The sequence below is a fragment of the Paenibacillus sp. J22FR21 genome, from assembly GCF_056269135.1.
This window is the reverse complement of the sequence record NZ_JBWDNJ010000003.1, coordinates 865,073-922,743: the sequence shown is the minus strand read 5'-3', so window position 1 is coordinate 922,743 and position 57,671 is coordinate 865,073. Positions and strand designations below refer to the sequence as shown.

The following is a 57,671-nucleotide window of genomic DNA, read 5'->3' as shown; positions in this document are numbered from 1 at the left end:
AAACAAGGTAAGCGGTACTTCTCTTGCTCGCTGTTCAGCCAAATTCGGCTCATGTGCGGTAATTGGTACCTCTCTTGGCCCACGACAACATGCAAAAAAGGCGCAGACCTTGGAAGGTCGCGCCTTTGCGATTTCATTCATGTTCCATCATGTTACTTCAAAATCGTCGCCGGAGTCGGAGATGACTGTGCAGGTGACGCCGGTTCGGACGATTGTGCTGCCGGCGCTGCATTAGTTGCAAGAGCAGCAGGAGATGGTTTAGGCGAAAGTGCAGCCACGGGTGCAGGCTTCAGCACTCGTTTCGGCGCTGGTGGTGCAGGCGGCGCCAAGGTGAGCGAAGATGCCGTGGTTTGAAGCGCATTATCACTGAAGCGCTGTACTTCCTCCTTCAAGCCAAGCATCCTTTTGTCGAGCGCTCCGATCATGTCGGCCGTTTCCTTCAGTTGATCGCGAATGGACTCCGGCATGTCATCATGAAATTGATAATAGATCTTGTGCTCCAAGCTGGCCCAGAAATCCATTGCAATGGTCCGCAGTTGAATTTCCACTTTCACATGCTCAATGCGATCGGATAGGAAAACCGGAATTTCAATAATCATATGCAAGCTTTGATACCCGTTTGGCTTCGGATCCTTTATGTAATCCTTCACCTCGATCACCTTTACATCACCTTGTCTGAGAATCATTTCGTAGACGCGGTATACGTCAGTTGTGAACGAGCAAATCACCCGTACGCCGGCGATATCCCGGATATGCGCGGCCGCATTTTCTTTGGACACTTCCACGCCTTTGCGCTGCAGTTTCTCCACGATACTCTCAGGCGATTTTATCCGTGTTTTCACATGCTCGATTGGGTTGTAATGCTGAACAAATTGCAGTTCCTCATTAAGAATAGTCAGTTTCGTGCTCATTTCATCCAGTGCAAACTTATAGCTCATCAGCATTTTGGCCCATTCCATGACCATCTGCTTGTCCATCATCTCTCTCACACTCCTTGTTGCTCTTATCTGTATTACCCACTACAAGATCGGCGATAACAGCCGTACGCAGGATTCCCTAAACCGGTGAAACGTCGACCGTTGCGTATAAGCTTCATAAGTCAGCTCAGCGCTTTCCTTCATGTCATCTTCGAATATACGTTTTAGCTGCGAGGCAGTTTCGGTATCATATAAGATCGCATTGACTTCAAAATTCAATTTAAAGCTGCGAATGTCCACATTAGCTGTCCCCACCGAGGCGACGTGACCATCCACTACGATCGTTTTGGCGTGCAGGAACCCCTTCTCATAGAGGTAGCATTTCATACCTTCACTTAGTAAATCCCCCAGATACGAGTACGACGCCCAATACACCATTTTGTGATCCGGCTTGCTTGGCAGCATCATGCGAACGTCGATTCCGGATAAGACGGCCATTTTCAAAGCGGTTAATAAGCTCTCATCGGGTATAAAATAAGGCGTTTGAATATAAATCGTTTCCTTCGCGGAATTGATCATTTTGATATACGCGTTCTTAATTTGCTCCAAAGTCTGGTCAGGTCCGCTGGATACAATCTGAATGCCCGCGTTTCCGGTATTGGCGGCCGGTGGGAACAACTCCAGCACGTCCCGCATAATCGGCGACGATGAAGCCATATTCCAATCCAACATGTAATGCGCCTGCATCTGGAGCACCGCATGACCGGTAATGCGCAGATGCGAATCCCGCCACGCGCCATAGCGCTCGTCTTGCCCTAAATATTCATCGCCAATATTGAAACCGCCAATATAACCGATTTGCCCGTCAATAATCGCGAGCTTGCGATGATTGCGGTAATTGACGCGAATGTTGAGGTAGGGGATTTTGGACGGGAAGAAGAAGGCAACCTCTCCGCCCGCCGCCCGCAGCCGATCGAAGAAATGACGCGGGAGCAGCGAGCAGCCGATGTCATCGACAAGAAAGCGGACCTTGACTCCTTGTTTGGCTTTGCTGGACAACGCATCGAGCAGGCGATTTCCTAATTTGTCGTTCTGCACGATGTAGTACATGAGATGAATGTGACTGCTCGCCCGCTCAATGTCGTCGAACAGCGCACCGAATTTATCATTGCCGTCTGTGTAAATTTCAACCTTGTTATTCTGCGTGTACAGTGCGAAGCCGCTCGTCAAATTCATGTAGATCATATCCGCGTAGTTCGCAGCTGCGGCGTCGTTAAACACGACCTGATTATCCCGAAACTCCCGCCGCTGATTCTCGATCATCGCGTTCATCGTTTCCTTCGTTCGTTTGTTCAGCTTATAAATCTTCTTCTTGCTCAGGTTCTGTCCCAGAACCAGGTACACCACGAATCCGACCGCAGGCAGAAAGAGCAGCACCATCAGCCAGGCCCACGTCACGCCGACGTTACGCCTCTCCAAGAAAATAACCGCAATCGCAAGCGGAATATTAACGACCATCAAATAAGTAAAAAAATTCCCAAATGTAAGCATCGGCATGCCTCTCCTCGAATGCTGGCGCCTCATCGCATTCCTTCCCCAGTATAAACCATTTTGAGCCGTAGGCCAAAAGTGGGATGGGGGGAACGGCGAGGGTCGGCGCCTATGTAGACCTCCTCATTCGCTTCATGCGGCTCATTCCGCCAAATTTGCTACTAGGTAGACCTCCTCGTTCGCTTCATGCGGCTCATTCCGCCAAATTTGCTACTAGGTAGACCTCCTCGTTCGCTTCATGCGCTCGTTCAAACTAACTGGCTACTATTATCGCATAAACTCTAACTCTTACTTGCTTCTCCAGTTTGAAGTAGAAAGCTTATAGCGCATAATCCTACCTGTCGGAGAGACTTTGGCGACAAGAAGGCCTTTGCCAACAAGTGAACGAAGGTATTTTGCTGCGGATTCTCTGGTAATCCCCATCTTCTTCGCTGCTGTTACCGGAGTCAGTTCCCCCCAGCACTCTTGCATCAAATGCAGGAGTGCTCGCTCGTATACGCTCAACTCCTCGCTAACTGGACGAGCGATGCCGCCCCATGTTGGCCGCGGCGAGGTTTCTCCATGAAGGCAAAACGCAGCAGTTTCCAGCCTTCGATTAGCAGATGGTTTTGGCGGCTTAGATCATCTGCGAACTTCCAACGGGAAATGTCCCTCCAGTGTGGTCCGAAGCCGTCAACCTCCAGTAGCAGCTGATAAGTTAGCGGAGGGCAATAAGCATAGTCTACGAACCGCGTCCCGCCCTTCAAATCCTGCAGCTCATACTCGGGATGCAGATATTCCAAATTCCCCACAGCCGGCCACCACACTTGCTGCAACAGTGCTTTCTCTGCATCGCCATGTTCTGCCAATCTGCGTTTTCGCTCCTCGCTCCCACTCGCCAACGCCTGCTCCATCATGCGTGCATATGCCTGCTCAAACCCTTGCTCCATCTTCACAACACACTCCTCCGACAAATAAAAATAGGCTGCCCGCTCGGAAAACTTCCGAGAAGAGCAGCCTGTGCTTCAGGACTACTATTTGTTACTTACTATTAATTATAGTGGATTCAACTTTAGCGCGCTAGATCGGGTTATTGTGATGACGCTGAATCAACCGAATGTGAGCACGTTCGGTCTCATGTCGGCAATGGCTGCCATGGCATGAATGAATGATACGTTACTTTGTCCCAAACCGCTTCACCGACCGAATTTTGGCGCGTTCGATTTCGATTTGGCGATTGCGCGGTTCGGCATTGGTTACCAGGGAGCTAAGCAGCTTCTGCGCAACAGCGGTGACTTCGTCAATCGCGGTATGGAAGGCGGCCTCGTTCGCTTTGGATGGCGCAGTGAATCCCGAGAGCTTACGGACAAATTGCACCGCGGCTGCATGAACCTCTTCTTCAGTAGCAGGCGGGTCAAAATTGAACAGCGTCTTAATATTACGGCACATAGTATTTCTCCTTTTGAGAAGACATTTTCCTTATTTTACTACATCGCAGCCACAGTCACTAGTCTCGAACTCCGCTCATGTACCCATTCATGCACACATGAATACAGTAGACCATCTGATTATTCGCAGGAGGTTAGCTACAGCCAATGATTCCCGTATACCCCTATTATGGAAAAAGGACAGTCTGCAAAGAAGAACCCATCGCGTTTCCTCCCCAGCATCAGCCTGTCCAACCAGGGCTTGAGTATGAGATGGTACCGAGGCCGATATTTGAAACCCCTTCGTATAAAGGCAGCTGCAAGCTTCAAGATAAGGTTGCCATCATTACCGGAGGTGATAGCGGAATCGGTCGCGCGGTTGCCATTGCTTTTGCCAAAGAAGGCGCTCATGTCGTCATCCCCTATCTGTACGAGCACAGAGATGCTAATGAAACCAAACAGAGAATCGAACAGCTCGGCAGAACCTGCCTGCTCATCCCCGGTGATTTAAGATCGGAGCAGCACTGCCGGGACGTCGTCAATCTGACGATGCGGACTTACGGCAAGATAGATGTCTTAATCCTTAACCAAGGCGTACAGTTCCCTCAAACCAGCATTATGCATATATCCACCGAGCAGCTCTATAACACGTACAAAACGAACATTTTTCCCATGTTCTATATCACCAGAGCCGCGCTTCCACATATGAAATCCGGCGGTACGATCGTGAATACAGCTTCTATCACTGCTTATCAAGGGGCACCTCTCCTCATTGACTATTCTTCTACAAAAGGTGCCGTTGTTTCGTTCACACGCTCACTCGCCCTCTCCCTGGTGCACCAAGGGATCCGTGTAAATGCGGTCGCGCCGGGTCCGATTTGGACGCCGCTTACCGTGTCCAGCTTCCCTGCGGATTACGTGTCCACCTTCGGCCTGGATACGCCGATGAAGCGCGCCGGCCAGCCATTCGAGCTGGCACCTGCTTATGTCTACCTCGCATCCGACGATTCGAGCTACGTAACAGGTGAAGTTATCCACGTCAATGGAGGAGCAATGGTCACAACCTAGCATGATCACATGCAAAACAAAATGCCCGCCAAGATCATAAACCTGATCCCGGCGGGCATCAATCCCTACAAATGCTTCAACAAGTTACTCACCACATGCACAAGGTGCTGCTTCATCCGTTCGCCCGCTAGATCGGCATCTCGGCTGGAGATCGCTTCGTATATCGCGAGATGCTCGCGGTACAATCGCTCGGAAACCGAGCGATTCGCGTAAATCTCGACCCGCCGAATCTCGCGGATGGCCATCTCAAGTTGGCTCACGATGGAATCGAACAGCCGCACCATAATGGAGTTATGCGTCGCATGAGCCAGCGTCGCATGGAACTCTACATCGGTGCGTTCCCCCTCCAGATCATTGCCGACCGATGCTTCCATCTCCAGCATGATCCGGTGCAGCTCCGCCAAATCCGCATCCGTCGCCTTCAGCGCAGCGATGGAGGCGTTCGACACCTCCAGGGACTGCCTCGCTTCGAGCAGCTCAAGCAGCGTCTCGCGGTTCATCCGCAGCGACTGCAGCTCGGGCAGCTCGACTTCTACCGGAGCATTGGAAATAACCGTACATCCGCCGCCCTGCTTAATCTCGATATAGCCCATCGCCTTCAGCGCACTCAGTGCCTCGCGCATGGTCGAACGTCCAACGCCGAACTGCTCCGACATCTCCTTCGTCGAAGGCAGTTTATCGCCGACCTTCAGCTTGCCGTCAATCACCAAGCGCTTCAGCTGTTCAGCAATCTCCTCATAATGATTGCGTTTCGATAAACGGGTAACTTCCATCGGTAGAATTCCCTTCTATTAGCCAACAATGATCGCATAGACGACGCCAGGCCCGTGTACGCCAATCGTCAGATCGTTCTCGATATCTGCCGACCGCGAAGGTCCGGATATAAAATGAATGCCTGCCGGTAAATTCGCACGTCCCGCCTGATCAAAGTTTATCAGAACTTGCCCTAAACGTGTATGCAGCCGCTCAATCGGAATAATCGCCATGAGCACGGTTGGCAGTAAACTAACGGAGCGTCCTTTGTCCTTCGACGACAATACCGTAATCGAGGCCGTATACGCAGCCGCATAATCAGCGACAACAACACCGAAATCCGCTTCGGCAGCGCGTGCTTTCCAGTATTCCTCCGGATCGCTGTTCCAAACGGAAATCGTCGCATCCGGAATGGCCGCTTCCAAGCCAAGCTCGTTCAGTTCAGGCTGATTTTGTCGGATCACATACTTCGCGCTCATCTCGACCGCTTTGCCCGCAATAAACGACTTCGCTTCTTCCATATCGGCAAGCCGTACGGGATGCCCCCCGACAGCTTTGAAATTGTCCATAAACTTCGTAACGCGCTCCTCGAGCGGCCATTCAAACTCTTGCCAGAAATCAGGCGCGCCGCGATACGGATGCGCCGGCGGCTCAATCTCACGCGGACGTCTCAGCTTCGCGGAGATGCCGTGAATGAATCCGACCTGCTTCGCGCGAGAATCCGCGGCAAGCCCGTCGAGCCATGCTTGATGCTCCTTTGACCTAGTTGCCATGACCATGACCTCTTCCTTTGCCTGTTTCGCGGTCTTTCACAATCGCTTCCATCCGGCTCTTCATAGCAGGGTCCATCTCCTGCAAGCCGCTGCGAATTTCCGCTTCCATCGTCGGCCATTTCTCCCTAAACGATTCCTTCGGCAAGCTTGGCGCAACGCGGTACGTGTTCCAGCCCTTCAACGGACCGAGCTTCGTGCGAATACCGCCGTCACGAACGACAAGCTTTTGACCCAATTGACCGATCTTCAGCACCGCTTTAAACCGCTTCGAATTCTTCATTACCGCAGCGAAGCCCTTCATTCCGAGCGCTTCCAGCTTATCGCCTCGACCGCTCTCCAGCTTTCGGCGGCGCAAATACACGAGCATTTCGTGCAGCGGAATCTTCACCGGACATGCCTCGTAACATGCACCGCATAAGCTCGATGCGTTGGCGATATCATCCCACTCCGCAGGATTTTTCTTCAGCGCCGGCGTTAACACAGCACCAATCGGTCCGCTATAAGTGCCGCCATACGCATGACCGCCAATATGGCGATACACCGGACAAGCATTCAGACAAGCACCGCAGCGAATACAGTTCAGCAGCTCTTGGAACTCAGGGTCGCCAAGCTGCAGCGAACGCCCGTTATCCACGATAATAATATGCATCTCATCCGGACCATCCGCATCGACCTCGCGGCGCGGCCCCGAAATAGCCGACATGTACACGGTAAGCTTCTGCCCAGTCGCCGACCGCGGCAGCAAAGTCGCCATGACTTCCAAATCGGCGAACGAAGGAATAATACGCTCCATCCCCATCAGCGTAATTTGCGTCTTCGGAACGGTCGTCACCATCCGTGCATTGCCCTCATTCTCGAACAAGACCATAGATCCAGTCTCGGCTATGGCAAAGTTACAGCCTGTCATGCCGATGTCCGCTTCCAGGAACCGCTCACGCAATTTGCGACGAACGAAGCCGGCAAGAATCTGCGTATCCGGTTCAAGTGTTTCTCCGGCATCCGCCGAGAGCAAATCTGCAATTTGATAGCGATTCAAGTGAATAGCCGGAATGATGATATGGGATGGCGTTTGGCCAGCCAATTGAATGATATATTCACCAAGATCGGTCTCAATCGCCTCGACCCCGATCGACTCCAATGCCGTGTTGAGATGAAGCTCCTCGGTCACCATCGACTTGGACTTCACGACCGATTTGGCCTCCACATGCTTCGCAATATCAAGCGAGATCTTAACCGCATCCGCAGCCGTCTCGGCAAAATGCACATGGACGCCGTTCGCCCGCGCATTGTTCACAAACAGATTCAAGTAATAATCGAGATGCGCGATCGTATGAAGACGGATTTGCCGTCCGCGCTCACGCCAATCGTCCCAGTTGCCATGATCCTCGGCTGCTTTTTCCTTGCCCGTACGCAGACGCTCTGTCGTAAACCGAACCGCTTTACGCAGAAAATCATTGTTCAGCGCGATATCCGCCCGTTCTTTGACCGTGCTGCCGCCAACCGCTCCTGCTCCGCTCATGCGCCTTTCACTCCTTCATAGAGAAGCTCCGCCAGATGCATCACGCGCACTGGTTTATCCCGATAACGCAAATTGCCCGCAATGTTCATGAGGCAAGCCATATCCAGGCCGACCAGCACTTCCGCTTCTGTCTCCAGTACATGATCGCTCTTCTCGCTCACCATCGCACCGGAAATATCCGACATTTTCACCGCAAACGTACCCCCGAACCCGCAGCAATCATTGGCAAAAGGAAGCGGAATAAGCTCCATCCCCTGCACCTGCTTCATCAGCATAAGCGGTTCCTCCTTCACGCCCAGCAGACGGCTGCCGTGGCAGGAAGGATGATAAGTGACTTTGTGCGGGAAGCTTGCGCCGACATCCGTAACTCCAAGCACTTGAACCAGAAATTGCGTAAATTCATAGGATTTCTCCTGCAGCTTAATCGCTTTCTCCAGCATGACAGGATCGTTCTCGAACAGCTTCGGATAATGATGAATCATGCCGGTACATGAGCCCGAAGGAGAAATGACGAAATCGCAATCTTCAAAAGCAGCCAGAATCGTAGCCGCCGTCTCCCGCGCTTCCTTCCAGTAGCCGCTGTTGAAAGCAGGCTGACCGCAGCAGGTTTGTACCGTTGGAAATTCCACCGTCACACCGTATCTAGCTAACAACCGTACCATCGCTTCACCGACCGGAGGATATAAGGCATCGCTTAAACAAGTTATAAATAAGGAAACTTTCACGCTCATCGGCACCTCGCCTTATGAAATAGTTATGATATCATTTTATCAGGTTGTCAGACATGTTGACAATAGAAAAATGCGGAGACTTGGCTCAATCCCCTGTTTACAACTCAACTACTTGGTGATACTATGTAGTGGTACTAAGCGATACAAAGTAGCTTGGAGGACGCTTATGGAAAACCTTACGGAAATGCTGAAAGGAATTCTGGAAGGCTGCGTGCTTGAAATCATCGGCCGGAAAGAAACCTATGGCTATGAAATCGTAAAAACGCTCAATACGCTCGGCTTTGAGGATGTCGTCGAAGGTACGGTCTACACGATACTCATTCGGCTCGAGAAGAATCAACTCGTTGATATCGAGAAGAAGCCATCCGACGTCGGTCCACCAAGGAAGTTTTACCGGTTGAATGACGCCGGGCAGCGCGAGCTCCAGCTGTTCTGGGACAAATGGGGTTACATTTCGTCAAGACTTACCCAACTGAAGGAGGATAGCCGTGTTTAAGAAAATAGCTCATTCCATCCGAGAAGGACATAAACAGAAAAAAGTATACAGAGCATGCATCAAACGTTCAAAAAAGCTTCCCTATGAATACCGTGAGGTTTACAATATTGCCTCCCATTATATGCTGACCTTCTCCTCACAGGATCCCGCAGTCATCAACCTATTCCCCGAAATGCTCGACATGTTCGAGCTGGCTGCCGCTGAAGGACGAGACGTATTGGATCTTGTCGGAAATGACGTTATGGCTTTCTGTGACGGATTGCTTGAAGGTGTCGCTTCTCAGACTTGGACAGGGCAAATGCGCGCCAAAATGAATGCATCCATTCATAAAAAACTAGGCAAATAGGAGGCAATCAGCATGCCGACGAACAATCTAGCCATCGAGGTTAAGGGCCTCAAGAAGGCTTATAAGAATATAGAAGTGCTGCGAGGCGTGGACTTCACCGTACAGCAAGGTTCAACCTTTGCCCTGCTCGGTTCCAACGGTGCCGGTAAAACCACGATCATCAAAACACTTGCCACCTTGCTTCAGCCTGACAGCGGGCAAGCGAAGATTAATGGCTATGATGTCACCTTGCAGCCGGATCAGGTACGTAAGGATATCAGCCTGACGGGTCAGAGCGTCACCGTCGACTACATTCTGTCCGGCCGCGAGAATCTTCGCATGATGGCCAAACTACGCCATTTACCCAATCCTGACAAACAAGCCGAAGAACTCTTGCGCCGCTTTGACCTGCTGGGTGCCGCCGATCGCCGCATCGCCACTTATTCAGGTGGCATGTGCAGGCGTTTGGATTTGGCCATGAGTTTGCTGGGTAATCCACGGGTTATTTTTCTCGATGAGCCGACCACCGGTCTTGACCCTCAATCCCGCATTGCCATGTGGGAAATCATCAAAGGTCTTGCGAAGTCAGGCGTCACCGTCTTCCTTACTACGCAATATTTAGAAGAGGCCGACCAGCTTGCCGATCAAATCGCCATCTTACATGAAGGCAAAATCGTAGCAAACGGAACTCCCGCAGAGCTTAAAAACTTGCTGCCACGCGGACATTTGGAACTCCGGTTCGACAATGAAACTTCACTATATCAAGCACTTGAGCTATTTGCCGATTACAACGCGGCAGCAGATGAGCACAACCTCACGCTCTCCGTCATCACGGACGGAAGTACGAAGCAAATGCTCAAGCTGCTAACTAAAGCAGCGGATGCGGAAATCGAAATTGCTGAGTTTGCGCAAAAACTACCTACGCTGGAAGATGTATTCCTGACATTCGTCACTGGCGAAAAGGAGCGATCCCTATGAAGCTGATGCATGTGCTGAGCGATACTGCCGTTATGAGCGGACGCGTTATCCGCTACTCCACCCGCAGCATTGATACCATTATTACCGTCCTTGCTATGCCCATTATGATGATGCTGCTCTTCGTTTACGTCTTCGGCGGCGCGATGGACACCGGCGATTTAAGCTATATCAATTACATTGTGCCTGGAATCCTACTCTTCTGTATTGCCAGCGGTGTTGCCTATTCATCGCTCCGCATCAATAACGATCTCACAAAAGGCGTTTTCGAGCGCTTCCACTCCATGCCCATCGCAAAGGTCTCTATTCTTGGTGGTCATGTGATCGCATCCTTAGTGTTTAACTTAATTTCGTTGATTGCGATATTCATCGCTGCCTTCTTGATGGGATTTCGACCTCAAGCAGACTTGCTCGGTTGGGCCTTAGCCATTCTCATTCTAGTGCTCAGCATCCTCGCATTCACATGGATTGCCGTTACCTTCGGCTTGCTTGCCAAAACGTTCGAAGGTGCCGGGGTATTTGCTTACATTCTGATGTTGCTTCTATTCGTCAGCTCGGCGTTTGCCCCAACCGACAGCATGCCTAAGGTTGTTCGCGCATTTGCAGAATACCAGCCCATGACGCCGCTCATCGAAAGCATTCGTTCTCTCTTACTCGGAGGAACGGCCGATAAGACAACACTTGCGGCGGTGTTATGGAGTTCGGCAATCCTTGTTGTGTTCTGCTACTCCGCGTTGAAGGTGTATAAGCGGCGAATGAAATAAAACAAAAAAAGATGACTTCTGATTCGTGAATACATCAGAAGTCATCTTTGCCGTTTACACCGTCTGGACCGAAATTTCTGTACGTTCCGCAAGCTGCAGCCGCGTCTCCTGCGGAAGCCGTTGATCGGTAATGATCCGATCAATATCGCTCATGTCTGCGACATGCGTGAACGCCTGTACGCCGAACTTGCTGGCATCGGCCAGCAAGACAACCTCATCCGCCATACCGATCATTTTCTGCTTGATGCGCGCTTGCAGCTCATTCGACTCGCTAATGCCGCGGTCCAAATGAACGCCTTTGCATGAGAGAAATACTTTATCGACATGGTAAAGGTCGAGCGACCGTTCCGCCAGCGGACCAACAAAAGATAACGAGCGCTGCGCCAGTAAGCCGCCTGTCGAAATCACTTCGATGCGCTCCTTGCTGCTCAGCTCGGTCGCTACTTTAATCGAATTGGTCAGCACCGTCAGTGGAAAATCCGGCAGATACGAAGCCATATACCACGCGGTCGAGCTCGCGTCGAGCAAGATGCGGTCTTTCGGGCGAATGAGCTTCACCGCCTCCTGCGCAATCCGCTTCTTCTCTTCCGCGTGCGTAATTTCCCGCTCCGCATACGGAATTTCCGGCTGTTGCTGCTGCGGCAGATCCTTCACACTGACCGCGCCGCCATGAGAACGGCGAAGCCTGCCTGCCTGCTCAAGCCGGTCCAGGTCGCGGCGGATCGTCTCCTCCGTCACCTGGCACAGCTCGCTAAGCTCCGTTACCCGAATGCTGCCCCGTTCATTTACCAGTCCTACTATTTTCTCATAACGCTCTGCAACCAGCATAGTCATCCTCTTCTCGCGAACTGCTCATATTGCCTGCTACATGAAAGGGCTGCCCGCCTTCAAGCGGCGCAGCCAGCCATCTTAATTTATTTCAGTCCCGTCAAAGCACGGAATTTCCCGTATGCATCTTCCCATAATTGGCGTTCCTGCGGCTCGTACACCACAACAGGGAACGACTCCCGGATCACCTTACGCGCTTCCCAAATATCAGAGAGCTCGCCTTGCGCAATCCACTGCACGACTAGGTTGCCAAGTGCGCTGCCTTCAACCGGACCGGCCCAAACCGGCTTGCCGATCGCATTCGCCGACCACTGGCACAGAAGTACATTCTGAATACCGCCGCCAACCATGTGCAAACCGCTGAACGATTTGCCAGACAGCCGCTCTGTTAATTCAAGCACATAACGGTATTTCAGTGCAAGACTTTCCAGAATACAGCGAACGATAGCGCCCGGTGTTGCCGGTGCTGTCTGCCCCGTTGACACGCAATATTGACGAATGCGCGTTGGCATATCGCCTGCATGAAGGAACATCGGATCATCCGGCTCGATGAGAGCACCGAACGCCGGCGCTTTCTCCGCCATCGCGATCAGCTCAGGGAAGCTGTACGATTGACCTTCACGCTCCCAAGCTCTGCGGCTTTCCTGCAAAATCCACAGCCCCATAATGTTCTTGAGCAGACGGTATGTACCGTACACGCCGCCTTCATTCGTGAAATTCAGCTCCTGCGCGAGATCATTAATAATCGGCTGATCGATCTCCGTCCCCATTAGCGACCAAGTGCCACAGCTTAAGTAGGCAAAATCCCGCTCCAGCGCCGGTACCGCCGCAACCGCAGAACCCGTGTCGTGTTCGGCTGCAGCATACACCGGAACTGCGCCGATGCCAAGCTCTTCCATAAGCGAAGACCGCAATTGACCCACTCGTGCACCAGGCTGAACAACGTCGCCGAACAGCGAAGGCGAGATTCCAATCGCTTCAAGCAGCGGCTGGTCCCAGCGTCCTTCTAGCGGGTTATACAGCTGCGTCGTTGTCGCATTGGAGAATTCATTATGCATCTCGCCGGTCAAGAAGTAACGAAGCAGATCCGGAATCATCAGGAAACGTTCTGCACCTTCAAGAAGCGGAGAGTTCGCTTCCTTCAGCGCCGCAAGCTGGTAAATCGTATTGAACGGCAGAAACTGAATCCCTGTCCGGCCGAAAATCATCTCCGTGGTCAGACGCACCTTCGTGCGCTCCATAACACCATCGGTATGATGATCGCGATAGTGGTACGGATTGCCAAGCAGCTCGCCGCCTCGACCGATAAGTCCGAAGTCGACCGCCCAGGAATCGATGGCGAGACTTGCCGGCGTTTCGCCGGCATGCTTCGCCTTTAGCAGTCCCTGTTTAATCTCGTGAAACAAACGGAGAATATCCCATTGCAAACGGTCGCCAACGCCGACCGGGTCATTGCCGAATCGGTGGAGTTCCTCCACCTCAATGATGCGATTATTCAATCGGCCTAGCAGCGCTCTTCCGCTGCTGGCTCCAAGGTCATAAGCCAGAATGCTTGGCAAGCTGCATCCTCCTATACGTTAGATTCTGCTGCTTCGACCGGTTCTTTGCCACGTTGCAGCAGCACTGCTTGCTCGTAAGCTTTCACTTCGGCAAGCCATGCTTCGCGCACAGGCACGCCGTTCTTCTCGCAGTAGTAATCCCAAACTGCGCCGAACGGGTAAGACTTGAATTCCTCTTGCAGCGCAAGGCGAGTCGTATAATCTCCTTCAAGCTCAGCTTGACGCAGCGCTTCAACCGGATCCAGCATTGCTCTCATCAGCGCTTTAATCGTGTTGCGCGTCCCGATAACCCAAGCTGCGACACGGTTAATGCTGGCATCGAAGAAATCAAGTCCGATATGTGTTTTGCCAAGCAGTTCGCCGCGGACAAGCTCACGACCGATATCAATCAGCTCGTCGTCCATCGTGACGACATGATCGCTGTCCCAGCGCATTGGGCGGCTGACATGAAGCAGAATGCCGTCAGTGAACAACGAAATCGCAGACAGCTTATTCGAAATGACTTCCGTCGGATGGAAATGGCCCGCATCCAGACAGATCAGTTTATTGTTCTGCATGCCATAGCCCATATAGAATTCATGCGAACCGACGACATAGGCTTCCGAGCCCAAGCCGAACAGTTTGCTTTCCACTGCATCCAGGTTATGAGCAGGGTTCAACTCTTCCTCGAATACTTGATCCAGCGCATCCTTGAGCCGTTTACGCGGCGCCAAACGATCCGCCGGCGTATCCTTGAAGCCGTCCGGAATCCATACGTTCGTGACGCAGGTTTGGCCTAGCTGCTCGCCGAAATACGCGCCGATCTTACGGGATGCTTTGCAGTGGTCGATCCAGAATTGACGAATTTCCGGATCCGGATGGCTCAGCGTGAAGCCGTCCTTCGACTTCTCGTGGGAGAAGCAGGTTGGGTTGAAATCAAGGCCGAGGCCTTGCTCCTTCGCCCAATCGACCCATTTCTGAAAATGCTTCGGTTCGATTTTGTCCAGCTCAACTTGCTCGTTAGTATCTACATATATTGCATGCAGATTAAGCTTGTGCTTACCCGGAATCAGGGAGAACGCCAGCTCCAAATCTGCGCGAAGCTCTTCCGGCGTACCGGCAGCCCCAGGATAATTACCGGTAACGGAGATCCCTCCGGTCAGCGCTTGGCCTTTATTCAGGAAGCCGCGTACATCGTCTCCCTGCCAGCAGTGCATTGATATTTTAATTTGAGCCAGCTGCTCAAGTGCCGCATCCACATCAATACCATGACGTGCATACAGCGCTTTGGCTGCCTCATAATTGGCTTGAATTGTTTGGTCCATCTCACATGCTCCTTTTATCGTTATTTGAGAGGATGAGCTACGACTGACATTAATGCATTCTCCGCCTGGGTTGCATCCAAACGGCTGTATTGCACGATAATCGGAATATCGCTCAATACCTCAATCGCATAAGGAACGCCGACCGGAATGAACTCTCCGGCTGACGACAGAGTAGAGGTACGGATATGTTTGGTTCGTCTGCCTGGTACGACAACAAGAATGTTCTCGATCGGATTGCGATCCTCGAAGAAAATAGTCATCCGAATGAGTGCGTCTTCGGAAGCACAATTGAGCACACATACCGATTCATGGCTTTCAAGTGAACCTTTACTCGTTGGAGGAATATAACCGTCCGGAATAATCCAGTGTTTCTCGCCTCTTGCTTGATACATGCCCGCACCAACCTCTCTTATCGTGTGAATGCTGCCGGCACGCCGCCGTCGATCGTCAACATACAACCCGTTGTTTTATCAGCCTTGGACGATGCGAAGAATGCAACGCCTTCAGCGATATCGCGCGGGTAGATGTTAACAAGCAGCGTCGTCCGTTTACGGTAGTACTCTTCCAGTTGATCCGGCTCGATACCGTAAGCGGCTGCCCGCTCGTTGCGCCAGCTGCCGTTCCAGATCGTAGAACCCTGCAGAATCGCATCCGGCAAAATCGTATTGCAGCGAATGCCGAACTCCCCGCCTTCTGCTGCCACGCAGCGTGCCAAGTGGGCCTCGAGTGCTTTGGCCGAACTGTACGCCGATGCGCTCTTGCCCGCATATACGGAGTTTTTCGATCCGATGAATACCATGTTGCCGCCGATTGCTTGCTCTTTCATCAACTTGAACGCTTCACGAGCCACAAGGAAGTAACCTGTGCCAAGCACGTTCATGTTCAGGTTCCATTCTTTCAAGGAAGTCTGGTCAAAAGGACTCGATGTTGCAAGACCTGCGTTGTTCACGATAATGTCGATACCGCCGTAAGTAAGAGCTGTTTCGGCAATAGCAGCCATAACCGCTTCTTCGCTTGTTACGTCCATTTTCACAGCAGCCGCACGGCCTTCGCCGAACTTCCCGTTAATTTCGCCGGCTACTCGCTCCGCACCTTCCAAATTCAGGTCAGCAAGCACAACATGCGCACCTTCGGAAACGAGGCGGCGAGCCGTTTCGCTGCCGATACCGCCGGCACCGCCGGTAATGAACGCCACTTTGCGGGAGAATTCCGCTTCTGCAGGAGCAAGCGACAATTTGTACAGCTCAAGCGGCCAGTACTCCACGTTGTAGGACTCGTTCTCGCTTAGGGAGACGAAATCGCCAAGCGCTGTTGCGCCGCGCATAACCGCAATGGCACGGTGGTAGAGTGCGCCGCTTACTTTGGAGTTGGACCAGCTCTTGCCTGTATTAATCATGCCGATTCCCGGGATCAGAATAACGCGCGGCGCAGCTTCGAACATCACGTCGCCTTCATTCTTATTCCGCTCGAAATAGGCTTCATATTGTTTCTTATACGCAGCGATGCTTTCTTTCAGAATCGCTTTCAAGCCATCGATGTCATCTACGTTCGGCGTCCAATCGATGAACAATGGAACAACCTTCGTGTGAACGAGGTGATCCGGGCATGCTGCACCGACTTGGGACAGCTCAGGGGATTTCGCGCCGCCAACGAATGCCAGTACATCGTCTGCATCGTCGAATGTCAGAATCATTTTCTTCGCATCGCTTACTGCGCCGCGAATCGTTGGCATCACTTGTGCAGCGATGCTTCTGCGCAGATCTGCTTCAAGCGCTGCGTGTTTCACGCCGCCGAACAGTTTCGCTTCATTGACGCGAGCTTCGATGAAGTCTTCCGCTTCTGTGATGATTTTGATCGTTTGCGCGTACGCTTCCTCGGACGTTTCGCCCCAAGTGACAAGACCGTGTTTCTCCATGAGCACGAGCTCTGCTTTAGGGTTCGAAAGCACGCCTTGCGCGATCATTTTGGAAAGGGTGAAGCCTGGGCGTACATAAGGGACCCATACGAAACGGTCGCCGAAAATTTCTTTGGCCAGCTCTTTGCCGTTATCTGCGCAGCACAGGCTGATGATGGAATCCGGATGAGTATGATCCACATGTTTGAATGGAAGGAATGCATGCAGCAGCGTTTCAATAGAAGCGCGCGGGTGTTTGCTGTCGATCATGCAATGTGCGAGGTAGCCGACCATTTCTTCGTCGGACATCTCGTCGCGCTCGAACAGCGGACGGATATCCTCCAAGCGCAGACCTGTGAAGTTGCCTGCTTTCATCGTAGCAAGGTCAGATCCGCTTCCTTTCACATACATCACTTCAATGTCACGACCGCGGAAATCCTGAACCGTCGTCTTGCTCGACGTGTTGCCGCCGCCCCAGTTGCATACACGGCGATCCGTACCGATGATATTAGAACGATAAACCAACTGCGCAAGTCCGCCTTGCAGTTCCGATGCTTTCTCTTGCTCCCACAAACTTTGTACCATTGTGAATACCTCCGAATGAGTTTGATATATGATGTTGAAAATAGTTTAACATGTTTGTTTGTTTTTGAATACAGAAATTCAAAGAAAAACAAAAAGAGCTCAGAATGAGCAGCGAAAGTGAATCTTCGCTGAGTTTCCGAGCTAGCTTATCGTGCTGAGGTTGCTTCCCAGGTAGATTTCCTGGTGTACTTCATGGGCTCGAATCAAGCGAAAGAGTAGCTCCCAGGGCAACACATTCACCGATTCGCTACCTGCAGATCCCTTGGTACCCTTCTTTCGCTCAATTCGCTGAATTTTCTACCATGTAGATACCCTGGTACGTTTCATGCGTTCATTTCGGCGAATTTGCTACCATGTAGACACCTTGGTTCGCTTCTTTCGCTCATTTCGCCGGGAATCGTGACGGTCATGCCATCCTTCACACCGGCTTACTTCACCGACTGAGCCCCGATCGTGAAAGGCTCACACAACGCGCCGATTCAATAATTCATCCCATTGCAACTACAGACGATTTTCCACCTTTGCAAGACCTATTTCCCTCCTAGCATGCAGGGCATTTAAGTTATGATTACAGTTGTACTCTGCTCGATTAGCAGAGCACGATTGAAGCGGCAAAGGGGATTGACAGATGAAACCACAGCATTTATTTAACCAATATGGACTTAAAGTTACTTATGAGAATGGCGATACCCCTAGTTACGAAACGGCGGGCTGGGTGAAAGGTGATGGTGGTCAAGACGAACTTGGCCGCTACGAAACGCATCTATTGCCTTTTCATGATGCGGAAGAAACAAGCCATCTGACACTTGAGCTTCGTTGTTATGCACACACCGTGAGCGCGTATATGTCCGTTCAATTAAAGCAGGATGTGTTCGGTGTCACGCATGCTTTGGCGGCGGATAACGGCATCTTGCTGTCGGTCGGCGAGCCTGTCGGCACCTTGGAAGGTGTGCTGGCCCACTATAATGCGTACAAATGGTGGTGGACCAGACCTTATATGGCGAAGAGCACAGCTGCGCTCCCCGAGAAAACGCAAGCGCTGCTCTGGAAAGCGAACGACCGCTATACCCAGCTGTTCCCGCAATGCTCGAATGTGTTCAAAACAACGCTGCGCGGTGACGGTGAGGGGCTGCAGTTTGTTATTTCTCCGCTGCTTCGCGGAGTAAGGACGGGTCGCGAGCTGCTGTTTGTTTTGCACGAAGGCGCTAGTGCTTATGATGTGGTTGAGAAAGCCGCAGAGGCCGTATTCCTCGCTCGGAAAGAACCGATTCGCCTGCGCGAGTCGAAGCGGTATCCGGAGGTTTTCGAATATTTGGGATGGTGCACATGGGATGCGTTCTACCATGATGTCTCGCAGAAGGGTATTGAAGATAAAGCCGCGGAGCTGAAAGCTAAACAGGTTCCTGTCAAATGGGTGATGATCGATGACGGCTGGTCACCGGTACGCGAGAAAGCGCTCGTATCGTTTCAGGAAGACCGCTCGAAGTTTCCGGATGGACTTGCCGGTACGGTAAGCAAGCTTAAGAATGAGTACGGCGTCAATTGGGTCGGTGTATGGCACGCGTTTACGGGTTATTGGCATGGCGTTGATCCGGAGGGCGAGATTGCCCTTAAACATCGTGACCTGCTGCAGGCCGACACTGCAGGGCGTCTCGTACCGAGCACGGATGCGAAGAGTGGCTTCGGCTTCTGGAAGCAATGGCATAGCTGGTTGGCTGGGCAAGGCATCGATATGCTGAAGGTCGACAGCCAGAGCTCTTTGATCGAATTTGTCAAAGGCCAGCAGCCTCTTGGACAAGCGGCGAAAGGATTGCATGAAGCGTTGGAAGCTTCGGCATCGCTCTATTTTGACGGTCGGTTGATTAACTGCATGGGCATGGCACAGGAGAATGTTTGGAGCCGCGTCAACTCCGCGATTTCGCGCAACAGCGACGATTTCTATCCAGCCAAACCAGAATGGTTCCGTGAGCATGCGCTCCAGAACGCCTACAATTCGTTCTATCACAGCACGCTGTACTGGGGCGATTGGGATATCTGGTGGACTTCCCACGAAGATAGCCTTGCTCATGCCGTTCTCCGCGCGATTAGCGGCGGCCCGGTTTATGTCAGCGACAAAGTCGGCGAAACCGATGCTGACGTGCTTCGCCCGCTTATTCTGTCGGATGGCCGCGTGCTTCGTACCGACAAACCAGGCGTGCCGACAGAGGATGTGCTGCTGGTGAACCCTGTCGAAACAGCGGTGCCGCTCAAAATCATGAGCCGCTCCGGCGACAGCGGCTTGCTCGCTGCGTTCCACATTCATGCGGAAGCCGCGCCGCTCGAAGGCGAGTTCCGTTTGAGTGACATAGACGGACTGGAGGCTGACGCCGAGTATGCCGTTTACGACTACTTCGGCCGCAGCGCTTCGTTGCTGGACGAGTCGGGGGGTTATGGCTTCACCGTTGAACGCGGAAAGCCGCAGCTGTTTAGTGTTGCACCTTATCGCAATGGTTTTGCAAGCTTCGGCCTAATCGATAAGTACGTTTCGGCAGCAACCGTCAAATGGATGCTCGCTCAACCGGATCGTGCAACCGTGCTGCTTCACGAAGGCGGCGTATACGGTTTTGCGGCGAAGTCCGCACCATTATGTGCGTCCGTAAATGGAAAAGCGGTTGAGATTCAATTCGAGAACGGCTGCTATTTGATAGCTTGCGATTCGGTGGCAAAAGTGCATATCGAAATTAAGTGGACATAGACAAAATCAAAACCGGCATATTATTTCTCCGTTAGGTTACAGTAATCCAACCTAGACGAAATGGACTTGAAGGCGTTAAAATGAAATAGATGGCGAAGAACGCCCCGAGAAACATCCTTTAAGGATGCCTCGGGGCGTTTTCATTTTTATTTTCTGGAGGAGGATGTCTAAATGGCATTGCACGGATTCAACGAAGCCCATAAGAAATGGTTGACTCATCACCTCAGTTTAAGATCAGGAGAACGCAAAGGTCGATTGGAACGCGGTCATGCACATGGGGAAGTTTTGTTCGCTCGCAGTATCTGGTGGGAGCTGCAAGGAAGCTTGGAACATCTGCATCCTGAGTTCGAAATCGAGGATTGGCGCGGCAGACCATGGTTTGCGGACTTCGCATTTTTGCCTCCGGGCGGTTATCTTAAACTGCTCATCGAGGTCAAAAGCTTTTCATCCCATGCCCGGGATATGGACCGTTTCAAGTTCAGCGGCAATTGCAATCGAGAGATTTATGTGCAAGCGATCGGCTATCGATTGATCTCCATTCCGTATGACGATATAGAAAGAAATCCTGAATTAATTATTAGTCTGCTGCGACTTTATCTGAATCAATTCCTGCCTAATGCACAGATCGTCAGTCGATCTCTCATAACCGAAAAGGAGGTTATGCGTTTTGCGCTTGTGCTAGGGAAACCCGTCAAACCAATCGATATTTCAAGACACCTCGCTATCAATTACCGCACGACACTACGCCATATTCGTGAATTGGTCTCCAAAGGTAAACTTCGTCCAGTCATCTCGGGCAAAGGTACCAAAGTGTTAGGGTACGAAATCACACCTACTGCACGACTCGACGTTAACATGCACTAAGTACAATACATTCTCTCTATTCATGCCTCTGATGACGTGTGGAGTGTATGGAGTACAAGTCAAATCAATATTTTTAGGAAATACATCTGGAATTCAGTAGTTCAATTGTATTGGTTACACGTTAGCTACATACTTTGCCACAAATCCTCCGTTTGAAGTGTAGTTTTTACATCTCAAAAAGTGTTTAGGTCAAAATCACACTTCCTGCTCGAATCGAAGACGTTAACATGCACTAAGTACAATACATTCTCTCAATTCATGCCTCTGGAGACGAGTGAAGTGTATGGAGTACAAGTCAAATCAATATTTTTAGGAAATACATCTGGTTTTCAGTAGTTCAATTGTATTGGTTACACGTTAAGCTACATACTATGCCACAAATCCTCCGTTTGAAGTGTAGTTTTTACATCTCTATTTATGTCGAGAGGAACCGGGAGGAGTCGAGCGAACTCGGAAAAGGTGGTGTAAGGAACCGGCGTGTAGCAGGCGTGCTCGGTATGGTGTTGTGGGAATCTGGCGTGTGGCGGGCGCGCTCGATATGGTGGTGTGGGAATCTGGCGTGTGGCGGGCGCGCTCGATATGGTGGTGTGGGAATCTGGCGTGTGGCGGGCGTGCTCGGTATGGTGGTGTGGGAATCTGGCGTGTGGCGGGCGTGCTCGGTATGGTGGTTTGGGTATCTGGCGTGTGGCGGGTGTGCTCGGTATGGTGGTGTGGGAATCTGGCGTGTGGCGGGCGTGCTCGGTATGGTGGTTTGGGAATCTGGCGTGTGGCGGGCGCGCTCGATATGGTGGTGTGGAAATCTGGCGTGTGGCGGGCGCGCTCGGTGAGTGCGTGCTGGTATAACAAGGCGCATATACAAAAATCCCGTCTTCGGCACTCCGGGAGACGGGATTCAATTCCTTTATTTCAGCACAGCATCCTTCTTCGCAGCGCCAGTAAGAAATTCAAGCACACGCGGCAGCTTCATGTTCCAGTAGCCCCACTCGTGCAGGCCTGGTTCTTCCTCATACGTAAGCTCAACGCCCAGCGCCTTCAAGTGCTTCAGGAAGCGGATATTATCAGCATAGAGGAAGTCTTCCGTTCCGCAGCATTGATACAGCGCAGGAAGCTCTTTGCCCGATCGTGCCGCGACATTCGCGAGGTGGAACAAGTCGTCCTTGTGCTCCATCGTACCTGCCACATCACCGAAAATATCAGTGAACTCGCTGCCTTCAAACAAGTTCTCAATCGCGCGAATATCCAGCGCGCCGGAGAAGCTCGCTGCAGCAGCGTAACGATCCGGATGTGCAAGCGCCAATTTCATTGCGCCGTAGCCGCCCATCGATAGGCCAGCTGCAAAGGTATCTTCTCTGCGGTCCGAAATCGGGAACATCGCTTTGACGATCTTCGGAAGCTCCTCGCTTACATAGGTCCAGTACTTTGCGCCATGCGCCATATCCGAGTAGAAGCTGCGGTGCACGTTCGGCATGACGACGAACATGCGGTATTTCGAAAGCTGGTACTCTAGCGTCGTTTGGCGAAGCCACGTATTCTCGTTATCACTTAACCCATGGAGCATGTACAGCACCGGCAGCTTCTCGCCCGGCTGCACATCCTGCGGCATCACGATAGATACCGATGAGGTCATCCCCAATACGCTTGAAAAAAAATCCATATGAATGACTGCCATCGTTCATTCTCCTCCTGTAGCTGCAATAGAATCCGCAATCGTTTCTATAGGACTTGCGCCTCGTCATAGCGAAGCAATCGAACGCCACCGCTCCTCACGGCTTCGAGCACACGCGAATCCGTAAACATCAAACGCTCCCAGTGACGATCTTGCGCAACCTTCGTACCCGGATAATCCGAGTTTCCCCAGCTCCGAGTCTCTTCATCGTCATAGCCGGGATGGCCGACGATCAAATACTGCCCCGGCGCGGCAAGCTTCAGCCTAGCGACAAACTGATCCACCGGATCACCCACACTCGCTCTCGCACTCACTTCCGCATTCGTCCCCGCTCCAACTCCCGCAGCTCCGCCAAGCTCCGGCAATCTGCCCGTAAACGGTCGATGACTGATAAGCCCCTCCTGCAAGCACCATGCATCAAAAGCCGCATCGAGCCCTTTGACCGCCCACTCGAAGAACATATGCGAATCGGCATATGTAATTTCGAACCCGGCAGCACGCAGCTTGTCCAGCTGCGCCTTCATCTCGCTCAAGATCTGCTCGACATCCGGCTGCGCGGCAAGCCACAGCCCCGGATGCTGCTTGAAATAGCCATCCGCATCAACAAGTGTGGGCACTTGCGATGCCGGAAGCAGCGGCTTCCAGCGGAATGTCTCCCATTCCGCATTCATTGTAGCATGAAGACCGAAGCAGGTGCTTCGGTCTCCGGCAAACAAAGCCGCCGCATGATCAAGCGCGGCGCCTGTTGCCATCACGGAGACGTTGCGCACGATGCCGTGCTTCACGCTCTCCGCGATCGCCAGGTTATGCGACTCGCAATTTCCGCAGTCGTCGGCTCTCGTAATTAATGATACCGGACTGTTCGTACTGTTCGTACCGTTCGTCATGAAAAGATCCTCGCTTCACATTGGATTTATTCTTTGACAGAACCCATCGTTATCCCCGTGATGAAATAGCGCTGAAGCAGCGGATAAATAATGAGAATCGGCAGCATCGTTACGGCGATTTTGGCCGAGTTAAGCGTTTCGCTCGAGACTTTCGTAAGCTGACTTACGTTCTCCGTGGTGATTTTCGTCGGATCGATGGTAACAACGACCTGCTGTAAATACGTTTGCAGCGGAATTAAGTTGCTCTTCGTGACGTAGATCATCGCAGAGAAGTACTCATTCCATGTGGTAACGACGTTGAATAGCGTAATGGTCGCAAGTACAGGCAACGAGAGCGGCAAGTAAATGAGTACCAGCTTCCGCCATGCGCCTGCTCCGTCCATGCCAGCCGATTCGTCCAGTTCCTTCGGCAGGTTGCGGAAGAAGTTCATCACCAGAATAGCGTTGTACACGTTAACCAGACCCGGCAGAATCAGAACCCAGAAGTTGTTCATCATCCCGAGGGATTTGATTGTCAGGTACGTCGGTACGAGGCCGCCGTTAAACATCATGACGAAAACGAATACCCACATATAGACGTTCCGCGATTTAAATTGTCTGGTTTCACGCGATAGCGGGTATGACATCAGCACAGTGACAAGCAAGCTAAATCCAGTATAAGTGACGGTACGTTTCACCGAAACCCAGAAAGAGAGGAAGAATTGCTTATCCGTAAACACTTTTTGATAGGAGCTGATATCAAAGCCCTTCGGCCATAGAAAAACTTGTCCAGCCATTGCGAAGGAAGCTTTACTCAGCGACAATGCCAGCGTATGAATAATAGGCGCAACGGACAGAAGAGATACGACTACCATGAAAAGCAGCAGAAATACGTCAAATGACCGCGAACCGAGCGTTTTATTTTGAACCATACCATTTCACCTCGCTTGTATACACTAGAAGATACGATAATTAGCAAATCGATAAGCCATCGTATAAGTAAGAATAACCAGGATGAAGCTCACGACGGAATTAAGCAGTCCGATCGCGGTTGCCATCTCGTATTGGGCGGACATCAGCCCCGAGCGGTACACATACGTATCAATAATATCGCCGGATTCCATGACCAATACGTTGTACATGTTGAAGACTTGGTCGAAGCCCGCATTAAGCACACCATTAAGGCTCAGCGTAGCAAGCAGCGCGATCGTCATCGCAATACCCGGCAATGTAATATTCATTAGTTTCTGGAAACGTCCTGCTCCGTCAATTTCAGCCGCTTCATAGAGCGAAGGGTTGATGTTAGTGAGGGCAGCTAAGTAGATGATGGTAGAGAAACCAAACTCTTTCCATACGTTAGAAGAGACGATGATCGTGCGGAACCATTCATTGCTCCCAAGGAACATTTGCGGTTCGAAGCCAAACCAGCTGTGCAGCACCCAGTTCACAGGACCGCTAAGGGAAAGTACATCTTTGAGAATACCTGCAACGACTACCCAAGACAGGAAATGGGGCAGATACACGATGGTTTGAACGGTACGTTTAAACCATCGAAGTCTAATTTCATTGAGCATAAGCGCGAATACGACTGGCACAATAATGAGGGTGATGATTTTACCGAACGAAATAATCAAGGTGTTGCGCAGAATCGTGGCACTTTCCGGATTGTCGAGCACGAAGAGAAAATGCTTGAAGCCTGCCCATGGCGAGCCCCAGATGCCTTTAGTAGGCACAAAATCTTTGAATGCCAATACGATACCTGACATCGGATAGATTTGAAAAATCAAGACCAATGCGAGTGCCGGCAACAGCATGATATGAAAATGTATGGATTCCTTCTGCCACAGCTTTGCCATCTCTATAATCCTCCCATCACGCTTAGGAAACGAAAGGCGTTAACCGTTAGGATTAACGCCTTTCCTTCTCCATCAGCTTGAACTAACCTTAATGCGTTTTTGTATACTCTGCGTTTACTTCTTGCGTGATCTTCTCGCCGCCCAGCTTGTTCCACTGCGTTACGAAGCTGTCGAACTCCGAAATATCTTTCTTGCCCATGATGATTTCGAGGAACACTTTCGTTTGCAGGTCAGTAAGCGTCGTGTTGCTTTGCTCCATTGTTGGCGTTGTGCCAGTGAATTCGTTGAATACGTTGTTCAGCTTGTTATGCGATACTACGCCGTTACCTTCCATCCAAGCCAGGAACGTCTTGTAGTTGTTTAGATCTTTCTTCGGATTGTCTTTCTCGGATTTCACTTGATCGAAGATTGGTTTCTCTGCGATATCAAGAATACCTTCTTGTGCTGAACCTGCGAAAATCTCATCGAATTTCTTAACGGTACGAGCTGTTGTATCCGGGAATGCAGGGGAAATTTGTGCGTTCAGACCCCATTGGTTTCTAGTCGAATCGCTTGCTTTGTAGATGCCTGTTGTTTCAAGCTCAAGCAGCTCAGGAATTTTTTTCGTCGAGTTTGCTTTCATCGTGTTCATGATCTTAACAGCAAGTTCCGGGTGTTTGAAGCCTTTCTTAACAACCATGAAGGAATTGGAGTAGAACTCGTTACCTACGTTAACATGGTCGCCTGTCAGGATCGGATAGGCTTTCCACTCGCCTTTAGGATTGTTGTCGATTGCACCGCCGATTGGCCAGTACGGGTTCCACCACATGCCCATCATCATTCCAGCGCGGTCGCTAACTAGGAATTCAGCTGTTTTGTTACCGTCGCGAAGCGCGAATTCGCTGTCGATCGAGCCGTCTTTGTACATTTGCGCCAGTTTGCCAAGCGCTGTTTTCATTTCAGGCGTTGTCGAGCCGTACACGAGCTTACCGGAAGCGTCTTTGACCCACATGTTCGGGAATGCATTCTCTGCCCATACGAAACCAGTCAAAGTGAACGGATCGTTGTTGAACAATTGAGCGCCTTGTACAGCAAGTCCAAGCGTATCTGCTTTACCGTTGCCGTCCGGATCTTGTTCTTTGAACGCTTTGGCTACAGCCATCAGTTCATCCGTTGTTGTAGGAGCTTTCAATTGCAGCTTGTCCAGCCAATCTTGGCGGATCCAAACCATTTGAGCGTTGTTCATATCGTTTACGCTTGGCAAGCCGTACAGCTTACCGTCGAAGGATGCGTTCTCAAGCGCTTTGTTGTCAACCGACGCGTTAACTTCTTTAACCGCATCGCTTGCATATTGCTCGTAAACCGTTGTCAGGTCTTCAAGCATGCCTGCATCGTACATACGTTTCAGAAGCGTTTTTGCAGGCGTCTTGTCGATGTTCTCCACAACGAAGATGTCCGGCAGATCGTTACTTGCAATCATGAGGTTGAATTTATTGGAGTATGCCGATCCATTCGCTTCCCAAAGCGGAGTGGATTTCACGTTAAGCGATGTTTCCAGGTAGGACTTGTATTTATTGTTCTCGAAGGACTCGCCTTCAGGGAACTTCTTAGCTGCTTCCGGGTTGTTGTTCACGATTGTCGTAAACGCAACGGTTTCTGCATATTTGCCAAACGGATCCGCTTTCTCTACTGGTGTGTTAGCCGGTGCTTCCGCCTGTGTGTTGTTCTCGTTATTGGAGTTTGCGGTCTCGTTTGTTTTATCTCCGCAAGCGGTTACAACAAGCATTAATGCTACTGCTGACAACAATGCTGCCTTTTTCAATGCTACCCCTTCTTTCGGCTGTTTAATGTTATTTGGTACATGTCCATCATACCGCCGCATCAAGCCGAATCGTGAGAGAATCGGGACTTATGCATGGGAGAAGAACGTCTGCCCATCGAACTTAGCTGTCGACGCCAGACGACTTTTTTCTCACCTGCATTCGTTTTTTTTCTACCTTACCGCCGCAGCTGGCGCTCTCTGAACTCTGATGGCACCATGCCGGTTTGCAGCCGGAATATCTTGCTGAAGTACTTCTCATCCTGGAAGCCTGTCTTCTCCGCGATCCAATAGATCGGCATATCCGCATGCTGCACCAGCATTTGCTTGGCATTCTCCAGCCGCGCCTCTTTCACTGCCTCATGAAAGGACTTTCCGATGATTTCTTTGAAAATCGTACTAAAATAGCTCTGGCTGAGATTCACTTTGGCGGACAACTCGGTACGATTGGCGCTTTCGCCCGAATCCGTATGCAGCATCTCGAGTGCACGCATGATCGCGATAAAGACGTCATTCGAGAACCCGCGGCTTCTGGCATATTGCGCGATGCTGCTTGACGCCTGCTCATACCAGCGCTGCCATTCGAACAGCCTGGTGAAAGCCGCTGTCGCCGCGCGCCAATTCGGCCATAGCCGGTTGTTAACGGCCAGCAAGTCCCACGCTGCTGCCAATTCCTCGAACATCGCCACGACGCTGCGATAGGAAGGCTTGCTATCGCGAATGGACAGCATCAATTCTTCGAGCTCCTTCTTATCGAACAGCCAGCGCTGATTGCGCCATGTTTGCCGGATCTCGGAAGATACATCCATAGTGCTCGGCTTCTCTCCCGTTAACTCCGTAAGCGAAACGATATATTCATCGTTTGCATACGACTCGTAAAACATGCGTTCCTTGAGCATCGGAAGCCAATCGGAGGTTCTCGGCTTGTCCGGCCAATTCGTTACGCGTGCGTAACAAGGCTTGTCCGCTTCTCCGTCATGTTCAATCCGAGAGAGCAGCGCATCGATTTCCGAGCTGGTTTTGCCCGGAACCATCCAGATCGACTCTTGAATTTGAACGGCGCCTTCTAATCCTTCAGGACGTGCTTGCGGCGTCCCCCGCTCCGGGACCATAATGACCAGTGATTGACGGGAATCAGGCTGCTTCGCCTGCTCGCCCGCTTCAGCCTGTCCGCCTTGTGCTTGCTCGGCCACGATTCGCTCCGAAATACGCAGCAGCATTTCTTCGAGCACGTTGTCGGCAATATCGGTCTTGACCACGTAATCAATGGCGCCTAAACGCATCGCATCCTGCAAGAAATGAAAATCCTGATGGCAAGTCAATACAACGGTACGTACCGCCGGGTGACGCTCCTTTACAATGCGCATCAGTTCAAAACCATCCATGATAGGCATCGTCAAATCGGTCAATAGCAGGTCAATCGGCACTTTGTCAATAATATCGAGCGCACTTTCCCCATTGTCCGCTTCGGCGACAATTTCAAACCCGCACTCCTTCCACGGAACGGTAAATACGAGGCCTTTGCGTACCAAATGCTCATCGTCTACGATCAATGTCCTAATCATCCCACACCTCCTTCACTGTAATTGGCAGCAGCAGCCTCATTTCCGTACCGACTCCGATTTCACTTTTCACTTCCAGTCCGTACGGATCACCGTAATACATTCTCACAATATTATTGACAAAGCTCAGCCCAATACCAAGTCCGACCTTGCGACGGCTAGCTTCATTAGAGGACTGAAACAGCGACTCGATGACGTCCTGCGACATCCCTTCCCCATTGTCTTTAACACTAATGAACAGATGGTCTTCATTCGCCTTGCTTACGCTTACGACAATAGTGCCGTCCTTCTGCTTGAAACCGTGATATAGGGCATTCTCGACAATCGGCTGCAAAATAAATCGGGGCATCTCAATCTTGCTTGTTCCCTCTTCCACTTCGATCTCCACATTGAAGTTATGATTGTACCTGATTTGCTGCAGCTCCATATAGTCTTTGACTGTCTGGATTTCATCTCCGACGGTGACGATTTTGCCTTCCTTGCCCAAATTGTAATTGAGCACGCGCGTGAAAATCATCAGCAGCCGGACGATCTCGTCCTGACCGTTAATCCGAGCAAGCCACTGCGCCGTATTGAGCGTGTTATGGATAAAATGCGGATTCATCTGGTACATCAGCTTCTCGACTTCAAGCTGTCTTTTACGTGCTTCCTTCTGCTCGATTTCCGACATCAGACCGCGAATGCGCTGACGCATTTCATAGAAGTGGTAAAGTAGTTCATCAAACTCCTTGATATGAAGGGAAACCGCCGGTTCATGGAACCGATTCTCGCCAAGCATCTTGAACTGCTTGCGAATGCGCTGCAGCGGCCCATAAATCATGCTCCAGATTATCCAACCGATGGCTAACCCGATTACGAGCGAGAGAATACCGACGGCTGCGAAGCGTTTCAGCCAAGTATTCATCTCTTTATGGTAGTCATTGCGGTCAATCACAACAGCAACTTTGATGCCGTACGTGCTTTCGTTCTCGAAGAAGACGAATTTATCTCCCATTCGCTCTTTAATGGATGTGATATCGGCGCCAGGCGGGAACTCGGTATCTTCCTGACTGTTATAGATAATGCGTCCCTTCGCATCGATCATCAAATGCCGGACAGGCATCCCGTAAGGGTCATTATTGAACAAGCTCGTAATCGCGGAGACGTTCGTCTCGATGTAAACAAAGATCGGCACGTTGTTCTTCTCGCCGGAGCTGGACTCCGTTTGCCGCATAATGGAGAAGACGGAATTGCGGCTGTTCGTATATAACGTTCGATGCGGCCCATGAATCGTATAATTGCTCGTATTCTGATTGATTTTCGCAAAGTCGTCAATGTTTAGCTTGGGGTTGATATATAGATTCTCGAACAGGAATTCCCTCGTTTCGGGCAAGTAATACGTCGTTAAGCCAAGCAGAGGATTCGTGTAATTAATCAGCGAGATGTAATTCTCAATTTCGTCCGCCAGCTCTTTGCGATCAAGCGGATCAGGTGTAGTGAGAAAGCTCTTCAGGTCTTTGCCGACCTTCCCTTCGAAAGCCAGCTGGCGCGAGGAATAATCCAAGTTGCTCAAGATGGACTCAATTCCTTTGCGCTCCTGCTCCAAGCTTTTCTCGACCCCTTTCTCCACCTTGTTCTGAAGCAAATTGTAGATGCCAAAGAATGAGATGAGTCCAATCAAGATCAGCGGAATAATAACGGACAGCGTCAGCATGGCCAGCAGTCGGTGTTTCAGTGTGTAAGGCAGTAGATCGAGCATGCGTTTCGAACTTCGAAATGCCATAATGTCCTCCTTCTTGCTTCTATGAGGTTAAGTTGAAGCGTTAGTACAGAAAGCATGAAAACCTCCATGCACGCAAAGCATCAGCTTTACGAACAAGGAGGTGAGGATGAGCGTATGGTTGACCGGCTCTGCCATGGCTGCTTGAAGGAGCTCCTGATGCTTCAACTATTTTACATCTAGTTCATGCATAGAACAACTCCGGCAGCTTCGGTAATGAAAGTATTTGCAGGTGAGAGCGCATTTATGCTCGCGTTCTTCGGTTTGATCTAGTTCAAGGTGCTTCCGGCTTTCTGCTTCACGGTTCCGGCTCCGGCTCTTGTTCTGGTTCTGGCCGGCAGGCTGATGCCGATCAGTCCCGCGAACATCAGGCAAGCGCCAACGAGTTGACCGGAATAGACCGGTTCTTGGAAGAACAACACGCCGGACAAAGCTGCCGCGAGCGGCGTCAAATACCGATAGAAGCTTGCCGTTGCTGCGCCGATCTGAGGCATAACTTTGTTCCACAGCAGGAAGCAGATGATCGTAATGACGAAAATATTGCAAGCCAGCGCCCCGATCGTTGACCAGCTCATGCCCGTCCAATCGGTTGCTCCCCAAGCTTTGGTTGTAAAAGGCAGCATAAACAACGTACCGAAGCTGAACATCCACGTGGTCATGCGCAGCGCCGTATATTTCTTGAGCACCGGAATACAAGCAGCAGAATAGAAACCGCCGCAGATGCTTACGGCGAAAGCGAGCAAATTGCCCAGCAGCAAATCAGAATCAAGGGAGAAGCTTCCTCCGGCCAATATGACCAGAATGACACCCAGCATGGATACCAAACCGTACCCGATCAGCGATCGCCTAATTCGCTCTTTCGTAAAGATCGGTGCAAAGATCGCAGCGAAGATCGGCCAAGGTGCAATGCTGAGAATAGAAGAATTCGCAAGCGTCGTATAGTCGATGGATACCACAACGAAGCTCTCCAGCATCGTGGTGCCAATCAGTCCGAGGGCAATGAACTTCCACAGATCTGCCGGACTTATGCCTACGCTCCCTTCCTTCCACCGGAGAAGTCCGAACATGAGGATAGCGGACACGCCGAAACGCAGCACTAAGAATAACATCGGATCGAGCGACTCCAAGCCCACCCGAACGACAGCGTAATTAAGTCCCCACAGAAATGCGATAATGCCAAGTAGAAAGTATGCACTTACGCCTTGTTTTGCAAGCGGAGCATGTGCCGCCTTTGAAGGTTTCAACCGCTTCATCTCTCCCGTCGCCAATAGTCCCACTTATTGTAAGTCATCCTTTGCTCCCCTGCCAATGTCAAAAGCAAAGAGGAGATTGCCGGCTGTAACAGCTCAGCAATCTCCTCTTCTGACGAACTCCGTTATGAATAATTCCGGTGCCGCTTCCACATCTCGAACGGCCTCGAAGCCGAGCTTCGCGTACAGCCGCTTCGCCGGCGTATTCGCGGCTCCCGTTGCTACGATGAATGAGTCAGCCTGGTTCCGAAAGGAATCCAGTATAAACTGTACCAGCCTTTCGCCGATTCCTCTGCGGAAATAATCCGGATGGACAATGAGTCGATGGATATCCACTATGCTTCCATCCTCTTCCAATTTGTAGGAAATCGCTCCGGCCAATTCACCTTCAACGTAACAGCCGAAGAAGGTTTCTTGGCATTTCCCAAGCTTCTCAATCGTGTCATGAAGACCGGGAATTCCATCGAAGCCGATAAGTTCGGCCTCGATCCGGTAAGAAGGCAGCTGAACATCCAGCAGCTGCTCTGCAACAGATGGATCCGTGAGATCAAGCTGCTTTATCATATCGTCGCTTCCATCACGCTTTCTTTGGCCCCTGCTTCGTCATCCTTCTTCGTCACCAGTATTTCCTTCTTCAAGAACCAGCAGATCAGGAAGGATACAATCGCGAGCACGAATGAGATCCAGTAAAGGTGTGTAAAAGCGTCTGCGAAGACGATTTTGATTTGTTCAAGCAGCGTAGGATCGATACCTTCAGGAATCGCGCCCGTCGAGATATCGCCCAGCTTCGCCGCTTGATCGGCCGTCATGGAACCAGCCAAGCCTTTCAAACCGGACGTGACGTTAGCTGCGAGTACGGAGCCGAACAAGCTGAATCCGATCGTCATACCGATGGATTGGAAGAGCGTGACGGAAGATAGCGCAATACCACTGTGCTCTTTCTCAACCGATTCCTGTACGATCAGCTGATTGCCGAACAAGGTACCGAAACCAAGTCCGAGAATGATGAAGTAAATGACGAAAATATAAATTGGCGTATCTACATGTGTTGTCGACAGCAGATAGAATCCGATAACCGGAAGAATAAACGAAATCCCATAGATATTGCGGTAAGGAACTTTGGTCATCAACCGACCCGCAACTACACTTGCCGCGATTGCGCCCACCATCAGTGGAAGCGTCAGGTAGCCTGCCGCTGTAGGCGTCAGTCCGAGCACATTTTGCGCAAAGAATGGGAACGAAGAAAGTGCACCCATTACAGCGAGAATGAAGACGAATACGAGCGATGACAGCACAACGAAATTACGGTTTTTGAAGAGATGAAGCGGCAAGATCGGCTCCTTCGCCTTGGATTCCACGAAGACGAACAATACAAGCAGAACCAATCCGACTGCCATGAGGCCGAGCATTACAGGCTCTGTCCACCCATAGCCTTCTGTCTGATGCAGCACCGGTGTCAGAAGCAGACTGACTAACGCGGCAACAAGAATAATCGCCCCGAACCAATCGACACTCACTTTGCGCTCCACCCTGGTCTCCTGGAGCCCCATCGATAATATGATCGCAGCCAGAATTCCGACCGGAATATTCACGAGGAAGATCCAGTGCCATGAAATATGCTGGGCAAAATAGCCGCCGACGAGCGGTCCGAGCAGCTGCGGTATAAACATGACAGCTCCGAATATCCCTTGAATCTTGGCCCTTTGTTCGACCGGGAACGTATCGCCGAAGATGACCATCGCAAGCGGCATAAGTCCCCCTGCGCCAATCCCTTGAATGCCCCGTCCAATGAGCAGCACCTCCATCGACGGTGCCAAACCGCTAATAATGGAGCCTCCAATGAATAAGCCCATACTAAGCAAGTAAATCTTCTTGCGACCGTACAAATCGGCCAGCTTGCCGAGTACAGCCATAAAGGAAGTCATGGCGAGCATATAGACGCCGCCAACCCAGCCATACAGCGCTAAACCGCCCAGATCACGGATAATCGTGGGCATCGCCGTCGAAACAACCGTTTCGTCAAGCTCTGCGAAGATGACCCCGATCATCAACCCGATCAAAATCAATGTTTTATTGCTTTCTTTCTGCTTCAAGCCGTTAAGCCCCCTTTTCTTGATGTCCTTGTGTCATAATAAAGCATCTTTGTGAACGGAATATTAACAAAAGACACCAGCTCATTATACATTAAAAAACGACCGGACTTCCTCCGCCTCGCGAAGGATGTTCCGGTCGTTCTATAGGATGCCGTTTTAAGATTTGGAATATAACGTAGGGAAAAATTCTTCGTTATCGAATTTCATTCCGGGAATCGGGCGCGCACTTAGGTGAATCAGATTAGGGTGACGTTGACTGTGCTCACGGAAGTACGTATTGCCCGGCATCAAATGCGCAACGACAGATAGCCTTGGATCCGGGCTGTAGTTGGTACTTGAGCCATGGAAGGTGAGCGCATGATGGAAGCTAGCCTGCCCAGCCTTCAGAATACACGGCTCCTCAACCCAATCCCGCGTTGCAAACTTAGCCTTCAGCTTGCCCATGTCTTGATCGAAGAACGTATCGCTGCCTTCTACCGCTCCCCACTTATGCGAACCGAGAATCGTCATCATCCCGCCGTTCGTCATATCCGTATCTTGCAAAGCGATCCAAACGGTACACATATTGGCCGTGCTGCTGCAGCGCCAGTAACCGTAGTCTTGATGCCAGCCCACATTGCCTGCAGACGTTTCTTGGCCGGATGTGCCCGGTTTGTAAATAACCTGGTCATGCCACAATCGGATCGATTCCTCATCGAGAAGCTCAGCAGCCATTTTACCTAAGTTGCGGTCGGTTACGACGGAGCGGATCTCATCGTTAATCCACCAGCCATTGTCAAATTTACGCAGAGCGAACGGATTCTCCTGCATGTGGAAGTGGTGCATTGGCATGCCATGGCCGTCATATTTTCTGCTCCATACTCGTTCATGTGCATCACGCAGCCGTGCAATCGTATCATCATCGATCAGCTTTGGACTGATCCAGTAGCCATCGGTATTAAAGCGTTTCTTATCCTCTTCGGTAATGTTGTAATCAATAACTCCCATTACGTAAGACACCTCTTTCACTCTCATCGTAGTTGTTGCAACTGCTTTCATTGTAGAGCATGGCTGCTGGCGTTGACTTCCGAAAACCTATCAAATAGGATTAGAAACATAAGAGATATTCAGACACGAATGGAGCTGCAATTCCATATGGCTAAAGTCAGAAATGATGCGATTCGCTGGGAGATAAACGATCATGCCGCCAATCGTAGGATCGACTTTCCCGAGCTTATGATGCTGGGCTATGACCGTTTCCAGGAAGCCTCCCCGCTTACCGATCATCAACATGATGGCTGCTACGAATTTGTGTATGTCGATAATGGCCGGGTGACTTGGGAAGTCGATGGCGATTACTATCCCTCCTTTACGGGACAAATCTTCCATACCCGCCCAGGTGAATGGCATCGCGCACGCCTGAATTTTATCGAGCCATGCAGTATCTGGTGGTTCATCTTACGCGATCCCGCCGACTATCCTGGCTGGTTGTCGTTTAGCGATGAAGACCGGCATCAAATCCATCAAGCCTTGCTGCAGCTGCCCCGTATCGTTTCCGTAGACAGCCGCGTGCGCGAGCAATTCTATAAGCTCCGCAGCCTGCTGGAAGCAGAAGAACGCAGCGCGGCGTTCCGCGTGCGCCATCATCTGGTCGATATCCTGCTGCAGCTGCTCTATCCTCCCGCTCCTTCCCGCCAGCTTCCGCTTGATCTGAAAGAAGCGATGCTTGCGCTTACCGCCCAAATCGACGCCGCACCCGAGCGTCGCTGGAGCAATAAGGAGCTCGCCGCGCTCGCAGGCGTCAGCGAGTCGCACTTCTATCGGCTGTTTCACAATTTGCACGGCCAATCGCCGGCCAACTACATGGACCGGATACGGATCAACCGCGCCTGCGAGCTGCTTCGTCAGCCCGGCGCCAACGTGACGGCAGTCGCGCTCGACCTCGGCTATAAGACCAGTCAGCATTTTGCAACGGTATTCAAGAAATACATTGGGGTGTCGCCTTCGAGCTGGCGCTTGCAGGCGCCTAATTAATCTTGGAGTGAGTAACGCTGGTTGTTGGAGTAGCTTGCTAATAACTCGTCGTATGTGGAATCGTTCTGAAGCGCTTGCTTGTCGGAAGTGACGATCAGCTGCATTTGCGAGATGTCAAAGAAGTGATCGTCTGTATTCAACTTCAATTTTAATTGGTGGAGCTGTTCCTTATAGAGTTCTTTGGCTTTGGTATTGGGAGCGATTAGGAGAAGGTTCACTTGTGGTCGATCCAATCGGTCATACCACTTCGAAAAATCCACTTCTCCTCCATAATTGTTTTCCTCTTCGTAATCTCCTGAATATTGTATTTCAGCCTTGACAGCAATTAAATGGTCAAATTCAATCTCTTCTTCACTTTTAAATGTTTTTTCTACTTCATTCTCCATTAAGGATATAATTGTCTTTGCTGGGATATCCCAGTTATCAATGTGTATCGGGCCATTATCTTCATGAAGAGCTACAGTAAGTTCTAATGGCAGTTCTTTGTCTGTAAGATGTGTATCAACTATGAAACGTTGACTTCCGCCGTAATAATTGTACTCTAAGTGATCAATTACAAACCTTTGTCCAAATGTTTCATACAAATAATCTTTCGTTCGCGTTTTAACTATATCCTCACTGACATGATCGTTCGAGTCGGATACAAAAGCATGCACGATAAATCCAAAAAACACCAAGCCGGCAATAAAGACGATTACAATTAAGGTAAGTATTAAGTAAAAGATATTTTCGAATATTTTCATCGTTCTATTTACGACCTCCAGTTTATTGGGGAGTGTCGAACTCGCTCCATATAATAGTTCCATTTTGTACCATAGGATTAGCGTAGATAAGTACCATTTTTTTGTGGTACCTCTTTAGAGTTAGTTCTTTCTACCTATGTCGAATTGAAACAAGCATAATCTGGAAATTTAATGCTGTAAACTAGTCTCAAACTTCTTTAGCAATTTTTTATATAAAATACCAACTGCCTCTTTCTGCCACAATGGCTTATAATAGAGGCTTGTCTACTTTTAATCCAACAGGAGAACACATCTATGCGCATACTTAATCAATACCCGAAGGAAATCAAAGTTTTTCTCGCTGCCAGTCTGATCAATGCCATCGGAAGCGCGCTGATGTGGCCGCTTGTGACGATGTTTGTCTTCGATGAGCTCGGTCGCAGCATGACCGATGCTGGGTTTGTCATTCTTATTCAATCGATCGGCGGCATCGCCGGACAGCTGCTCGGCGGCGCACTATATCACAAGGTTGGCGTGAAGAAGCTGATCATCGGTGCTTTGGCACTCAATGCGGCAGGCTTGCTGCTGCTGCCTGTTCTCAGTCATAATTGGCCTGTCTTTATCGCGATGATGGGGCTGATCGGACTGTTCAACGCACTGTCCATGCCGGCCATTCAAGCGTTCATCGGCTTCCGCTTCGCAGATCAGCGCGGTGAGCTGTTCAATATCGTCTATGTCGCCAACAATATCGGTGTCGCGATTGGAACCGCGCTCAGCGGTTTTCTCGCCGATATTTCATACTCGCTCAGCTTCTCAAGCAATGGCGTAACATCCGCCGTATTCGCCATCTTCTTCTTGTTCTACTTGAAGCAAGTGGGGACTGGCAGTGACACGGCTGCGGTCAAGATGAAGCGACTATCTCCAAAAAATGAAAGTGCCTGGGCGTTGCTGCTAGATGTGCGTGTGTATCTGTTCATGGCAGTAGGTGCTATGCTGCTAAATCTTGGCAACAGCATTTGGAATACCGGAGTCTCACCCTTCATCATCAGCGAAGGGCTTCCGAAGCAAATGTTCGGCTACCTGTGGACGCTGAACGGTATTCTAATCTTCGTGGCACAACCGCTTATTGGGTTGATTAAACGATTAGTAGCGCAAACTATTACTGCTCAATTGACGACCAGCGCACTGTTCTATCTATCCGGTTATGCTGCCATTCTCATGTTTCACAGCTTTCCGGGCATGGTGCTGGCGATGGTGCTCACCACCTTCGGTGAGATGCTGATTGCGCCGGCGATTCCTGCATTCCTCAGTGAAAACGGCGGCAAACAAGCCCCGTTCTACCTCGGACTTGCCGGTGGCATCGGCTCCGCGGGGCGTGTCCTCGGTCCATACATGATGGGCCATCTGTACGATATCGGCCAGCTGACTCCGGTATCCTGGCTGGCTGTTATTACAGCGACTGCATCCGCGCTGTTCTTCGTTATTCATTCGCTCGTCAATAAGCGATGGATGAAGAACCAGACGGCCGCAACGCAGAAACAGGCGGTAACAGTAACCCATTAAATGGTTAGAAGCTGAGAACACGGTTATCCGTGCGCTCAGCTTCTTTTATTTGAGTCTGAGCCATAGTTCCCTCCCACTCTGCCCACTTTTCCACTCCGATAACGACCACGGAATATCCACTCTTGTCACTCCAACTAACCATTTCCACCTCCGCTCCATACGCCTAGCCTCGCTCACAAGCTCAATAATAGATAACATCGAAACTAACTCCTTCATGTGTTGCGCACACTACCCATAGACCACTTGAAAATCTAACGAACCGTGTGGCAGATCGGGGGCGGATGTTAGTTTGGACGCTGAGAGATCAATTTGGCGACTTTCAACTGCTGGATCGGGAATTGGAGGTTAGTATGTGCGTCGAATGTTTCATTTGGCGACTCTCAACTGCTCCTTCAAAAATCTAACGAACCGTAGAGACGCTAATTGGGTTGAAACGGTTCGTTAGAGTTTCTATGTGTGAGCCGAAGGGAGTGAGAGCCAGCGAGAATGAGGCGGTGGTGGCGTAGGTCGCGAACAAGAACGCAAAAAAAAAAACGGAGCAGTAGTAATACCTGCTCCGCTCCGTTACTGCTCCGTCCCCAAACCCTACAGATCCAATTCCTTCTCAATCTTGCGACGCTTACCTGTCAATTCATAAATGACCGGTACCACAATCAGCGTAAGCAGCGTCGACGTGGTCAAACCGCCGATTACGGTAATCGCAAGTCCGCCTGAGATCAGGCTTGTTGTCGATTCCGAGAGAGCTAGCGGCACAAGTGCCAGAATCGTTGCACATGCCGTCATTAGAATCGGTCTCAGCCTTGTCTTCGAAGCTTCAACAAGCGATTCACGAAGCGGAATGCCATCCTTGCGGTTCTTCTCTACGCGGTCAAGCAAGACGACTGCGTTCGTTACTACGATACCTACGAGCATCAGCATCCCGATCATGGAGCTCATCGATAACGATTGGCCAGTGATCAGAAGCGCGCCCAAGGAACCGACCGGTACGAAGAGCAACGAGGAGAGAATGATCAGCGGCGTGAGCAATCCGCCGAAGGTCATGCTCATGACCAAGAACACAAGTCCGATCGCTGCTGCCATCGCTATACCGATGCTTTGGAAGCCGCTGTTGATCATATCCTGGCCGCCGCCGATTTTCATTTCTACATTGCTTGGCAGCGATAAGCCGTCGATATCATCGGTGATTGTTTTCGTGACAGCTGCCGTCTTGTTGGCATCCTTCACGTTACCTGTTACTTTCGCGGACATTTTGCCATCCTCATGATTGATCGCAATTGGAGCAATCGTTTCCGTCAGCTCCACGAGATCCTTCAGCTGCTTCATGCCGCCTGCTGTCGGAATCGTAATCGCTTCGAGCTGCGCCTTGGATGTAATTTGCTGCGCATAGGACATCGTAATATCCCAGTTCTTGCTGTCAAGCAAGTAGCTGCCTACATCTGTCGGACGCAGCTGCTCGTTTACAGCGCCCATGATTTGGAACGCAGATACGTTCAAATCCTTTGCGGTTTGATTAAGCGAAATGACCCATTTTGGCGTCGTATCCTTCAAGTTATTCGTAACATCTTTCATGTCTGTATTCGCGGTCATCAGCTTCTCAATTTGCTGCGAAGCTGTCGTGAGTGCCGCCATATCTTCGGAATACAAGCTTACTTCCACGCTCGTACCCGTTGGCGGGCCGTTCTGCTCGCCTTCTTTGACATTAACCGTCGCACCCGGTACTTCTTTATCAATCAATACCTTCAAATCTTTGCCGACATCGTCCATCATCGTGTCCATCGACGTTCCTTCCGCGAATTGAACGGTGAATGCCGCTCTGTTCGCCGTGGAGCCGATTTGGATGAACGGATTATCCGCTCCGCCAATGGAAGCCTGATAATTGTCGACGCCTTTCAGATCCTTCAAGTAGCCTTCAACTTTCTCTGCAGCCTCATTCGTTTGCTCAATCGTGCTTTGCGTCGGCAACTTCAATTCGATGCCGATCGAAGGCACGGAGCCGGCTGGCAAGAATGCTACACCAAGCAGCGGAATCGTACCGAATGAACCAATCAAGATCACAATTGAAGCAATCAAAACCAGAACTTTGCGTTTAAGGGCGCCACGAATCAGTCGCTCGTAGAAGTCCATAAACTTGCCGCCTTCTTTATGCGGCTTAATGTGATTGAAGAATTTCGCGCCCAGTACCGGAATGAGCATCATCGCCACCAGCAAGGAGCTGACGATCGAGATTACGACCGAGATTGCGAATGGGCGGAAGAACTCACCGATGATACCTGTAACAAAAGCAAGCGGTAAGAACACGACTACTGTTGCAATTGTGGAGGAGCCGACTGCGCCGATAACTTCCTTGGTCGCTTTGTAGGCAAGCTCCTTGCCGTTCATATCGCGGCCCTTCTCTTGGCGCCATCTGTAGATGTTCTCAATAACGACGATACTGTCATCCACAATCCGGCCGATCGATACCGCGATACCGCCGAGCGTCATAATGTTGAGGGTATAACCCATTTCGTTCATCAACGCAATCGTTGCGAAGATCGAAATCGGCAGCGAGATGATCGAAATCAATGTGGCCCGTATATTGCGTAAAAACAGGAATATAATGATGACACAAAACAGCGCACCATACAGTCCTTCGCGAATTAGCGAGGAAACCGACTTCTTGATTTCAGCGCCTTGGTCTTGAATCAGGTGAATATCAAGGTTGGCTTTGGTCTTGTAAGTTTCCAATACTTCTTTCACATCATCGGATACTTCTGCTGTATTGGCATCCTGTGTCTTCACGATTTGTACGACGAAGCTCGCTTGGCCGTCAAAACGAGTGATTTCGTTCTGGGTGGATACTGTCGTGATCTTAGCCACATCCGACAGCTTAACTTTAGCCGCAGGTGCTTGTCCGCCTGTACCTGGCGCACCGGCAGCACCGCCGCCAAGTCCCGAAGCTCCGGCACTCAGTTCAAGATCGTTGATTTGCTGAAGCTGCGATAATTTACCGACAAGACGAATCGGAATCGATGTACTGTCTTGACTTACCGAACCAAGCGGCAGTGCATATTCCAGCTGCTGAATGGCCGTTTGGATCGCATTTAGTGAAATGCCGTGCTGCGCGGCTTTATCTTTATCGACTTCGATGCGAAGCTCTTGAGACACGACACCTTTCAGCTCAACCGCGCTTACGCCGGTCACTTTCTTCAGCTTCGGTACCACTTGCTCTTCAAGCACTTTCTGCAACGCAGCCGGATCGTCCTTCGATGAGAAGATCGCTGCTTCATAAATCGGCGCCGCATTAATATTCAGACGCTGAATCGTTAATTTGGCTTTCTCCGGTGTTTGAAGCTTAGCAATTGCGGCTTCAATATCCTTTACCTTATCATCCATATTCGTTCCGAAAGGATATTGAAGGATGACGCTTGCGGAATTCTCGGAAGTGGTGCTCGTTAAGGCGTCATAACCTTTAAGCCCCTGCAAGCTTTCTTCGACAGGTTTCGTAACCTCGGATTCGATTTCTTCCGTTGATGCACCCGGGTAAACGGCTTGTACGAATACGGCCGGAAATTCCACATCCGGGAAGGTTTGCTGCTTGATCTGCGTGGCGGAGAAGAAACCAAATCCGAGCACCATCAAGCAGAGAATAACGACTGCTACACTGTTCTTGAGACTGAATCGACTTAACCAACTCATGAATGTTATCTCTCCTCTTTCTCTATCTGGAGATCATTATACAGGAGAAGTTTGAACTGAATATGTACTGGACATTACAATTTACGACTTATGCCCCCAACATCCAGCGGCAGCCAGACCGTAAATACCGTTTCTACGCCCGGTAGGCTTGTGACAGCAATTTCGCCATGATGCAGATCGACAATTCGTTTCACAATTGAAAGGCCCAGTCCATTTCCTTTAACAGCATAATCCCTTGATTTATCCACTTTGTAAAAAGAGTTGAAGATTTGCTGCTGCTCCTCCGGTGGAATTCCTATTCCATGGTCTCGTACCGTTATTACAGCCATCTCGCCGACTCGTTGCAGCCTAATCCCAATACAGCCCTTATCCTGTGAGAACTTGATACTGTTGCTAATCAAATTATGCCACACCTGATCCAAACTATCCTCGTCCCCCTGAATGGTCAAATCTTCAAGTTCCAGCTCGAAATCGATCTCGCGAACGCTCCACTGCGGCTCGCTGGCAATAATGATGCGGCGAATTTGCTCATCCAATCGATAAGAGGTCGGATGTACCGGTCCTTGATCCTGCTGGAGGACGGATAATCGCAGCAAATTCGCGCTTAGCCTTGCAAGTCGCTGACTCTCCTCTTCGATGATGGTCAAGTAATGCTGTCTCCCTTCCTCATCCATCGGTTTCGTCCGCAGCGCTTTCGAGAATCCGGTAATGGATGTAAGGGGCGACTGAAACTCATGCGCGACATTGTTCACGAAGTCGGAGCGCATCTGGTCCAGCATACGGAGCGACTTCGCCATCTCATTGAAGCTGGCGGTCAGAACGCCGATCTCATCTTTACGTTTCGTTTGGAGCTTGATGCCGAAGTCGCCTTGCGCCATCCGTTTGGTCGCGCGCGTCAAAAGCTGCAGCGGCTTGACGATGAAACGCGAGGCAAGCAGGATTAGCAGGCTACCCATCGCAAGTACACTGAATAGAACGGTCAGCATCACGCGGCGAAAGACGTCCAGCAACTCATTAAGTTCGGGCGAAATAAACAAAGCGTAAGCATGATCGTGAAATTCGAATGGCAGTCCGATCAGTGCAGTCTCTGGGCCATGTCTATCCCCTGGAAACACTTCAACGGTACCTCTAAAAATGCCGCCTTTAATGACATGCTCATATTGTTCGGATGTAACCGGAAATTCCGCGCTCGGGTCGATCTCATTGCCGTATTTCACGGCGACGCCATGTTCGTCGACGATTTTCACTTTGAATACCGGGATCAGCACGATATTGCTCGTTACTTCATCCAAGCTGGCGGCAGATTGGGCTTCAGGCGCTTTCTGAATCATCATGATGATTCGTTTGCCGCTTTCAATCAGCTGTTCTTCCCCCAGCTCCTTAATGTTGGTGCTGTATAGCCTCGTAGCCAAGAAGAAGGCAAAGATCAAGCTCGCAATGACAACTCCGACGAATACCAACACCGTACGGACATATAGCGACTTAATCATTGAGAACCTCTAGCCTGTAGCCGAGTCCGCGAAGTGTCACAATTCGGAACGCTGTTTCATATTCTGCAAAGCGTTCCCTTAAACGTTTGATATGTACATCCACCGTCCGCTCATCGCCCTCATATTCGAAGCCCCATATCTGTTCGATTAAAGTTGCCCGCGTAAACAATTGTCCGGGGTGGCTCGCCAATTTGTATAGCAGCTCGAATTCCTTAAGCGGAATGGTGACCGCCGTGTCCGTATCCTTCAAAATAACCTGGTAGCCGATCCTGTCCAGCACGATGCTCCCAATCGTGACCATCTGGGAAGCGGTTATCCGATATCGCTTTAACAGTGCTTTAACCCGGACGACGAGCTCCATCGGGTCAAACGGCTTTGTCACATAATCGTCGGTGCCAAGCTGGAAGCCTTTAATTTTCTCTTCGGATTCTCCTTTGGCTGTTATCATTAGAATGGGCATATCACCCGATTCCCGAAGTTTCCTGCATAATTCATAGCCGTCCATTCGCGGCATCATAATGTCCATGATGACCATGTCCACGACATTTTCTTTGACATAGAGCCATGCTTCTTCACCATTTGCGAATTCCACAATATCAAAACCTTCGTCGCTTAAATAAAGTCTGACCAACTCTCGAATATGTACATCATCATCGACCAGAGCAATTTTGACCATTCATGAACCGCCTCACATTTTTGTATGCTTTTAGTGCTTGCATCCGCAAACACAATATCTTATTATTACAAGATTGCTAGATGAGTTGCTAGAGTTATCTTCATGCTTTTTTCAGGGGAGGATCCAATGAAACGTTTTCTGCCATTGATCAGTATGCTTGTTTTTCCGATTATGGGCTGGCTATATGCTTTAACGAATAGACCCGGCGCCCAAGTCTACAGCCTGGTGACTGATCTGGACCGAGCGATTCCGCTCGTCAAAATTTTCGTACTGCCTTATTCCGTTTGGATATTTTATATTTATTTGTGTTTGGTCTATTTCTTCATAAAGGACCCTGCCGTATACAGACGCTCGCTCATCACGTATGTGGTTTGCGCACTGATCTGTTATGGAATCTACCTTGTCTTCCAAACGACTGTACCAAGGCCGGAACTGGTCGGAACCGATCCATTTACCCGCCTGCTGGGTTATGTGTATGGGCGAGATGAACCATTCAACTGCTTCCCGAGCATTCACTGCTTCTCCAGCTACATGGTGATGAAAGCTCTGTACAGCAGCAGCTTCCGTAACCGCATCAACCAGACATTGATTTACGGCATGTCTTCGATTATTATCGTCTCCACTTTCTTTATCAAACAGCACGTCATTTTCGATGCGTTCGCCGGCATTATTCTTGCCGATGTCGTCTACCGACTTGTAACCATGATCGAACGCTCCTCTACGGTTCGCAAGCCGAAACCAATGACGCAGCGCGCAAATATGTAAGGAATTAAAAAGCTGCTCCCCATCGTCTCGCGACGATGAGGAGCAGCTTTTGTTATGGAATTGGATGGTTTACGAGTTACGATTAGTGCCCCATCATCATAGCGGGATCAACCTGCTCGGTACCTGCAATGTCTTTCTGAGGTTTCGGTTTGCGAAGAATAAGGCTGAACGCAACGCCGAAGATGGCCAGACCGAATGATAACATAAACGTATCGCTGTAGGCGTTAACTGCAGCTTCGATCTGATTGACGCCTGCCGTCATATGATCGGCCGCGCGTGTTGTCATGTAGCCGGTCAGACCGGCAACCGCGAACGACGTGACCACTTGTTGTGCTGCCGTCGTGAGCGGCGTAACACGGGAAACGAGATGACGCGGTGCGGAGTTCAGCACATGCGTGTTCAGAGACATCATCGCTAAGCCCATACCCGATCCGATCATGAATAGCGGGATAATGATCATGATCAGCTTCGTATCCACGTTGATGTTATGAAGCAGGAACAACGCTCCGGCTACAAGTGAAAGGCCGACCAGCGCAAGCGGACGAGCGCCGATTCGATCAAACAAACGTCCGCCAATCGGCATGAAGAGCATCGAACCGATCGCTTGTGGAAGCATAATAACACCCGTTTCGAGCGGTGAATAATGACGAATCGTTTGCAGGAATACCGGCATTAGAATCATAGCGCCGAACAATGCGATCTGAACGATCCACACAAGCAGTGTGCCGCGTGTAAAGTCCGAGGAACGGAACACACGCAATTCGAGAAGCGGTTGTTTGTGACGAAGCTCCACGATGATGAACAAGAGCAAGGCAATACCGCCGACGATCAAACCCGTTAACGTATTGTCTGCTGTCCAGCTAGTGCGGCCGCCTTCACTAACGCCGTACGCAAGCGATGCGAACGCGATTGGCGCTAGGATCATCCCAATGATATCAAGGGCAGGCGCTTTGTTTTGCGCGAAATTCGGCAGATATTTGACCCCAACAATCATACCGACAATACCGATCGGCAGGTTAATCAAGAAAATCCAGTGCCAAGATACCGCTTCGATCAGCCAGCCTGAGAGAATCGGTCCGAGCGCCGGCGCAAGCAGCATCGGGATACCGAGCATGCCCATAACAGCGCCACGTTTCTCCTGCGGTGCAAGACGGAAAATGATCGCCATACCAATTGGCATAACCATACCGCCGCCGAGTCCTTGAATGACACGGAACGCGATAAGCTGTTCAACCGTTTGAGCAGCTCCGCAAAGCACGGAACCTATCGTAAATAACGCAATGGTAATCAAGAATATTCGTTTAGAGCCGAATTTATCGGTCATCCAGCCGGCGAGGGGAATTACAGCTGACAGGGCAAGCGTATAGCCTGTGAACGTCCACTGGACCGTGTTAATTGTAGCGTCAAATTCGGTCTGGAATTTCGCCAGTGCTACGTTTACGACCGTGCTGTCCAGAATAACCATGATCATGCCGACGATTACCGCCATTAGCGGTGCGATGATGGTCTTGATCGAAAACTCGGATGATGATGTTGGTGCTGTTGGTGCTGACATCGTTCTACCTTCTCTCCATGAAATCCTTATTGTTGAGGCTGTGACTCATCGTTTTTATTGAAAACCGATAAGTCACGATATATAATATTCTCAACACCGGACAGTCACTTGTCAATCTTTTTCTGAAAAGAGGAACGCCACTTGAGTTTGCTTAGAGATAAAATCATCGGATCTGCCATGCAGTTATTTGCACAAAAAGGGTTTGAGGCTACATCCATTCAAGATATTGCGAACGATTGCGGAATAGCAAAGGGATCTTTATATAAGTTTTTTGCTTCCAAGGAGGAATTGCTTGTCGAAGTCTATCGGCATCGCTTTCAGCTGATGTTCGAGCAGGTGGACCGTATTAAATCGGATCGTTCACTGTCGCCTAAAGCACGTTTCGTGCAAGAAACCTTGAACCAATTTATCAACTTCAAGGCATTTAAATCCAGTATAAAAGACTTTTATGAACTGAAGATTAACGAAAACGGTGTCTTTTCTTCTTTCCTTCAACAAATTCGATCGCAAATGTTTGTCTATTTGGAAGAAAGCCTTGTACATGCATACGGCCCAGACATTCAATTATATAAATGGGATCTGATTGCTCTCTACATCGGTATCATCAAGGAATATATGGTGATGACAGAGCTAATTAGCAGTCCATTCGATTATGAACGAATGGCGAGTTTCGTGGTCGAGCGGATGGACGAAATGGTTGCCGGTCTTGTTCAATCGAAGAGCGAACCCATTCTGGAATCGGACATTATGACTCAATTTGTTGCCTGTGGGATGAAGGGGTCTGCTGTCCCTGCTGAGGAGCAGCTGAGCGAAGGAATCACCAAATTGCTAACCACCATTCATGAGCTCCAAGCTACAAACAGCATAAAGACGGAGCTACATGACGCGGCCATTCTTCTACAGGAAGAAGCGAACGCGGACAAGCCCCGAATGGTGCTTGTCCGCGCGCTTATCGGACTATTGCAATCCCAGCACGAATTAACAGCCATTCTGGGGCAGCTTGAGAAGCTGTTCGAATGGAAAGCCGCTTCTTAACCTGGGCACTGCCTTTTCGGCTTAGTACTGATTCGTCAAACTAACGAGGTTGCGCATCGAATCCCTTTCGCCACGCAGATAAACGCCTAAATTATGAACAAGAATATCGACCGCACGGTCGGTGTAATAGATCGAATTACCGGAGTTATGCGGGGTTAGAATGACATTATCGAGCTCCCAGAGCGGATGTGACGCAGGCAGCGGCTCCTGCTCGAACACATCGAGCCCTGCTCCGGCAATGACGCCGGACTGCAGCGCCTCCACCATATCTTCCGTTACGACCGTCTGTCCGCGTCCGATGTTAACGAAGAATGCGGACGGCTTCATCTGCTTAAATTTCGCAAGGTCAAACAAATGGTGGGTTTCCTTTGTAATTGGAAGCGTAACCACGACATAGTCGCTCTCCTTGAGCAAGATATCCAATCCTTCGGAATCGTACATTTGATCCACATAAGGCGAAGGCTTACCGCTATTGCGAACGCCTACCACACGCATATGAAACGCTTGAGCGAGTCTCGCAAGCTCCTCGCCAATCGCGCCGACACCGACGATCCCGAGCACCTTGCCGTGAATTTCGCCTAAGCCGCCGAGCCAATCCCATTTCTTCTCGACTTGATTGCGCATCGTCACATGCAGCTTGCGCGTAAAGCTAAGCATCATGCCGAGCACGGTCTCCGATATCCCATTCGCATGAACGCCGCTGGCGTTGGTCAGCGTTATTCCACGTGCCGCAAATGCGTCGAAAGGCATCTGCTCGACGCCTGCACCCCAAGCCTGCACCCAGCGCAGCGGAGTACCCGGCCGCAGCGCGCTTGCAGCCGCTTGATCATCCCAGCCTGCTATTATCTCAGCCTCGGCCAGATGTTCCGACATCCCCTGTTCATCGGTGTCACCGCCAAATACAAGCTCAAATCCCGGCGCAGCCTCTCGGATTCGTTGTCTATGCTTCGCTTCCAAATCATATACGCATACGAGCTTCCTCTTCATCCCTCAGCCACGCTCCTTCTCATAAAGAAGAAGCCCCTACCAGCCCAATTGGACGGTTAGGGCTTCTGTCGCATTCCCTGCTTTACAGCTTAACCTCAGAACCTGTACGAGCCGACTCATAGATCGCGGACAAAATTTTGATCATGTCTACGCCTTGATCGATCGTAAAGATCGGTTTCTCGCGGCCTTGAATGACATCGACGAAGTGGTACAGGTTCGCGCCATGTCCGCCGTTGTCTTCGCCTACGTGCGGAACCATATCCGTTACGACGCCTTGGTCTTCACCGAAGATGCCAAGTTTGCCGTTGCTGAATTTGAAGCCGGCTTTCGTACCGCGCAGCTCAACGAAGTTCTCTTCTTGCTCGATGTTCGAAGCCCAGCTGAACTCGATTTGGAGCGATGCACCGTTATCGAAACGGATAAAGCCAATAGCCAAATCTTCAACGTCGAACGTGCCCTCGTCTTCGGATTTAGAACCAAACTTGCTGTGCTCGGAGCCCGCGATATCTTCCGCATCCGCGAATTTCGTGTAAGTTGCACCCGTAACCGATACCGGCTTCGGATTGCCCATGAACCAGATCGACAAGTCGATGAAGTGAACGCCAAGATCGATAAGCGGTCCGCCGCCGGACAATTCTTTCGTCGTGAACCAGCCGCCTTTACCCGGAATACCGCGGCGACGTGTCCAACCACAGCGACCAGCGTAAGCTTCGCCCAGGTTGCCTTGGTCGATCCAACGTTTGATGTACTGGGAAGCCGGACGGAAACGGTTGTTGCGCATAACCATCAGAGTTTTGCCGCTTTTCTCTGAAGCTTCTTTCATGCGGAGCGCTTCTTCCGGACTAACAGCATCCGGCTTCTCGCAGAATACATGCTTGCCTGCTTCAAGAGCGGCAACAGCGATTTCGGAGTGGAACAGGTTTGGTGTGCAGATATCAATAATGTCGATGTCTGCCAGGGCAATCACGTCGCGGTAGTCGCTGAACGCTTGCGGAATGCCGTGCTGCTGCGCTGCTGCTTTTGCTTTCTCCAGATCGATATCGCAAATCGCTACGATTTCAAGCTCTGAGTGGTTTTTCAAAGGCTCGGAGTGCGCCCATTGGAAAATACCGCCCGCGCCGATTACGCCTACTTTAAGTTTCTTCGTCATCGTTAACATCCTCTCAAGATGAAATAAACAGGCTCCGGCCGAGCGGCCAGAGCGCTGCAGTTTCATTGATTTAGTTTAGTTTCTTCAGGAAGCCTTCACGAAGCTTGTAATATTTCATCCAAGCTTCCGTTTGTTTCTTCACGCCATCGGCAATATCGCTTTCCGCCAGAACGTCTGTATATTCTTTATACGTTTTGTCGAAATCAGCAACCGGGCTGGTAATTGCTTTAACAATCAGGTTGTCGAGCTCATCATTATGAGGAGCAACCAGGTTGTTGTTCAGATCATTTGTAACGGTATCGTACTCAGCGCGAGCTTGCTGCGTTGCATCATCAACAGGAAGTTCCGCATACAGCGTCATGTTCTTCATGTTGTGCTGCTGCCAAGCCGTGTTCACCAGAGTAGCTTGATCGTAGTTGCTTACGCTGAATGGATATACGATTTGCGGTGTATATACAAATCCCATTTCGTCAGCCATTGCCAGGCCGTATACTTCAGGGTTTGTCATGGTGTTGTCTTGACCTTGAATACCGTAGTACCAGCCATCGCCTGTTTCATCCTGCTTGCCAATCAGCTTGTACTCTTCGACCTTCTTGAATTCCGGTTTGTAGCGGCGTTCCATGCCTTCGCCTGTGTACATATCAGGAGTACCCCATGCGCGCAGATCTGCCGCTTCAAGGGAGTTGTTCCAGTCGATCCAGTTCAGTACTTGTGGAATCATGTCGTCCGTAACCTTTTTCGGGTTAATGGCTTTGGAGTTCCATTTTGTCGTCAATGGGAAGTACTGATTTGCTGCATCTTGATTACTTGGGTCAAGCTCGTTTGCGAAGATCGGATAGAATCTCCAGTCGTAATCCTTGCCTTCTTTTTTCACTTTCTCTTGGTTCGCTGCAATTGGAGCCCACATGTTCACAACGGCATATTCACCATTGATCACTTTCGCATCGCGCTGCTCATTCTTCTGGATGTAGAATTCTTTACCGAACAAGCCGTCTTTGAAGCCTTTGTTCATGAACGAAATGTAAGATTTCCATTCCGGAGTAAGCTGGTAGTCCGAGTATAGGTTCTTAGACTCGTTGATTACGAGCGGATAAGCTTGGCTCATATTCAAACCGGAAGCTGTGAACAAGGACCATTGAAGCGCGCCTCTCGTGTTATCCAATTGGAGGTGGCCCGGTGTAATCGTCTTGCCGTTTTCTTTAATGTCCAATGCTTTTACTTTTTCTAAGTAAGCGTACATGTCGTCTAGATTTTTGATCGGAATATCCATGATTTGCTCAAGCGATAATTTACCTTTGTTCGCAATAGCCAGCTTCTTCAGTTCAGCTGCGCTCATTGCGCTCGGGAAGATTTTTTTCAAGATATCATCGCGCATCCAAACGCCGTAACCGCCGTTACCCAGACGGGATTCGCCATAAGGTGTTTTGCGGTATTCATCTTTGAGCAATGGGCTTGGCAGTGAAGGAATTGCCCATAGCTTGCCATCCGTCGGATCTACGCTTGCTTTGTACCATTGTTCCATGGTAACGCCAAGTTCAGATAAACGGGCAGCCGTAAGCGGCATGTATTTAGTCATTTCATCAAGCGTGATTTCACGAACCATGCCTGCTTTCTTCAGCATTTCCATGTTGTCCGCGTCGTCTGCGATCCCGTTCTGGTTCGCGATTACCGCTGGAACGGTGTCAGCAAGAATTTGCATTTGCAGCCAGCTTTTATAATCAGTGCCTGCCGGGATTTCTACGAAATCAGGAATAACTTTTGTTTTCTCGCGCCAGATTGGAGTTAGCTTGTCTTCAACCGGCTTACGTGGGTTTGTCGGCAATTGGCTAAGAACTTCCAAATGCATTTCCTTGAAGTTTGCCGGATCAACCGGTGCGCCTGCGTTCGTGCCCGTATTATTCGGTGCGTTGTTTTCGATCTTGGAGCTGCCGCAGCCAGCCAGAGAAACAGCCAGTAGAACAGCAAACATAATCATGACTACCTTTTTCATAATACCGTAAAGCCTCCCTTGGATATGTGTTTAATTAACTATGGAAAAGCAGTGACTTATTAAGCCTTAACTGCTCCAGTTAACATCCCTTTGACGAAATACTTCTGGAAGAACGGGTAAACGAATAGCAGCGGGAACGTGACCACGACCATGACCGTCATTTTGATAACCTCAGGCGTTGGAACCGTGTTATTCCGTTGAGCCAGGAGTCTACGTGCAGCAGCCCCTGAAGTCTTCGTGAAATCGATCATCGTGTTCGCTTCTGCGCGGTTGATGATTTCATACAGCACGAATTGCAGCGTACTCAAGCTGCGGTCTGTAACGTAAATCAGGTTCGTATAATAATCCAGCCAGTTGCCTACAACGGCGAAGAATGCGAATGCGGCAATAACCGGCATGCAAAGCGGGAAAATGATTTGGAAGAAAATGCGGACATAACCCGCACCGTCGATGAAAGCTGATTCCTGCAGCTCAGCCGGAAGATCTTCAATGTGCGTACGCATAATGATCATGCTGAAGAATCCAAACGCCCCCGGAAGAACGTAAACCAAGAAATTGTTGACCAGATCCAGCTTCGAGATCACGACATAGTTGGAAATAATCGTTCCGCCGATAAACATCGGAATCATAAAGAAGAATAGAATGGATTTACGTCCCGGCAAGAAACGCTTCGAGAGTGCGAAGGCAGCCAACATCGTGACGAATACGGATAGAACAGGTCCGATGATGCATCGCAGCGTCGTTACGATAAATGCCGAGTGAAGCCGGTCATACTGAAAGACAAAAGCATAGTTCTCTAGCGTAAATACGCGAGGGAAGAACCAAATCGGGCCTGCGGCCGCGTCAGCTCCTGTATTGAAGGACATCACCAAGATATACCAGAACGGATATATCGCAGTTATCGACCAGACCAACATGAGTAGGATGTTAAAGACATCAAATGTGCGTTCACCTGTTGTTCGTTTAATTCTGTTCGCTTTCATTAGGTTCCGGTAACCCCTTCCTTTAAATGATACCTACGTTACTGAGGCGCTTCGTCGTGTAGTTAGTAGCCATAATCAGAATAAAGGAGATTACGCCTTGGAATAGCCCAACCGCGGCTGAATATGAATACTGTCCGCTAACGAGACCTTGATAGTACGTATAAACGCCGATGGTGTCCGTATCCAGACGAATCATTTTATTTTGCAAGTTGAACACTTGGTCGAAGTTTGTCGCAAGCAATCCGCTGAGCGAGAAGATCAGAAGAATACACATCGTTGGAATCAAACCCGGGAGCGTGATATACATCAGGCGCTGCCAGCGGCTCGCGCCGTCCACTTGCGCGGCTTCATATTGCTGCGGGTCAATGCTCGTCAGTGCTGCAAGATACAAGATCGTACCCCAGCCTGTTTCTTTCCACACTTCGGAGATAACAAGAACGGGAAGGAAGTTCTTCGCATCCTGCATGAACGAAATACGTTCAGCGGCCGGATCAATCAGTTGGCGCAGGTTGTTGATAATCCCTGTAGCGTCAACTGTAAGGAACATGTAGAACAAACCGGCAACCGTTACCCATGATACAAAATGCGGAATATAGGAAGTGGTTTGAACAATACGTTTGAAGCGTTCGCCGCGAAGCTCATTGAGCAGCAGCGCAAAAATCAACGGTGCAGGGAATGTCGCAATCATCATCGTCACGCTGTAAAGCAGCGTACGGCCGATCAATGTATAAAATTTATGATCCGTCAGGAACTTGGCGAAGTTGTCAAAGCCGACAAATTCACTGCCGAAACCGAACCAGCCTTTGTTAAAGTCATAATCCAAGAATGCAATGTAGTTGGAGAACATGGGCAGGTAAGAGAAAATGAAAGTTAATACCATCGCGGGAATCAAGAACAGATACAGAATCTTTATGTTCTGCGTTTGCAGCCCACTGCGTTTTTTGGGCCGTACGTTTTGTTTGCTTGTTGACATAGCCATCGTAAATCCTCCTATTTCAGTTGCGTAATAACCACACCTATTATGTCCCAAACCCGTAGGTCTGACCTACTGCCGACATGACATTTTCCATCGAAACGATTCGACGGTTTTATAAAATAAAACGATCCAAATGAACCGCTTTCACAACCAAAAAAGGTATTTAATTCGGTATTTTACGCAAATTAACAAAAAGTTACATTTCTCGCCACACTCTTTGTCGAAACGTTTCACAAAACCCATATTAGCACATTGTTCGCGATGGGAAAAGGCTTTCACCTCAATTTCTATGACTTTTTTCTTGTAAATTTGTCATGAAGCAGCTGCTTATTCCTTCTTTTGGTGAAACGTTTCGATTGAAAAATAGGAAAAAACCCCGTCTCCACGGGGTTTTTCGATAGTTTCGTACTATATATCACCTTCACAGTGGCACTATGGACCAGGTTAGATAAATACAATGGTTAGTTTGTCATCCACTTTGGCATGCTTTCGCGATACTACCAGCTTCATGCCGCCTTGTTCCTCTACCGTGTAATCTGTGCTGGCTGCGATTCCACGCGCGGTTTCGAGCGCAATTACATCTTCTGCCTGCGTCAGACGGAAGGATATCGATGCCTGATCAACAGCTGTAATTTCAGCGGTTGAATACGCGATTCGCACATCGCCGAACGTCATCCCGATCGGCAGCATGACCCCGTCTTTGCTGGCAATTTCAATACTGCGTCCGCCAAACAGCTGCTCGCCGCGGTCTGTGAGATGAAGCTCTTTATCGAAGCCGTCCAAATTTAGAATATGCACGAAACGTTCGCCTTCTTTATTAACCGTCGACGTGGTGAATATACCCAGATAGCGATTATCATGCATCAAACCGGCCTTAACCCCTAAGCGCTCAAGCGCTGTCTTGAACAAGGCCACATCGCCGCTGTAAGCCGTTGCAATCACAATGGCACGGCCGCGCCCTGCATGTGCCTCAACACCGCAAACAAATCCGCTGTCATACAAACGCATGATGACATCGTTTGTTCCAGGTGCCAGACGCTGGGCGAAATGCGTATGCACCTCAGGCCGCCCCGCCGCCCAGCCTTCTGCGATGATGGACGGCCAGGAATGCGGCCCGTTCTGAACGATGCCCTCAACCTGAATGCCCATGGCTTCGCTAAGATTCGTACAAGGCTTGCCTTCCATATCAAACTGCGGCACCTCACCGTACAGCAGCAGTCCACCGCCGGCGTTCAAATAGTCCGCAATCTTACGCTGAATAGCCGAGCTCAAGTAACGCGCGCATGGCAGTGCAAGTACAGGTGTTGTCGCCGGATCTAGAGACTTATTCTGAATATCCACGGAACTGAAGCGGTATCCGGCCAGAAGCATGCAGCGGCCCATGATTTCCCAGCCGCCATTGGCACGATTCGTTTCGATATTCTTCAGAATCTCATTCATCTTCTCGCTCTTCGGATAACGATATTCCGTCATATAGTAATCAGGAATGAATGCGAAAGCTACTCCGTCATGCTCTTCGTTCATAACAGCCAGCTTATCCTTCACAGCCATCATGGTCTTAATTGCACGCTGCATTCGCGGATAGGTATAGTTGAGCTCCCCTTCCGGGCTGACCGGAGCCGCGAAGCCATGGCGTTCGCCGGTGAAAGCGACACGATCATTGCCATCGCCGAGCTTCTCATCCATCCGGTAATTAATTCCACCGGTCATTAGATAATAGTTGATCATCCGATTTCCTTGGGCGATACACATGCGAGTCTTGAAGTCTGCGGCCGACACGTCATAACGACCGCCGAAATTATTGCCGTAGTTGCCGTCACCGCATTCGAATTCCAGCGAAGTGAGCGGTTGATCCGGCAAATGAACAGCATCCATGAATCCGTTAATCAAGTACAGGTCTTGGAAATTGCTTACCGTCAGATCGCCAAAATAAATATCGGAGCCGGACAGATAGCCGGGCGCCTGCGTATACGCTTCGTACAATTGGCTGATGCCGATGGGGTACGTGAATCCGCGACCGCCGCCGGTGCCGTGAATGTTCACGAAGAACGGCACATCGCGAACGCCGAACTCTTCCGCATATTCGCGCAGAATGGCGACATACCGAGCAAATCGGTTGCGCATGTAGTAGCCCAAATCGTGCAGAAGCTCAGCAGCATAGCTTTCTTTAGGCGAACGAATGGCAGTCAAGCGAACAGCCGGATCACTTAAATCAAACGGATACCGTTCCTGCAGCTTATCTGCCTCATAGGTACGACCGAGCCATTCCGTGAAGTCGCCTGCGACATGCTCCGTCAAATCCGGGCAGTTGCTTACCCATGACAGCATGCCAATCTCATTATCGAGCTGAACGCCAATAATGCTGCCGCCTTGTCCATGCAGGCGAGGTGCTACAACAGCCATGACAGCCGCGTACCAGCTGCGAGCTGCAGCTAAGAAACCCGGTGCCAGATAATCAAGCGTCCGTGTCGTCGCTTCTGCGCCATCCCAGCCATATGGGATGACCTCCGGATGTTTCTCATATACCCAGAACGGAATGCCTTCATTCTTCATCTCCGCCATAATGAACGGCCCCGGACGAACGAAGAAATAGAGCCCATTCGCTTCGCAAAGATCAATAAAACCGCCAAGATCGAGCTCCGGACGCGTATGTCCGTCTAGATCAAATTGTCCTTCGAGCGGCTCATGACATAACCAAGGGACATAAGAAGCAACTGCATTGCAGCCCGCATCCTTCAGCTTATCAATCCGATCCTGCCATTCACTGCGAGCAAGGCGATAATAATGAACCTCGCCGCACATAATAACCTCAGGTTTACCATCAATAACAATTTGTTTATTTATGATTTCAATCATGGGGATACGATTCTCCTGACTTGTACGCTTTAGCATATAGTTTATAGGTTCATTGCGGTGGACTTCGATGCTGCGATAACTTCCAGGGCTGTTACCTCTCGCTCCAATTGGTCGGATAAATAGATTCCTTCACTGATCAGGATGGTTTGCAGTGCAATCTCCGCGGTTGGCAACAGTTCTACTCGGCCTTGCAGAGCCGCAATCCAGTGCTCCTGTGAGGAATCATAGGCATCTGTATGCTCTCGAAGCTGATGCCAGCGGTAATTCGCATTGCCGAGATCAAAGGTAGCGTCCATATCCATATCGCTTAGCTGTGTATGATAGCTGAATGGTGTTTTACCTTGACTGGTATGTCCGGGAAGCCGCAACCCGCCGATATTGCCGACGATACTGCTTCCTTCGAAGCCGTTCAGATGAATGGCCCACGCTTCGATAATATCCAGCGTCAATCCGCCCTCGAAACGGACGAACCCTACGCCGAGCTCCTCCACATCAAAGCCGCTTATCGCTCGGCGCGTCTCATCCATCGCGACTTCCTGATACGTCTTGCCGGTAATGGTCTTCACCGTCGGCAAGTCCATTAAGTAGAGCAGTTGGGAGATGCGGTATACGCCCATATCAAACAAAGCACCGCCTGCCGCGGTAGCTTTACGATTAAATTCCTTCGTCGCATACCCGTCTACGAACGGACGCCCGCGTCTGCGGTGACCTGTCGAGCGGGCATGATAGAGCTTGCCGAGCTTGCCTTCCTCGATGAGCATCTTCGCCGCAATCGTCTCGATGAGATATAGGAAGCCCAGCTGCACATGAAGATAGCGGCCGGCTTGCTTAGCAGAATCAATCATCCGTTTGCCGTCCGCATAAGAGCCCGCAATCGGCTTCTCGCAATACACATGCTTGCCAGCTTCAAGCGCAGCAATCGTGATCGGTGCATGAAGGTTGTTGTGCACACACACATCAACCGCATCCAGATCTTCGCGTGCAATTAGCGCTCGATAATCAGTATAGGTACTAGGAACGCCGAACTGCTCTGCCATCTTCTTCAGCTGCGTTTCATTGGTGTCGCAGAGCGCCACGACTTCTGCACCCTCGATGTTCTCATATTTCTCCAAATGATCCTTGCCGATCAGCCCTGCGCCAATAATACCGATTCTGATTGTCTTCAATGCATGCCAGCCTCCAAATGATCGTTCTATGAGTGCTGCATCTCATGAATGTCACATTTCTTCAAGCGGTTGCGGGTAGTTCTCCTACTAATTCCGCAAGGCGCTTATCACTTCCTGCGGCACGGCACCAAGCCATCCTCCTTAATGAAAAAAAGAATCCTTGATGCGGCAGA

The 57,671-nt window shown here is 50.3% G+C and carries 47 protein-coding genes; 11 read left to right on the top strand and 36 right to left on the bottom strand.

The genetic code is table 11. The features are described 5' to 3' along the window. Window positions 1-152: 152 nt before the first annotated feature. From AC0YNS_RS14655 to AC0YNS_RS14640, 4 genes are all read right to left on the bottom strand, one after another. Window positions 153-980, bottom strand: a complete 828-nt coding sequence (locus AC0YNS_RS14655; protein WP_475781721.1) for a GTP pyrophosphokinase — start codon at window positions 978-980, stop codon at window positions 153-155. Between the two features lie 39 nt (window positions 981-1,019). Further along, complete coding sequence (gene cls / locus AC0YNS_RS14650; RefSeq protein WP_475781720.1) at window positions 1,020-2,468, bottom strand: cardiolipin synthase; 1,449 nt, start codon at window positions 2,466-2,468, stop codon at window positions 1,020-1,022. Window positions 2,469-2,968: 500 nt separating this feature from the next. Further along, complete coding sequence (locus AC0YNS_RS14645) at window positions 2,969-3,403, bottom strand: hypothetical protein (RefSeq protein ID WP_475781719.1); 435 nt, start codon at window positions 3,401-3,403, stop codon at window positions 2,969-2,971. A 220-nt stretch (window positions 3,404-3,623) separates the two neighbouring features. Beyond that, a complete protein-coding gene (locus AC0YNS_RS14640; protein ID WP_475781718.1) occupies window positions 3,624-3,896 on the bottom strand; it encodes a DUF2277 domain-containing protein in 273 nt (90 codons plus the stop codon). 146 nt (window positions 3,897-4,042) lie between these two features. Between AC0YNS_RS14640 and AC0YNS_RS14635 the strand changes: the two genes are divergently transcribed. Next, window positions 4,043-4,942 carry an SDR family oxidoreductase gene (locus AC0YNS_RS14635; RefSeq protein WP_475781717.1) on the top strand — a complete coding sequence of 300 codons (900 nt, stop codon included), beginning with the start codon at window positions 4,043-4,045 and terminating at the stop codon, window positions 4,940-4,942. Window positions 4,943-5,007: 65 nt separating this feature from the next. Here AC0YNS_RS14635 and AC0YNS_RS14630 read toward each other — a convergent pair whose 3' ends face one another. From AC0YNS_RS14630 to AC0YNS_RS14615, 4 genes are read right to left on the bottom strand one after another with little or no spacing between them, the layout of a single operon-like run. Further along, complete coding sequence (locus AC0YNS_RS14630; RefSeq protein WP_475781716.1) at window positions 5,008-5,715, bottom strand: FadR/GntR family transcriptional regulator; 708 nt, start codon at window positions 5,713-5,715, stop codon at window positions 5,008-5,010. 18 nt (window positions 5,716-5,733) lie between these two features. Then, complete coding sequence (locus AC0YNS_RS14625; RefSeq protein WP_475781715.1) at window positions 5,734-6,468, bottom strand: LutC/YkgG family protein; 735 nt, start codon at window positions 6,466-6,468, stop codon at window positions 5,734-5,736. After that, complete coding sequence (locus AC0YNS_RS14620) at window positions 6,458-7,987, bottom strand: LutB/LldF family L-lactate oxidation iron-sulfur protein (protein ID WP_475781714.1); 1,530 nt, start codon at window positions 7,985-7,987, stop codon at window positions 6,458-6,460. The genes AC0YNS_RS14625 and AC0YNS_RS14620 overlap by 11 nt, the downstream gene beginning before the upstream one ends. After that, window positions 7,984-8,712 carry a (Fe-S)-binding protein gene (locus tag AC0YNS_RS14615; protein ID WP_475781886.1) on the bottom strand — a complete coding sequence of 243 codons (729 nt, stop codon included), beginning with the start codon at window positions 8,710-8,712 and terminating at the stop codon, window positions 7,984-7,986. The genes AC0YNS_RS14620 and AC0YNS_RS14615 overlap by 4 nt, the downstream gene beginning before the upstream one ends. A gap of 172 nt (window positions 8,713-8,884) precedes the next feature. Between AC0YNS_RS14615 and AC0YNS_RS14610 the strand changes: the two genes are divergently transcribed. The 4 genes from AC0YNS_RS14610 to AC0YNS_RS14595 are packed head-to-tail and all read left to right on the top strand — an operon-like array spanning window position 8,885 to window position 11,278. Beyond that, complete coding sequence (locus AC0YNS_RS14610; RefSeq protein ID WP_475781713.1) at window positions 8,885-9,214, top strand: PadR family transcriptional regulator; 330 nt, start codon at window positions 8,885-8,887, stop codon at window positions 9,212-9,214. Continuing rightward, on the top strand, window positions 9,207-9,560 hold the full coding sequence (locus AC0YNS_RS14605; RefSeq protein WP_475781712.1) for a DUF1048 domain-containing protein: 354 nt from the start codon (window positions 9,207-9,209) through the stop codon (window positions 9,558-9,560). Before AC0YNS_RS14610 ends, AC0YNS_RS14605 begins: the two co-directional genes overlap by 8 nt. Window positions 9,561-9,572: 12 nt before the next feature. Continuing rightward, window positions 9,573-10,517, top strand: coding sequence for an ATP-binding cassette domain-containing protein (locus tag AC0YNS_RS14600; protein ID WP_475781711.1), 945 nt, complete (start codon window positions 9,573-9,575; stop codon window positions 10,515-10,517). Beyond that, complete coding sequence (locus tag AC0YNS_RS14595; protein ID WP_475781710.1) at window positions 10,514-11,278, top strand: ABC transporter permease; 765 nt, start codon at window positions 10,514-10,516, stop codon at window positions 11,276-11,278. The genes AC0YNS_RS14600 and AC0YNS_RS14595 overlap by 4 nt, the downstream gene beginning before the upstream one ends. 54 nt (window positions 11,279-11,332) lie before the next feature. Here AC0YNS_RS14595 and AC0YNS_RS14590 read toward each other — a convergent pair whose 3' ends face one another. From AC0YNS_RS14590 to AC0YNS_RS14570, 5 genes are all read right to left on the bottom strand, one after another. Then, window positions 11,333-12,106 (bottom strand): DeoR/GlpR family DNA-binding transcription regulator, encoded by a 774-nt coding sequence (locus AC0YNS_RS14590; RefSeq protein WP_475781709.1) that lies wholly within the window; start codon window positions 12,104-12,106, stop codon window positions 11,333-11,335. A gap of 86 nt (window positions 12,107-12,192) precedes the next feature. Further along, a complete protein-coding gene (locus AC0YNS_RS14585; protein ID WP_475781708.1) occupies window positions 12,193-13,665 on the bottom strand; it encodes a rhamnulokinase in 1,473 nt (490 codons plus the stop codon). An 11-nt stretch (window positions 13,666-13,676) separates the two neighbouring features. Further along, window positions 13,677-14,969: an L-rhamnose isomerase gene (gene rhaA / locus AC0YNS_RS14580; RefSeq protein ID WP_475781707.1), complete on the bottom strand. Its 1,293-nt coding sequence runs from the start codon at window positions 14,967-14,969 to the stop codon at window positions 13,677-13,679. Window positions 14,970-14,989: 20 nt separating this feature from the next. Continuing rightward, window positions 14,990-15,361 (bottom strand): sensory rhodopsin transducer, encoded by a 372-nt coding sequence (locus tag AC0YNS_RS14575; protein ID WP_475781706.1) that lies wholly within the window; start codon window positions 15,359-15,361, stop codon window positions 14,990-14,992. Between the two features lie 17 nt (window positions 15,362-15,378). Then, entirely contained in the window at window positions 15,379-17,448 is a 2,070-nt protein-coding gene (locus AC0YNS_RS14570) for a bifunctional aldolase/short-chain dehydrogenase (protein ID WP_475781705.1), read from the bottom strand. 628 nt (window positions 17,449-18,076) lie between these two features. Between AC0YNS_RS14570 and AC0YNS_RS14565 the strand changes: the two genes are divergently transcribed. After that, window positions 18,077-20,182, top strand: coding sequence for a Sip1-related alpha-galactosidase (locus tag AC0YNS_RS14565; RefSeq protein WP_475781704.1), 2,106 nt, complete (start codon window positions 18,077-18,079; stop codon window positions 20,180-20,182). 171 nt (window positions 20,183-20,353) lie between these two features. Continuing rightward, the gene (locus tag AC0YNS_RS14560; RefSeq protein ID WP_475781703.1) at window positions 20,354-21,046 is read left to right on the top strand and encodes a hypothetical protein; all 693 of its coding nucleotides are present in this window, start codon (window positions 20,354-20,356) and stop codon (window positions 21,044-21,046) included. 901 nt (window positions 21,047-21,947) lie between these two features. Here AC0YNS_RS14560 and AC0YNS_RS14555 read toward each other — a convergent pair. From AC0YNS_RS14555 to AC0YNS_RS14505, 11 genes are all read right to left on the bottom strand, one after another. Continuing rightward, window positions 21,948-22,715, bottom strand: coding sequence for an alpha/beta hydrolase (locus tag AC0YNS_RS14555; RefSeq protein ID WP_475781702.1), 768 nt, complete (start codon window positions 22,713-22,715; stop codon window positions 21,948-21,950). A gap of 44 nt (window positions 22,716-22,759) precedes the next feature. Continuing rightward, window positions 22,760-23,599, bottom strand: coding sequence for a ChbG/HpnK family deacetylase (locus AC0YNS_RS14550; protein ID WP_475781701.1), 840 nt, complete (start codon window positions 23,597-23,599; stop codon window positions 22,760-22,762). A 26-nt stretch (window positions 23,600-23,625) separates the two neighbouring features. Then, entirely contained in the window at window positions 23,626-24,510 is an 885-nt protein-coding gene (locus AC0YNS_RS14545; protein ID WP_090981468.1) for a carbohydrate ABC transporter permease, read from the bottom strand. Between the two features lie 24 nt (window positions 24,511-24,534). After that, entirely contained in the window at window positions 24,535-25,434 is a 900-nt protein-coding gene (locus tag AC0YNS_RS14540) for an ABC transporter permease (RefSeq protein WP_475781700.1), read from the bottom strand. A gap of 88 nt (window positions 25,435-25,522) precedes the next feature. Beyond that, complete coding sequence (locus AC0YNS_RS14535; RefSeq protein WP_475781699.1) at window positions 25,523-27,235, bottom strand: extracellular solute-binding protein; 1,713 nt, start codon at window positions 27,233-27,235, stop codon at window positions 25,523-25,525. 176 nt (window positions 27,236-27,411) lie between these two features. Then, window positions 27,412-28,797, bottom strand: coding sequence for a response regulator (locus tag AC0YNS_RS14530; RefSeq protein WP_475781698.1), 1,386 nt, complete (start codon window positions 28,795-28,797; stop codon window positions 27,412-27,414). Continuing rightward, window positions 28,790-30,556: a sensor histidine kinase gene (locus tag AC0YNS_RS14525; protein WP_475781697.1), complete on the bottom strand. Its 1,767-nt coding sequence runs from the start codon at window positions 30,554-30,556 to the stop codon at window positions 28,790-28,792. The genes AC0YNS_RS14530 and AC0YNS_RS14525 overlap by 8 nt, the downstream gene beginning before the upstream one ends. A gap of 266 nt (window positions 30,557-30,822) precedes the next feature. After that, complete coding sequence (locus tag AC0YNS_RS14520; protein WP_475781696.1) at window positions 30,823-31,797, bottom strand: DMT family transporter; 975 nt, start codon at window positions 31,795-31,797, stop codon at window positions 30,823-30,825. 102 nt (window positions 31,798-31,899) lie between these two features. Next, on the bottom strand, window positions 31,900-32,367 hold the full coding sequence (locus AC0YNS_RS14515) for a GNAT family N-acetyltransferase (RefSeq protein WP_475781695.1): 468 nt from the start codon (window positions 32,365-32,367) through the stop codon (window positions 31,900-31,902). Beyond that, a complete protein-coding gene (locus AC0YNS_RS14510) occupies window positions 32,364-33,896 on the bottom strand; it encodes an MDR family MFS transporter (RefSeq protein ID WP_475781694.1) in 1,533 nt (510 codons plus the stop codon). The genes AC0YNS_RS14515 and AC0YNS_RS14510 overlap by 4 nt, the downstream gene beginning before the upstream one ends. Window positions 33,897-34,052: 156 nt before the next feature. Further along, window positions 34,053-34,934 (bottom strand): phytanoyl-CoA dioxygenase family protein, encoded by an 882-nt coding sequence (locus tag AC0YNS_RS14505; RefSeq protein WP_475781693.1) that lies wholly within the window; start codon window positions 34,932-34,934, stop codon window positions 34,053-34,055. 96 nt (window positions 34,935-35,030) lie between these two features. On the opposite strand from AC0YNS_RS14505, the gene AC0YNS_RS14500 reads away from it, so the two are divergent. Then, complete coding sequence (locus AC0YNS_RS14500; protein ID WP_475781692.1) at window positions 35,031-35,909, top strand: helix-turn-helix transcriptional regulator; 879 nt, start codon at window positions 35,031-35,033, stop codon at window positions 35,907-35,909. On the opposite strand, the gene AC0YNS_RS14495 is transcribed toward AC0YNS_RS14500, so the two are convergent. Continuing rightward, a complete protein-coding gene (locus AC0YNS_RS14495; RefSeq protein WP_475781691.1) occupies window positions 35,906-36,652 on the bottom strand; it encodes a hypothetical protein in 747 nt (248 codons plus the stop codon). The two genes, AC0YNS_RS14500 and AC0YNS_RS14495, sit on opposite strands and share 4 nt — an antisense overlap. 294 nt (window positions 36,653-36,946) lie before the next feature. Between AC0YNS_RS14495 and AC0YNS_RS14490 the strand changes: the two genes are divergently transcribed. Beyond that, entirely contained in the window at window positions 36,947-38,194 is a 1,248-nt protein-coding gene (locus AC0YNS_RS14490) for an MFS transporter (protein WP_475781690.1), read from the top strand. Window positions 38,195-38,779: 585 nt separating this feature from the next. Here the strand turns inward: AC0YNS_RS14490 and AC0YNS_RS14485 are convergent. From AC0YNS_RS14485 to AC0YNS_RS14475, 3 genes are all read right to left on the bottom strand, one after another. Then, window positions 38,780-41,869 carry an efflux RND transporter permease subunit gene (locus tag AC0YNS_RS14485; RefSeq protein ID WP_475781689.1) on the bottom strand — a complete coding sequence of 1,030 codons (3,090 nt, stop codon included), beginning with the start codon at window positions 41,867-41,869 and terminating at the stop codon, window positions 38,780-38,782. A 74-nt stretch (window positions 41,870-41,943) separates the two neighbouring features. Continuing rightward, complete coding sequence (locus AC0YNS_RS14480) at window positions 41,944-43,359, bottom strand: sensor histidine kinase (RefSeq protein WP_475781688.1); 1,416 nt, start codon at window positions 43,357-43,359, stop codon at window positions 41,944-41,946. Then, window positions 43,352-44,035, bottom strand: a complete 684-nt coding sequence (locus AC0YNS_RS14475; RefSeq protein ID WP_475781687.1) for a response regulator transcription factor — start codon at window positions 44,033-44,035, stop codon at window positions 43,352-43,354. The genes AC0YNS_RS14480 and AC0YNS_RS14475 overlap by 8 nt, the downstream gene beginning before the upstream one ends. A 126-nt stretch (window positions 44,036-44,161) precedes the next feature. On the opposite strand from AC0YNS_RS14475, the gene AC0YNS_RS14470 reads away from it, so the two are divergent. Beyond that, the gene (locus AC0YNS_RS14470) at window positions 44,162-44,800 is read left to right on the top strand and encodes a phosphatase PAP2 family protein (RefSeq protein ID WP_475781686.1); all 639 of its coding nucleotides are present in this window, start codon (window positions 44,162-44,164) and stop codon (window positions 44,798-44,800) included. Between the two features lie 82 nt (window positions 44,801-44,882). On the opposite strand, the gene AC0YNS_RS14465 is transcribed toward AC0YNS_RS14470, so the two are convergent. Next, window positions 44,883-46,355 carry a DHA2 family efflux MFS transporter permease subunit gene (locus AC0YNS_RS14465; protein ID WP_475781685.1) on the bottom strand — a complete coding sequence of 491 codons (1,473 nt, stop codon included), beginning with the start codon at window positions 46,353-46,355 and terminating at the stop codon, window positions 44,883-44,885. 141 nt (window positions 46,356-46,496) lie between these two features. Between AC0YNS_RS14465 and AC0YNS_RS14460 the strand changes: the two genes are divergently transcribed. After that, window positions 46,497-47,390 (top strand): TetR/AcrR family transcriptional regulator, encoded by an 894-nt coding sequence (locus AC0YNS_RS14460; RefSeq protein ID WP_475781684.1) that lies wholly within the window; start codon window positions 46,497-46,499, stop codon window positions 47,388-47,390. A gap of 21 nt (window positions 47,391-47,411) precedes the next feature. Here the strand turns inward: AC0YNS_RS14460 and AC0YNS_RS14455 are convergent, their stop codons facing one another. The 7 genes from AC0YNS_RS14455 to AC0YNS_RS14425 form a co-directional block, all read right to left on the bottom strand. After that, complete coding sequence (locus AC0YNS_RS14455) at window positions 47,412-48,377, bottom strand: D-2-hydroxyacid dehydrogenase (RefSeq protein ID WP_475781683.1); 966 nt, start codon at window positions 48,375-48,377, stop codon at window positions 47,412-47,414. Window positions 48,378-48,459: 82 nt separating this feature from the next. Next, a complete protein-coding gene (locus AC0YNS_RS14450; RefSeq protein ID WP_475781682.1) occupies window positions 48,460-49,527 on the bottom strand; it encodes a Gfo/Idh/MocA family protein in 1,068 nt (355 codons plus the stop codon). 70 nt (window positions 49,528-49,597) lie between these two features. Next, window positions 49,598-51,517 carry a type 2 periplasmic-binding domain-containing protein gene (locus tag AC0YNS_RS14445; protein ID WP_475781681.1) on the bottom strand — a complete coding sequence of 640 codons (1,920 nt, stop codon included), beginning with the start codon at window positions 51,515-51,517 and terminating at the stop codon, window positions 49,598-49,600. A gap of 59 nt (window positions 51,518-51,576) precedes the next feature. Then, window positions 51,577-52,500 carry a carbohydrate ABC transporter permease gene (locus AC0YNS_RS14440; RefSeq protein ID WP_475781680.1) on the bottom strand — a complete coding sequence of 308 codons (924 nt, stop codon included), beginning with the start codon at window positions 52,498-52,500 and terminating at the stop codon, window positions 51,577-51,579. Between the two features lie 22 nt (window positions 52,501-52,522). Continuing rightward, window positions 52,523-53,479, bottom strand: a complete 957-nt coding sequence (locus tag AC0YNS_RS14435; RefSeq protein WP_475781679.1) for an ABC transporter permease — start codon at window positions 53,477-53,479, stop codon at window positions 52,523-52,525. Window positions 53,480-53,920: 441 nt separating this feature from the next. Beyond that, complete coding sequence (locus AC0YNS_RS14430) at window positions 53,921-56,332, bottom strand: beta-galactosidase (protein WP_475781678.1); 2,412 nt, start codon at window positions 56,330-56,332, stop codon at window positions 53,921-53,923. Between the two features lie 41 nt (window positions 56,333-56,373). Then, window positions 56,374-57,498, bottom strand: a complete 1,125-nt coding sequence (locus tag AC0YNS_RS14425; protein WP_475781677.1) for a Gfo/Idh/MocA family protein — start codon at window positions 57,496-57,498, stop codon at window positions 56,374-56,376. Window positions 57,499-57,671 lie beyond the last annotated feature (173 nt).

Bases quoted from the DNA above. Each gene is read 5' to 3' on its own strand.
- AC0YNS_RS14540 (WP_475781700.1), bottom strand. From the start codon at position 25,434: ATGGCAAAGCTGTGGCAGAAGGAATCCATACATTTTCATATCATGCTG.
- AC0YNS_RS14450 (WP_475781682.1), bottom strand. From the start codon at position 49,527: ATGACGAAGAAACTTAAAGTAGGCGTAATCGGCGCGGGCGGTATTTTC.
- AC0YNS_RS14570 (WP_475781705.1), bottom strand. From the start codon at position 17,448: ATGGTACAAAGTTTGTGGGAGCAAGAGAAAGCATCGGAACTGCAAGGC.
- AC0YNS_RS14485 (WP_475781689.1), bottom strand. From the start codon at position 41,869: ATGAGTTGGTTAAGTCGATTCAGTCTCAAGAACAGTGTAGCAGTCGTT.
- AC0YNS_RS14525 (WP_475781697.1), bottom strand. From the start codon at position 30,556: ATGGCATTTCGAAGTTCGAAACGCATGCTCGATCTACTGCCTTACACA.
- AC0YNS_RS14435 (WP_475781679.1), bottom strand. From the start codon at position 53,479: ATGGCTATGTCAACAAGCAAACAAAACGTACGGCCCAAAAAACGCAGT.
- AC0YNS_RS14550 (WP_475781701.1), bottom strand. From the start codon at position 23,599: ATGACGAACGGTACGAACAGTACGAACAGTCCGGTATCATTAATTACG.
- AC0YNS_RS14455 (WP_475781683.1), bottom strand. From the start codon at position 48,377: ATGAAGAGGAAGCTCGTATGCGTATATGATTTGGAAGCGAAGCATAGA.
- AC0YNS_RS14500 (WP_475781692.1), top strand. From the start codon at position 35,031: ATGGCTAAAGTCAGAAATGATGCGATTCGCTGGGAGATAAACGATCAT.
- AC0YNS_RS14575 (WP_475781706.1), bottom strand. From the start codon at position 15,361: ATGTATCAAGCAAGAGGCGAGAAACACTGGATTATTCCGGACGGTTAT.
- AC0YNS_RS14505 (WP_475781693.1), bottom strand. From the start codon at position 34,934: ATGAAAGCAGTTGCAACAACTACGATGAGAGTGAAAGAGGTGTCTTAC.
- AC0YNS_RS14480 (WP_475781688.1), bottom strand. From the start codon at position 43,359: ATGATTAAGTCGCTATATGTCCGTACGGTGTTGGTATTCGTCGGAGTT.
- AC0YNS_RS14565 (WP_475781704.1), top strand. From the start codon at position 18,077: ATGAAACCACAGCATTTATTTAACCAATATGGACTTAAAGTTACTTAT.
- AC0YNS_RS14560 (WP_475781703.1), top strand. From the start codon at position 20,354: ATGGCATTGCACGGATTCAACGAAGCCCATAAGAAATGGTTGACTCAT.
- AC0YNS_RS14655 (WP_475781721.1), bottom strand. From the start codon at position 980: ATGATGGACAAGCAGATGGTCATGGAATGGGCCAAAATGCTGATGAGC.
- AC0YNS_RS14440 (WP_475781680.1), bottom strand. From the start codon at position 52,500: ATGAAAGCGAACAGAATTAAACGAACAACAGGTGAACGCACATTTGAT.
- AC0YNS_RS14610 (WP_475781713.1), top strand. From the start codon at position 8,885: ATGGAAAACCTTACGGAAATGCTGAAAGGAATTCTGGAAGGCTGCGTG.
- cls (WP_475781720.1), bottom strand. From the start codon at position 2,468: ATGCTTACATTTGGGAATTTTTTTACTTATTTGATGGTCGTTAATATT.
- AC0YNS_RS14495 (WP_475781691.1), bottom strand. From the start codon at position 36,652: ATGAAAATATTCGAAAATATCTTTTACTTAATACTTACCTTAATTGTA.
- AC0YNS_RS14445 (WP_475781681.1), bottom strand. From the start codon at position 51,517: ATGAAAAAGGTAGTCATGATTATGTTTGCTGTTCTACTGGCTGTTTCT.
- AC0YNS_RS14490 (WP_475781690.1), top strand. From the start codon at position 36,947: ATGCGCATACTTAATCAATACCCGAAGGAAATCAAAGTTTTTCTCGCT.
- AC0YNS_RS14430 (WP_475781678.1), bottom strand. From the start codon at position 56,332: ATGATTGAAATCATAAATAAACAAATTGTTATTGATGGTAAACCTGAG.
- AC0YNS_RS14515 (WP_475781695.1), bottom strand. From the start codon at position 32,367: ATGATAAAGCAGCTTGATCTCACGGATCCATCTGTTGCAGAGCAGCTG.
- AC0YNS_RS14475 (WP_475781687.1), bottom strand. From the start codon at position 44,035: ATGGTCAAAATTGCTCTGGTCGATGATGATGTACATATTCGAGAGTTG.
- AC0YNS_RS14470 (WP_475781686.1), top strand. From the start codon at position 44,162: ATGAAACGTTTTCTGCCATTGATCAGTATGCTTGTTTTTCCGATTATG.
- AC0YNS_RS14590 (WP_475781709.1), bottom strand. From the start codon at position 12,106: ATGCTGGTTGCAGAGCGTTATGAGAAAATAGTAGGACTGGTAAATGAA.
- AC0YNS_RS14630 (WP_475781716.1), bottom strand. From the start codon at position 5,715: ATGGAAGTTACCCGTTTATCGAAACGCAATCATTATGAGGAGATTGCT.
- AC0YNS_RS14640 (WP_475781718.1), bottom strand. From the start codon at position 3,896: ATGTGCCGTAATATTAAGACGCTGTTCAATTTTGACCCGCCTGCTACT.
- AC0YNS_RS14545 (WP_090981468.1), bottom strand. From the start codon at position 24,510: ATGGTTCAAAATAAAACGCTCGGTTCGCGGTCATTTGACGTATTTCTG.
- AC0YNS_RS14620 (WP_475781714.1), bottom strand. From the start codon at position 7,987: ATGAGCGGAGCAGGAGCGGTTGGCGGCAGCACGGTCAAAGAACGGGCG.
- AC0YNS_RS14555 (WP_475781702.1), bottom strand. From the start codon at position 22,715: ATGGCAGTCATTCATATGGATTTTTTTTCAAGCGTATTGGGGATGACC.
- AC0YNS_RS14625 (WP_475781715.1), bottom strand. From the start codon at position 6,468: ATGGCAACTAGGTCAAAGGAGCATCAAGCATGGCTCGACGGGCTTGCC.
- AC0YNS_RS14465 (WP_475781685.1), bottom strand. From the start codon at position 46,355: ATGTCAGCACCAACAGCACCAACATCATCATCCGAGTTTTCGATCAAG.
- AC0YNS_RS14600 (WP_475781711.1), top strand. From the start codon at position 9,573: ATGCCGACGAACAATCTAGCCATCGAGGTTAAGGGCCTCAAGAAGGCT.
- AC0YNS_RS14635 (WP_475781717.1), top strand. From the start codon at position 4,043: ATGATTCCCGTATACCCCTATTATGGAAAAAGGACAGTCTGCAAAGAA.
- rhaA (WP_475781707.1), bottom strand. From the start codon at position 14,969: ATGGACCAAACAATTCAAGCCAATTATGAGGCAGCCAAAGCGCTGTAT.
- AC0YNS_RS14530 (WP_475781698.1), bottom strand. From the start codon at position 28,797: ATGATTAGGACATTGATCGTAGACGATGAGCATTTGGTACGCAAAGGC.
- AC0YNS_RS14595 (WP_475781710.1), top strand. From the start codon at position 10,514: ATGAAGCTGATGCATGTGCTGAGCGATACTGCCGTTATGAGCGGACGC.